Origin of the sequence: Roseobacter sp. FCG-D35 (assembly GCF_033436665.1) — a bacterium.
Lineage (GTDB): Bacteria > Pseudomonadota > Alphaproteobacteria > Rhodobacterales > Rhodobacteraceae > JAWQFO01.
The window spans coordinates 424,367-479,627 of the sequence record NZ_JAWQFO010000003.1 but is presented as its reverse complement, the minus strand read 5'-3'; the positions used below and the strand labels follow the sequence as shown (position 1 = coordinate 479,627).

At 66.7% G+C, this 55,261-nt stretch carries 54 protein-coding genes and 2 riboswitches (1 of these 56 only partly in view); of the genes, 16 read left to right on the top strand and 38 right to left on the bottom strand.

Annotated elements, in window-relative coordinates; all coding sequences use genetic code 11:
- Positions 1-1,681, top strand: partial view of a glycosyl hydrolase family 28-related protein gene (locus R5H30_RS10630; RefSeq protein ID WP_318328265.1) — the 3' portion only. Its footprint begins 602 nt before the window's first position; the window shows 1,681 of its 2,283 coding nt (coding positions 603-2,283); its start codon lies off the left edge, out of view; it ends in the stop codon at positions 1,679-1,681.
- A 3-nt stretch (positions 1,682-1,684) separates the two neighbouring features.
- Here R5H30_RS10630 and R5H30_RS10625 read toward each other — a convergent pair whose 3' ends face one another.
- Positions 1,685-2,359: a hypothetical protein gene (locus R5H30_RS10625; RefSeq protein WP_318328264.1), complete on the bottom strand. Its 675-nt coding sequence runs from the start codon at positions 2,357-2,359 to the stop codon at positions 1,685-1,687.
- Between the two features lie 126 nt (positions 2,360-2,485).
- Positions 2,486-2,875, bottom strand: coding sequence for a VOC family protein (locus R5H30_RS10620; RefSeq protein ID WP_318328263.1), 390 nt, complete (start codon positions 2,873-2,875; stop codon positions 2,486-2,488).
- 627 nt (positions 2,876-3,502) lie between these two features.
- Between R5H30_RS10620 and R5H30_RS10615 the strand changes: the two genes are divergently transcribed.
- From R5H30_RS10615 to R5H30_RS10605, 3 genes are all read left to right on the top strand, one after another.
- Positions 3,503-3,808 carry a hypothetical protein gene (locus R5H30_RS10615; protein WP_318328262.1) on the top strand — a complete coding sequence of 102 codons (306 nt, stop codon included), beginning with the start codon at positions 3,503-3,505 and terminating at the stop codon, positions 3,806-3,808.
- 170 nt (positions 3,809-3,978) lie between these two features.
- On the top strand, positions 3,979-4,185 hold the full coding sequence (locus R5H30_RS10610) for a cold-shock protein (RefSeq protein ID WP_318328323.1): 207 nt from the start codon (positions 3,979-3,981) through the stop codon (positions 4,183-4,185).
- A 136-nt stretch (positions 4,186-4,321) separates the two neighbouring features.
- Positions 4,322-4,873, top strand: coding sequence for a L,D-transpeptidase (locus R5H30_RS10605; protein ID WP_318328261.1), 552 nt, complete (start codon positions 4,322-4,324; stop codon positions 4,871-4,873).
- Between the two features lie 138 nt (positions 4,874-5,011).
- Here the strand turns inward: R5H30_RS10605 and R5H30_RS10600 are convergent, their stop codons facing one another.
- From R5H30_RS10600 to R5H30_RS10570, 7 genes are all read right to left on the bottom strand, one after another.
- Entirely contained in the window at positions 5,012-5,992 is a 981-nt protein-coding gene (locus R5H30_RS10600) for an ABC transporter substrate-binding protein (protein ID WP_318328260.1), read from the bottom strand.
- Positions 5,993-6,024: 32 nt separating this feature from the next.
- Complete coding sequence (locus R5H30_RS10595; protein WP_318328259.1) at positions 6,025-6,867, bottom strand: ABC transporter permease; 843 nt, start codon at positions 6,865-6,867, stop codon at positions 6,025-6,027.
- A complete protein-coding gene (locus R5H30_RS10590; RefSeq protein WP_318328258.1) occupies positions 6,864-7,730 on the bottom strand; it encodes an ABC transporter permease in 867 nt (288 codons plus the stop codon). The genes R5H30_RS10595 and R5H30_RS10590 overlap by 4 nt, the downstream gene beginning before the upstream one ends.
- Before the next feature lie 9 nt (positions 7,731-7,739).
- Positions 7,740-8,549: an ABC transporter ATP-binding protein gene (locus tag R5H30_RS10585; protein WP_318328257.1), complete on the bottom strand. Its 810-nt coding sequence runs from the start codon at positions 8,547-8,549 to the stop codon at positions 7,740-7,742.
- Positions 8,550-8,555: 6 nt separating this feature from the next.
- Positions 8,556-10,016 (bottom strand): dihydropyrimidinase, encoded by a 1,461-nt coding sequence (gene hydA / locus R5H30_RS10580; RefSeq protein ID WP_318328256.1) that lies wholly within the window; start codon positions 10,014-10,016, stop codon positions 8,556-8,558.
- A gap of 88 nt (positions 10,017-10,104) precedes the next feature.
- Positions 10,105-10,428 (bottom strand): type II toxin-antitoxin system RelE/ParE family toxin, encoded by a 324-nt coding sequence (locus R5H30_RS10575; protein WP_318328255.1) that lies wholly within the window; start codon positions 10,426-10,428, stop codon positions 10,105-10,107.
- Positions 10,429-10,510: 82 nt separating this feature from the next.
- Positions 10,511-11,764 (bottom strand): Zn-dependent hydrolase, encoded by a 1,254-nt coding sequence (locus R5H30_RS10570; protein WP_318328254.1) that lies wholly within the window; start codon positions 11,762-11,764, stop codon positions 10,511-10,513.
- Positions 11,765-11,946: 182 nt separating this feature from the next.
- On the opposite strand from R5H30_RS10570, the gene R5H30_RS10565 reads away from it, so the two are divergent.
- Entirely contained in the window at positions 11,947-12,582 is a 636-nt protein-coding gene (locus R5H30_RS10565) for a TetR family transcriptional regulator C-terminal domain-containing protein (RefSeq protein WP_318328253.1), read from the top strand.
- A 107-nt stretch (positions 12,583-12,689) separates the two neighbouring features.
- Positions 12,690-13,238, top strand: a complete 549-nt coding sequence (locus R5H30_RS10560) for a hypothetical protein (RefSeq protein ID WP_318328252.1) — start codon at positions 12,690-12,692, stop codon at positions 13,236-13,238.
- Positions 13,239-13,243: 5 nt separating this feature from the next.
- Here R5H30_RS10560 and preA read toward each other — a convergent pair whose 3' ends face one another.
- Genes preA through R5H30_RS10545 form a run of 3 tightly spaced genes read right to left on the bottom strand, consistent with a single transcriptional unit; the run spans position 13,244 to position 16,746 of the window.
- Positions 13,244-14,545, bottom strand: coding sequence for an NAD-dependent dihydropyrimidine dehydrogenase subunit PreA (gene preA / locus R5H30_RS10555; protein ID WP_318328251.1), 1,302 nt, complete (start codon positions 14,543-14,545; stop codon positions 13,244-13,246).
- A 17-nt stretch (positions 14,546-14,562) separates the two neighbouring features.
- A complete protein-coding gene (locus R5H30_RS10550) occupies positions 14,563-15,387 on the bottom strand; it encodes a class I SAM-dependent methyltransferase (RefSeq protein ID WP_318328250.1) in 825 nt (274 codons plus the stop codon).
- 36 nt (positions 15,388-15,423) lie between these two features.
- On the bottom strand, positions 15,424-16,746 hold the full coding sequence (locus R5H30_RS10545; protein WP_318328249.1) for an NAD(P)-dependent oxidoreductase: 1,323 nt from the start codon (positions 16,744-16,746) through the stop codon (positions 15,424-15,426).
- 450 nt (positions 16,747-17,196) lie between these two features.
- Between R5H30_RS10545 and R5H30_RS10540 the strand changes: the two genes are divergently transcribed.
- Positions 17,197-17,403, top strand: a complete 207-nt coding sequence (locus tag R5H30_RS10540; protein WP_318328248.1) for a cold-shock protein — start codon at positions 17,197-17,199, stop codon at positions 17,401-17,403.
- 72 nt (positions 17,404-17,475) lie between these two features.
- Here R5H30_RS10540 and R5H30_RS10535 read toward each other — a convergent pair whose 3' ends face one another.
- Together R5H30_RS10535 and R5H30_RS10530 are read right to left on the bottom strand one after the other, a co-directional pair.
- Entirely contained in the window at positions 17,476-18,093 is a 618-nt protein-coding gene (locus R5H30_RS10535; protein ID WP_318328247.1) for an SOS response-associated peptidase, read from the bottom strand.
- A gap of 4 nt (positions 18,094-18,097) precedes the next feature.
- Positions 18,098-18,742 (bottom strand): arylesterase, encoded by a 645-nt coding sequence (locus R5H30_RS10530; RefSeq protein WP_318328246.1) that lies wholly within the window; start codon positions 18,740-18,742, stop codon positions 18,098-18,100.
- A gap of 50 nt (positions 18,743-18,792) precedes the next feature.
- On the opposite strand from R5H30_RS10530, the gene R5H30_RS10525 reads away from it, so the two are divergent.
- Positions 18,793-19,485, top strand: coding sequence for an ABC transporter ATP-binding protein (locus R5H30_RS10525; RefSeq protein ID WP_318328245.1), 693 nt, complete (start codon positions 18,793-18,795; stop codon positions 19,483-19,485).
- On the top strand, positions 19,482-22,010 hold the full coding sequence (locus tag R5H30_RS10520; protein WP_318328244.1) for an ABC transporter permease: 2,529 nt from the start codon (positions 19,482-19,484) through the stop codon (positions 22,008-22,010). The genes R5H30_RS10525 and R5H30_RS10520 overlap by 4 nt, the downstream gene beginning before the upstream one ends.
- Positions 22,011-22,104: 94 nt before the next feature.
- On the opposite strand, the gene gcvP is transcribed toward R5H30_RS10520, so the two are convergent.
- The 3 genes from gcvP to gcvT all read right to left on the bottom strand — a co-directional run bounded on the left by gcvP (position 22,105) and on the right by gcvT (position 26,520).
- Complete coding sequence (gene gcvP, locus R5H30_RS10515) at positions 22,105-24,948, bottom strand: aminomethyl-transferring glycine dehydrogenase (protein ID WP_318328243.1); 2,844 nt, start codon at positions 24,946-24,948, stop codon at positions 22,105-22,107.
- Positions 24,949-25,015: 67 nt separating this feature from the next.
- Positions 25,016-25,375, bottom strand: coding sequence for a glycine cleavage system protein GcvH (gcvH, locus tag R5H30_RS10510; RefSeq protein WP_318328242.1), 360 nt, complete (start codon positions 25,373-25,375; stop codon positions 25,016-25,018).
- Positions 25,376-25,395: 20 nt separating this feature from the next.
- On the bottom strand, positions 25,396-26,520 hold the full coding sequence (gene gcvT, locus R5H30_RS10505; protein WP_318328241.1) for a glycine cleavage system aminomethyltransferase GcvT: 1,125 nt from the start codon (positions 26,518-26,520) through the stop codon (positions 25,396-25,398).
- Positions 26,521-26,594: 74 nt separating this feature from the next.
- Positions 26,595-26,672, bottom strand: a riboswitch (glycine riboswitch).
- Positions 26,673-26,763, bottom strand: a riboswitch (glycine riboswitch).
- 77 nt (positions 26,764-26,840) lie between these two features.
- Here gcvT and R5H30_RS10500 point away from each other — a divergent pair.
- A complete protein-coding gene (locus R5H30_RS10500; RefSeq protein WP_318328240.1) occupies positions 26,841-27,452 on the top strand; it encodes a gamma-glutamylcyclotransferase family protein in 612 nt (203 codons plus the stop codon).
- Between the two features lie 78 nt (positions 27,453-27,530).
- On the opposite strand, the gene gltX is transcribed toward R5H30_RS10500, so the two are convergent.
- A complete protein-coding gene (gene gltX / locus R5H30_RS10495) occupies positions 27,531-28,856 on the bottom strand; it encodes a glutamate--tRNA ligase (RefSeq protein ID WP_318328239.1) in 1,326 nt (441 codons plus the stop codon).
- A gap of 58 nt (positions 28,857-28,914) precedes the next feature.
- Positions 28,915-29,322 (bottom strand): DUF1801 domain-containing protein, encoded by a 408-nt coding sequence (locus R5H30_RS10490; RefSeq protein WP_318328238.1) that lies wholly within the window; start codon positions 29,320-29,322, stop codon positions 28,915-28,917.
- Positions 29,323-29,446: 124 nt separating this feature from the next.
- Here R5H30_RS10490 and R5H30_RS10485 point away from each other — a divergent pair, with 124 nt between their 5' ends.
- A complete protein-coding gene (locus tag R5H30_RS10485) occupies positions 29,447-30,376 on the top strand; it encodes an MBL fold metallo-hydrolase (protein ID WP_318328237.1) in 930 nt (309 codons plus the stop codon).
- A 45-nt stretch (positions 30,377-30,421) separates the two neighbouring features.
- On the opposite strand, the gene R5H30_RS10480 is transcribed toward R5H30_RS10485, so the two are convergent.
- The 6 genes from R5H30_RS10480 to puuE all read right to left on the bottom strand — a co-directional run bounded on the left by R5H30_RS10480 (position 30,422) and on the right by puuE (position 36,684).
- The gene (locus tag R5H30_RS10480; RefSeq protein ID WP_318328236.1) at positions 30,422-31,225 is read right to left on the bottom strand and encodes a CE1 family esterase; all 804 of its coding nucleotides are present in this window, start codon (positions 31,223-31,225) and stop codon (positions 30,422-30,424) included.
- A gap of 68 nt (positions 31,226-31,293) precedes the next feature.
- A complete protein-coding gene (locus R5H30_RS10475) occupies positions 31,294-32,517 on the bottom strand; it encodes a urate hydroxylase PuuD (RefSeq protein WP_318328235.1) in 1,224 nt (407 codons plus the stop codon).
- Between the two features lie 64 nt (positions 32,518-32,581).
- Complete coding sequence (locus tag R5H30_RS10470) at positions 32,582-33,931, bottom strand: uracil-xanthine permease family protein (protein ID WP_318328234.1); 1,350 nt, start codon at positions 33,929-33,931, stop codon at positions 32,582-32,584.
- 46 nt (positions 33,932-33,977) lie between these two features.
- Entirely contained in the window at positions 33,978-34,469 is a 492-nt protein-coding gene (locus tag R5H30_RS10465) for an ureidoglycolate lyase (RefSeq protein WP_318328233.1), read from the bottom strand.
- Positions 34,466-35,275, bottom strand: coding sequence for a bifunctional allantoicase/(S)-ureidoglycine aminohydrolase (locus tag R5H30_RS10460; protein ID WP_318328232.1), 810 nt, complete (start codon positions 35,273-35,275; stop codon positions 34,466-34,468). The genes R5H30_RS10465 and R5H30_RS10460 overlap by 4 nt, the downstream gene beginning before the upstream one ends.
- On the bottom strand, positions 35,272-36,684 hold the full coding sequence (gene puuE / locus R5H30_RS10455) for an allantoinase PuuE (protein ID WP_318328231.1): 1,413 nt from the start codon (positions 36,682-36,684) through the stop codon (positions 35,272-35,274). The genes R5H30_RS10460 and puuE overlap by 4 nt, the downstream gene beginning before the upstream one ends.
- A 103-nt stretch (positions 36,685-36,787) precedes the next feature.
- On the opposite strand from puuE, the gene uraH reads away from it, so the two are divergent.
- On the top strand, positions 36,788-37,147 hold the full coding sequence (gene uraH / locus R5H30_RS10450; RefSeq protein WP_318328230.1) for a hydroxyisourate hydrolase: 360 nt from the start codon (positions 36,788-36,790) through the stop codon (positions 37,145-37,147).
- 3 nt (positions 37,148-37,150) lie between these two features.
- Here the strand turns inward: uraH and R5H30_RS10445 are convergent, their stop codons facing one another.
- Genes R5H30_RS10445 through R5H30_RS10430 form a run of 4 tightly spaced genes read right to left on the bottom strand, consistent with a single transcriptional unit; the run spans position 37,151 to position 41,072 of the window.
- Positions 37,151-38,080, bottom strand: a complete 930-nt coding sequence (locus R5H30_RS10445) for a metal ABC transporter permease (protein ID WP_318328229.1) — start codon at positions 38,078-38,080, stop codon at positions 37,151-37,153.
- Positions 38,077-39,282, bottom strand: a complete 1,206-nt coding sequence (locus R5H30_RS10440) for a metal ABC transporter permease (RefSeq protein WP_318328228.1) — start codon at positions 39,280-39,282, stop codon at positions 38,077-38,079. The genes R5H30_RS10445 and R5H30_RS10440 overlap by 4 nt, the downstream gene beginning before the upstream one ends.
- A 1-nt stretch (position 39,283) precedes the next feature.
- On the bottom strand, positions 39,284-40,081 hold the full coding sequence (locus tag R5H30_RS10435; protein ID WP_318328227.1) for a metal ABC transporter ATP-binding protein: 798 nt from the start codon (positions 40,079-40,081) through the stop codon (positions 39,284-39,286).
- Between the two features lies 1 nt (position 40,082).
- On the bottom strand, positions 40,083-41,072 hold the full coding sequence (locus tag R5H30_RS10430; protein WP_318328226.1) for a metal ABC transporter solute-binding protein, Zn/Mn family: 990 nt from the start codon (positions 41,070-41,072) through the stop codon (positions 40,083-40,085).
- A gap of 269 nt (positions 41,073-41,341) precedes the next feature.
- Between R5H30_RS10430 and deoC the strand changes: the two genes are divergently transcribed.
- Both deoC and R5H30_RS10420 read left to right on the top strand, forming a co-directional pair.
- Positions 41,342-42,346 (top strand): deoxyribose-phosphate aldolase, encoded by a 1,005-nt coding sequence (deoC, locus tag R5H30_RS10425; protein WP_412105126.1) that lies wholly within the window; start codon positions 41,342-41,344, stop codon positions 42,344-42,346.
- Positions 42,347-42,360: 14 nt separating this feature from the next.
- A complete protein-coding gene (locus R5H30_RS10420; RefSeq protein WP_318328225.1) occupies positions 42,361-44,703 on the top strand; it encodes an aldehyde dehydrogenase family protein in 2,343 nt (780 codons plus the stop codon).
- A gap of 78 nt (positions 44,704-44,781) precedes the next feature.
- Here the strand turns inward: R5H30_RS10420 and R5H30_RS10415 are convergent, their stop codons facing one another.
- From R5H30_RS10415 to R5H30_RS10385, 7 genes are all read right to left on the bottom strand, one after another.
- The gene (locus R5H30_RS10415) at positions 44,782-46,101 is read right to left on the bottom strand and encodes a M16 family metallopeptidase (protein ID WP_318328224.1); all 1,320 of its coding nucleotides are present in this window, start codon (positions 46,099-46,101) and stop codon (positions 44,782-44,784) included.
- The gene (locus R5H30_RS10410) at positions 46,098-47,504 is read right to left on the bottom strand and encodes a M16 family metallopeptidase (protein WP_318328223.1); all 1,407 of its coding nucleotides are present in this window, start codon (positions 47,502-47,504) and stop codon (positions 46,098-46,100) included. Before R5H30_RS10410 ends, R5H30_RS10415 begins: the two co-directional genes overlap by 4 nt.
- Before the next feature lie 134 nt (positions 47,505-47,638).
- Positions 47,639-48,142 carry a DUF3035 domain-containing protein gene (locus R5H30_RS10405; protein WP_318328222.1) on the bottom strand — a complete coding sequence of 168 codons (504 nt, stop codon included), beginning with the start codon at positions 48,140-48,142 and terminating at the stop codon, positions 47,639-47,641.
- 50 nt (positions 48,143-48,192) lie between these two features.
- On the bottom strand, positions 48,193-48,708 hold the full coding sequence (lspA, locus tag R5H30_RS10400) for a signal peptidase II (protein ID WP_318328221.1): 516 nt from the start codon (positions 48,706-48,708) through the stop codon (positions 48,193-48,195).
- Between the two features lie 12 nt (positions 48,709-48,720).
- The gene (gene purH, locus R5H30_RS10395; protein ID WP_318328220.1) at positions 48,721-50,307 is read right to left on the bottom strand and encodes a bifunctional phosphoribosylaminoimidazolecarboxamide formyltransferase/IMP cyclohydrolase; all 1,587 of its coding nucleotides are present in this window, start codon (positions 50,305-50,307) and stop codon (positions 48,721-48,723) included.
- Positions 50,308-50,329: 22 nt separating this feature from the next.
- On the bottom strand, positions 50,330-52,057 hold the full coding sequence (locus R5H30_RS10390; RefSeq protein ID WP_318328218.1) for a heparinase II/III family protein: 1,728 nt from the start codon (positions 52,055-52,057) through the stop codon (positions 50,330-50,332).
- Positions 52,058-52,171: 114 nt separating this feature from the next.
- Positions 52,172-53,443: an RsmB/NOP family class I SAM-dependent RNA methyltransferase gene (locus tag R5H30_RS10385; protein WP_318328217.1), complete on the bottom strand. Its 1,272-nt coding sequence runs from the start codon at positions 53,441-53,443 to the stop codon at positions 52,172-52,174.
- 80 nt (positions 53,444-53,523) lie between these two features.
- On the opposite strand from R5H30_RS10385, the gene R5H30_RS10380 reads away from it, so the two are divergent.
- On the top strand, positions 53,524-53,709 hold the full coding sequence (locus R5H30_RS10380; RefSeq protein WP_318328216.1) for a DUF1674 domain-containing protein: 186 nt from the start codon (positions 53,524-53,526) through the stop codon (positions 53,707-53,709).
- 42 nt (positions 53,710-53,751) lie between these two features.
- On the opposite strand, the gene R5H30_RS10375 is transcribed toward R5H30_RS10380, so the two are convergent.
- On the bottom strand, positions 53,752-54,102 hold the full coding sequence (locus R5H30_RS10375) for a dihydrodipicolinate reductase (RefSeq protein WP_318328215.1): 351 nt from the start codon (positions 54,100-54,102) through the stop codon (positions 53,752-53,754).
- Positions 54,103-54,186: 84 nt separating this feature from the next.
- The gene (dapB, locus tag R5H30_RS10370) at positions 54,187-55,005 is read right to left on the bottom strand and encodes a 4-hydroxy-tetrahydrodipicolinate reductase (protein WP_318328214.1); all 819 of its coding nucleotides are present in this window, start codon (positions 55,003-55,005) and stop codon (positions 54,187-54,189) included.
- A 91-nt stretch (positions 55,006-55,096) separates the two neighbouring features.
- Between dapB and R5H30_RS10365 the strand changes: the two genes are divergently transcribed.
- The coding region (locus R5H30_RS10365) for a ribosome-binding factor A (RefSeq protein WP_507028652.1) at positions 55,097-55,261 on the top strand (165 nt) is incomplete at its 3' end.

The following is a 55,261-nucleotide window of genomic DNA, read 5'->3' as shown; positions in this document are numbered from 1 at the left end:
TACCGACGACACGGCCTTCGAGGCTGCGAACCTCGCCGCGAACGGCCGCACCGTGCTGATCCCGAAAGGCACGTACCGGCTGAACTCCGACGTGACCTTCGATGCACCGACGCGTTTCGAAGGGACGGTGTCGATGCCGACCTCCGCGATCCTTTTTTTGCGCGGCAATTTCGACTTCCGCCACTACCTCGCGGCCTTCGGCACCGAGGAAACCGCCTTTCGCAAGGGGTTCCAGGCGCTGCTCAACAATGCCGACCACGACACGTTCGACCTTTGCGGGCGCAAGGTGGCGGTCACGGCCCCCATCGACATGCAGGCTGCCGTTCCCAACCGCGACAGCTATGCCACGCGCCGCGTGATCCGCAACGGCCAGCTCGAGGCGCAGGGCGACAGTGCCTGGGACAAGAGCGTGGTGACCTCACAAGCGACCTATTCGAGCGCCAGCAACAAGGTGCTCTCGAACGTCGTCAACGTCGCCAATGTCGAGGTGGGCGCGCTGGTCACCGGTGCCGGCGTGGGGCGCGAGGTCTACGTACGCGCGGTCAACGTCGGCGCGCAGGAAGTGACGTTGAGCGCCGCGCTGCACGACGCCGAGGGCACCCAGACCTACACCTTCACCCGCCATCGCTACATGCTGGATTTCTCGGGCTTCTCGGCGCTCAGCAAGTTCGTGCTGGCCGATCTCGAGCTGCAGTGCAACAGCATCGCCAACGGCGTGCTTCTGGCCCCCGCGGGCATCGTCTTTCAGCTTCAGGACTGCAGCATCGCACGTCCGCGCGACCGGGGCCTGACCTCCTGCGGAACGGGGTGCCAGGGGCTGCATGTCGACCGCTGCCAGTTCCTGTCCTCCGAGGACAGCCTCGATGTGGCGGACCGCGTGAGCATCGCGCTCAACGCAAACTCCAACGACGTCAAGCTGCGGGACAACCGTGCCACCCGGTTCCGTCACTTCGCCCTACTGGGCGGCGGGCACAACATCGTCACCGGCAATCACTTCTTCCAGGGCGACGGTGTGCCGGGCGGCATCCGCAGCGCCGGACTGATCCTTGCCAAATCGCATATCCTGTCGGTGGTGACGGGGAATTACGTCGACAACTGCTATGTCGAGTGGACGAACGAGCGCGACGCGAACCCCGAATTCTCCAGCGAATTCTCGTTCTCCGCCCTGACCCTGTCGAATAACATCTTCCTGTCTTCCGACGTCGCATCGTGGTTCACCTACATCGTCGTGAAGCCCTACGGTCCGGGACACTTCCTGGCCGGGGTTACGATCACCGGCAACCATTTCCGCACGCAGGAGAGCGGCATCGACCGGGTCGAGAAGATCGACGACGGCATCGCCGCGATGGACTTCACGCGGTTCAAGGACGTCACCTTCGCGCAGAACTCCTTTCACAACGTGACGACCCAGATTTCGAACCCGCTGCATCTGCGCCATGTGCAATCCACCGAGGCGGAGACATGGGTGATCGACAGCGCGGGGCTATTGCCGTTCGGTGCCGAAGTCCGCTCGGTCGATGCCGTGGTGCCGCACGGCCCGCTCCAGACAGGGCTCGGGCTGACGCGCAACGTCGCCCCGAACGTGTCGCCGGCGATGGGCACCGGTGGGGCCGAAGCACACCTGACCTGGGGCGAGGCCCTGCGCGGAGAGGTGCAGGCGACCCTGCGCATCGACGTCTGAGGTTCAGAACTCGCGCCAGATCCCCAGCTTGAGCGTCGGGCGGTCCTCCGCCCCGCTTTCGATCACAGCGCCGAACTGGAAGGTGAACCCGCCGAACCCCTCAGGCTCCCAGAGCACCGAGGGCGCGACCTTGGTCACCGTGGTCTCCTGATCGTACTCGAGAAACAGCTGCATCATGCCCTTCAGCCGCTCGCTCACGCCAAGCCCGAGCGTGCTGTCGAGCTTGACGATCTGGTCGCCCGTCATCGTCTCCCACTTGATCGTGCCGTCGATGGCGGCCCAGCCGTAGCGCTGCCAAAGTTCGATCCCGCGCCCCCAGTGCAGGCCGGTTTCGAGATAGGGCTGCGTCACCTCCATGTCCCAAGCGACCCCGGCGCCAAGCCGCCACGCCCACCGATGCGTGCCTTCTGCATTGCCCAGCGGGCGGCGCAGGAAGAACCCGGCGTAACTCGTGCTGGTACTTTCGGGGAAAAGCTCGATCGATAGGTCTGCGCCCACGGTCAGGTCGGGGCGGGCACCGAACTCGAGGTAGGTGCTCGCGTTTCCCTGCTCCTTGCCGTCATGCTCAATGCTGCTGGAGAAGAACCCTGTGCCCTCCTCGCGCATCCACGCCCCGGCCAGTACCGGCATCGCCAGCCAGAGCCAGACGGTCAGCGCAATAAGTCCGATGCGAGCCAAGGTGATCACCTCCTGCGCGCATCCTTGGGTGATCGTGGTTAATTTGGTGTTACGGGATTTTCGGCGCGCAAATGGGCGCAGGGCCGAGGTCCACCGCGATTGACGATGCTCGTGATGAGGTCGGTCTCAGGTGTCTTCGGAATGTTCCGACGCATCGAAGTCGATGTGGATGTGGTTGCCTTCGGGGTCGTGCAGGTTGACCTGCACGATCGGGAACCCCGGCACCGGATCGACGCTGTGCTCGATCCCCCGCGCCTGCAGCTTTTTGCGAAATTCCGGCAGGCCAGTCGCGCGGAAGGCAAAATGCTCAAGCGTTATGTCTCCGCCGCCGGCGCGCGCGGACGGCGCATCGACGAGATGGATGTAAGGCTGGTTGCCGAGATAGAGCCATGCGCCCGGAAACGGGAAGTCAGGTCGTTTTCCCGGCGCGAGCCCGAGGACGTCGCCGTACCAGTCGATCATCTCGTCGAGTTTCGCGGTCCGGACGTTGACGTGGTCGAATGCTATCAGTTCCATGGCGCGGATCATACGTCGGGGTCGCGCGATGTCACGGCCTTTTGCCGAACTTCCGTGGGGTCGGAAATGGTCTCCCTCCGACACGCCTTCGGAAAAGGCCCCGCCGGAAAGTCCGGCGAGGCGATGGCGACGATCGGTGGGGAGGAACCGTCGACGCTTAGATCGAAGCCCAGTCGGTGAACTGCCAGTCGGTGGGGCTGACCGGACCCGGAACGCGGCCTGCAGGGCGGCGGCGCAATCTGATGTCGGGACGTTTGCGGGTCGGTTGGAAATAATCGATTACGTCATGAGAAGTCATCACTCGTTCTCCATTTACCAATCCGGACTAATTCTCCGGACCATGTACCAATACTAACTCCCGCCAGCTTCACCGTCTGTGATTTTCATCACAATCGAGGGCTGAGAACGTTAACATCGCTCTCGTGACGTTCGGTCACGGATCGAACCCGCCACCACCGGTTTTGTTCCGACTACCCCAGGTCGCACGCACGCGGCGAGGCCCGGATCCCGAGCGAATCGCCGCGCCGCGTTCCGCGACCCGGCGACCGGTCAAAAAACCGTCTGGGCTCTTCATCAAGCCTTAACGGCGCGTCTCTAGACATGTCGGGCAGGCAAAGGGGTCAGGTCATGGCGGTCGTTTCGGTGCTCGTTGGCGGCATCTTCGGTTTTGCGAGCTTTCTTCTGAGCTGGTTTGCCTTCGGCGCCAGCTTTCTGGGCGCGCTTGCCGTCTATGCCGTCGTCGGTACCGGCATATCCGCCATCATGCTCGTAGTCGGGGCGATGCAGCAAAGCCGCGCGGCGGACGCCGCCGCGCGCCGCGAACTCGAGGCAGCGATCCGGTCCTGGGAAGAGGACGCGGCAGCCGACAAACAGACCGCGGACCACCTCCGTGCGCGGCAGGCCGAGGAGGACACCGGCTCCCAAGTGGCCTGACGGCCGGGTGTCCGCCCTTGCATCAGACCGCCGAAAGCGCCATAACGGCTGCTGCTACCGTTATTCTACGTCGACCCTCTGTCTCCCCCAAAGGCGATCAGGTTTCGATCCAGACCGACGCGCCGAGCCATCGCACCAACGCGGATGGCACAGATCAAGGAGACCACGGAATGGCCACTGGCACCGTGAAATGGTTCAACACTACGAAGGGCTTCGGCTTTATCGCGCCGGACGGCGGCAAAAAGGACGTGTTCGTGCACATCTCTGCCGTCGAACGTGCCGGGCTGACCGGTCTTGCCGACAATCAGAAGGTGTCTTTCGACATCGAAGCCGGCCGCGACGGCCGCGAATCGGCATCGAACCTCGCCCTTCTCTGAAGGGATCGTCCCATCGCGGACGTGATAGAGACCGGCGTTTCCTGACGGAGCGCCGGTTTTTGCGTTCCCGGACTTGCCAAAACCGGAACAGTTCGCAGAAAATGAAGTTGTTTCAGCAGTTCAGCCGGAGCCAGACATGCATCGACGTACCTTCCTAGCCAGCGCTCTCGCCACGACTGTTCTCCCGGGGATCGTCGAGGCCGAGGCAAAACCGTTCGACCCGCGCCCGCAATACGTGCGGATCAAGAAAGACTTTCTGCCGGGCCAGATGCTGGTCGTGCCGCGGCGCTACTACCTCTACTTCGTCACCGACCAGCGCGAGGCGATCCGCTACGGCGTCGGCGTCGGGCGTGCCGGCCTGCAGTTCCAGGGTGTCGCCTCGATCGACGTCAAGAAGGAATGGCCGACGTGGCGGCCCACCGACGAGATGATCGAGCGGGACCCGGTGCTCTACCAGCGCTTCGTAGGCAACGAAGAGGCGCAGCCGGGCGGTCCGACCAACCCGCTCGGGGCACGCGCGCTCTACCTCTTTCAGGACGGACGGGATACCTTCTTCCGCATTCACGGCACCACCGAACCGCAAAGCATCGGCCAGTCAGTCTCGAACGGTTGCATCCGGATGCTCAACGCGCATGTGATCGACCTTTACGAGCGTGTGCCGATCGGAACGGTGGTCACGGTACTCTGACTTTCTGCAGGCAATCGCCATCGCTCGACCGGCGAGCGGTCGTCTGCCGCGCCGGAAAGTCCGATCCATCCGCACCCCGGATTGAGAAAGGGGCGGCAGAATCCCTGCCGCCCCTTTATACTTCGCAGAAGCTTACTGTCAGTTCAGCGCCTTGTCCGTGATGTCGTGCGTAAAGGCACCCTCCGGTTCTTTCGTGATCATGCCGCCTTCCATGGTGATCTGAACCGAGCGGTCAAAGGCCGCCTCGTCGAGCCGGCCGTCCGAGCCTTCGGTCAGTTTCGCGATCTCGCCCATCATGCGTTTCTGGTGCTTTTCGGTCTGCGCGCCCGTCTCGTCGTATTCCAGCACGACCTCGGCGGCTTTGTCCGGGTTCTCTTCGGCCCATTTCCAGCCCTTCATCGAAGCGCGGACGAACCGCGCCAGTTTGTCGACCTCGGCCGGGTCCGAAAGCTTTTCCTCGGTCGTGTAGAGCCCGTCCTCGAGCGTCGAGATGCCTTCGTCCTCGTACTTGAAGACCACCAGGTCTTCGGGCGTGAGTCCTGCGTCGATGACCTGCCAGTATTCGTTGTAGGTCATGGTGGTAGCGCACTCGACCTGCTTCTGGAGCAGCGGATCGACGTTGAAGTTGATCTTCTGGATCGTCACGCCGCCTTCCGAGCCGTCCGTCGGGTAGCCGAGCTTGCCCATCCAGGAAAAAAGCGGGATCTCGTTGCCGAAGAACCAGGTGCCCAGCGTGTGGCCCGGGAAGTCGGCGGGCGAATTGATCTCGTGCTCTTTCAGACAGGTCAGCATCAGCCCCGAGGATGCGAAGGGCTGCGCGATGTTCACGATGGGTGCGCCCTTTTCGCGCGCGGCAAGTGCCGACGGAAGCCAGTCGACCATCACGTCCGCACCGCCGCCAAGCAGGACCTGCACCGGCGCGATGTCGGGCCCGCCCGGCTTGATCGTCACGTCGAGCCCTTCTTCCTCGTAGAAACCGTTCTCGAGCGCCACGTAGTAGCCCGCGAACTGGGCTTGCGTGACCCATTTCAGCTGCAGCGTCATTTCGTCGGCGGCCTGTGCCTGCCCGCCCCAGAACGCGACCGCGAGTGCCGCGGCGCCGAGTGTCTTGTTTGTCATGGTGTCTCTCCTTGTTGGTCTTCGATTTTTTTTCAGTGTTGTTGGGACGGGTGCCAGAAGGTCACCGCCCGTTCGATCAGGGCCACGGCCCCGTAAAACGCCGAGCCGGCGAGTGCCGCCACGACAATCTCCGCCCAGACGAGATCCAGCGCAAGCTGTCCGACCGAGGTCGAGATGCGAAACCCCATACCGCGCACGGGCGAGCCGAAGAATTCGGCCACGATGGCGCCGATCAGGGCAAGGGTCGAGGCGATCTTGAGCCCATTGAAGATGAAGGGCATGGCAGCCGGCAGGCGCAGCTTCAGAAGTGTCGGCCAGTAGCCCGCGGCATAGGTGCGCATCAGGTCGCGCTGCATCGGGTCGGTCGCCTGCAAGCCCTGCACGCTGTTCACCAGCATAGGGAAAAAGACCATGACCACGACGACGGCAGCCTTCGACTGCCAGTCGAAGCCGAACCACATGACCAGGATTGGGGCCATACCGATGATCGGCAGAGCGGCGACGAAATTGCCCACGGGCAGAAGGCCCCGCTGCAGGAACGGGAAGCGGTCAACGGCGATGGCCGTGAGAAAGGCCGCGCCGCAGCCGATGACATATCCCGAAAGCGCGCCCTTGATGACGGTCTGCACGAAGTCCTCCCACAGGATCGGCAGCGAGGTCGCCATGCGTTGGGCGATGGCCGAGGGGGCAGGCAACAGGACCGGGCTGATGCCGAAACCACGCACGAGGCCTTCCCAGACCGCGATCAGGGTCAGACCGAAGATCGCCGGGACAAGCAGCGAGATCAGCCGCGACGGTGGAAGACGCGAGAGCCGGGAATTGGCAGCCCAGCCCAGCGCCCATGCGCCAAGTGCGAAGATCACCCAGCCGGTCATCGCGCCATCCCCATGCGCTCGAGCGTGACGCGTTGCACCAGCCCGATCAGCGCCACCAGCGCCGCCGCCAGCGCCGCGGCCATGAAGAGCGCCGACCAGATCTGGATTGTCTGGCCGTAGTAGCTGCCCGCCAGCAGGCGCGCGCCAAGCCCGGCCACAGCACCGGTCGGCAACTCTCCGACGATTGCCCCGACCAGCGAGGCCGCGACGCCGATTTTCAGCGAAGTGAAGAGATAAGGCATCGAGGACGGCAACCGCAGCTTCCAGAAGGTCTGCTGCGCACTGGCGTTCCAGGTCCGCATCTGGTCGAGCTGCATCGCATCTGGGCTGCGCAGCCCCTTCACCATGCCGACGACCACCGGGAAAAACGACAGGTACATCGAGATCACCGCCTTGGGCAGCAGGCCCGAAATCCCCACGGCGTTCAGCACGACGATGATCATCGGCGCGATGGCGAGGATCGGGATGGTCTGGCTGGCGATGACCCAGGGCATCACCGACATGTCCATCGTCCGGTTGTAGACGATGCCGACCGCCAGCGCGATGCCCAGCAGCGTGCCCAGCGCGAACCCCGCAAGCGTGGCGCTGAGCGTGATCCAGGCGTGGTAGACCAGCGAGCGTTTCGACGTGATCTTCTTTTCCACCGTGGTGTCCCAGACCTCGACCGCCACCTGGTGCGGGGCGGGCAGCTTGGGCTTGTCCTGCGACCATGTATCGGCGACGAGTTCGGAGAACCCCAGCTCACGGTCGGCCCGCGCCGCGCTGTCGAGCGCCCAGGGCGCGTTGAGCCAGATCGCGGCGGCATACCAGATCGCGACGATCGCCGCGACCACCGTCAGCACCGGAAGCAGGGTCCGTGTCACGACCTGGCCTCAGTCATAGGAGTGCCCCGCGCGCAGCCCTTCGCGTACCCGGTGGGCGACCTCGAGAAACTCAGGCGTGTCCCGGATGTCGAGCGGGCGTTCGCGCGGCAGCGGGCTGTCGATGACGTCTGTGATTCGACCCGGGCGTGGCGACATGACCACGATCCGCGTCGACAGGAAGACCGCCTCGGGGATCGAATGGGTCACGAAGGCGATGGTCTTGCCGGTCCGGTCCCACAGCTTGAGAAGCTGCTCGTTGAGGTGATCGCGCACGATCTCGTCGAGCGCGCCGAACGGTTCGTCCATCAGCAGGATGTCGGCGTCGAAGCTCAACGCCCGGGCGATCGACGCGCGCTGCTGCATGCCGCCCGACAGCTGCCAGGGATACTTCTTTTCGAAGCCTTCAAGATCGACCAGGTCAAGAACCCGCGCCACCCGCGCGTCCTGCTCGGCCTTCGCGTACCCCATGATCTCGAGCGGCAGGCGGATGTTGCCGCCGATCGTCCGCCACGGATAGAGCCCCGCCGCCTGGAAGACATAGCCATAGGCACGCGCGCGGCGCGCCTCCTCGGGGCTTGCACCGTTCACGGTGACGCTGCCGCTGGTGGGCTGTTCGAGATCGGCCATCACCCGCAGGAAGGTGGTCTTGCCGCAGCCCGAGGGCCCGATGAAGCTCACGAACTCGCCCTTGCCGATCTCGAGGTCGACGTCCTTGAGCGCATGCACCGGCCCGTCCCCCGTCTGGAAGGTCAGGTTCAACCCCCGCGCCGCGATTGCCGTCTCCGTCACGCCGATCTCCGTCCCGCTGCCGTCCGCCATCCCGCCTCAGATTCCGGCCGGGATGTTCAGCGGATCGCGATGGATCATCTTGGGCGCATTGAGCTCCTTCCACTTCGACAGCGCCTTGGCCGCCGAGGAGAACGCCGGGCGCGGAATGAACCGCCCGCGTCCCGGGTTCGGCTGCGAATTCTGGCCCCAGGCCCAGATCACCTCGCCCCGGTTCAGCGTAAAGCGGCTTTGGGCCGTGACCTCGAAACCTTCGAAGACGTTGTAGTCGAGCACCGAGTGGTGGTTCGACGGGCTGATCGTCTTCGAGATCTTCGGATCCCAGACCACGATGTCGGCATCCGCCCCTTCCACCAGCGCGCCCTTGCGCGGGTAGATGTTGAGGATCTTGGCGACGTTGGTCGAGGTCGCCGCGACGAACTCGCTCGGCGTCAGCCGCCCGGTCTCGACCCCTTGCGTCCAGAGCACGGCCAGGCGCTCCTCGAGCCCGTTGGACCCGTTCGGGATGATCCGGAAATCGTCCTTGCCGGCGCGCTTCTGCTCGGTGGTGAAGGCGGCATGGTCGGTGGCCACCACCTGCAGGGATCCCGACTGCAAACCGGCCCAGAGACTGTCCTGGTGATCCTTCGAGCGGAACGGCGGCGACATCACGCGCCGTGCTGCATGGTCCCAGTCGGTGTTGAAGTACTCGCTTTCGTCGAGCGTCAGGAACTGGATCAGCGGCTCGCCGTAGACCCGCATGCCTTTCTGGCGCGCGCGCCGGATCGCCTCGTGCGCCTGCTCGCAGGAGACGTGCACGATGTAGAGCGGCACACCGGCCGCATCGGCGATCATGATCGCCCGGTTCGCCGCCTCTCCCTCGACCTCCGGCGGACGCGAATAGGCATGCGCCTCGGGGCCCGTCATGCCGAGGTTGAAGTATTTCTCCTGCAGTGCTGCCACTACGTCGCCGTTCTCGGCATGCACCATCGGCAAAGCGCCGAGCTCGGCACAACGCTGGAACGAGGCGAACATCTCGTCGTCCTCGACCATCAGCGCGCCCTTGTAGGCCATGAAATGCTTGAAGGAGTTGACGCCCATATCGACGGCATCCTTCATCTCGTTGAAGACCGTCTCGTTCCAGCCGGTGATCGCCATGTGGTAACCGACATCGGAACAGATCTGCGGCGCCGACTTGCGGTGCCACTCCTCGATCGCGTTCTTGATCGACCCGTCCGCCCCCGGCAGGCAGAAATCGACGATCATCGTCGTGCCGCCGACCGCGGCCGCCCAGGTCCCGCTTTCGAAGGTCTCCGCCGCCGTCGTACCCATGAAGGGCATCTCGAGATGGGTGTGCGGGTCGATGCCGCCGGGGATCACGTAGGCGCCCTCGGCATCGATGTATTCGCCACCTTTCAGATCCTCGCCGATCCGGCTGATCGTCTCGCCTTCGATCAGCACGTCCGCCTGCCAGGCCCGGTCTGCCGTGCAGACCGTCCCGCCCTTGATCACCTTGCTCATCGCATCTCTCCCGTCTCTGGCGGCACCGCCGCTTCTCTGGTTCCAAAATATCCCGGGGGAGTCCCGCAGGGACGGGGGCAGCGCCCCCTCAGACCGATCCGAAACACCCCAGCGCCGAACCGTGCACACCGATGTCCAGCGGCCCGAAATCGCTCTCGACGCAGAGCGAGAAGTAATCGGCCTGCGGCAGGTAGATGACGCGGTAGGTGCCGTCGCCGCCCGTCACGCTCCAGCAGCGCCGGGTGATCCCACCGGAAAAATTCACCTCGAGTTCGCGCGGCGCCTCGCGGGCCAACTCGAAATCCTGCGCCGTGCGCTTGAGATACCGGTCCGCGCCGGCCGCGGCGTCGCGCAGCTCCGCCGCGATCAGCGCGTCGATCCGCGCTCGCGCTGAAACCGGCCGCCCGGTCAACCGGTATCTCCCGAACCGGCGTCGGAATTTTCGGAATATCCCGGGCCGAATTCCTGCAGGTATTCGGCTGAGGCGCCCGCGGTCATCCCTCCGTTACCTCCGCCGTCTCGACGACAGCGTGCAGCAGCACCTCCGCACCGGCCGCCGCCCACGCCTTCGAGATCTCCTCGGCCTCGTTGTGGCTCAGCCCGTCGACGCAGGGGCACATCACCATTGCCGTCGGGGCCACGCGGTTGATCCAGCAGGCGTCGTGCCCGGCGCCCGAGATCAGGTTCATGTGGCTGTAGCCAAGGCGTTCCGCGGCATTGCGCACCGCGGCGACGCAGGTCTCGTCGAATTCCACAGGGTCGAACCCGCCGACCTTCTCGAAGGCGACCTCGAGGCCCATGTCGTCGCAGATCTTCTGCGCCGCGTCGCGCAGGCGCGCCTCCATGTCCTCGATCACCGCCAGATCCGGCGAACGGAAATCGACTGTGAAGATGGCCTTGCCCGGGATCACGTTGCGCGAGTTCGGATGCACCTCGATATGGCCCGCCGCACCGACGGCGTGCGGCTTGTGCGACCAGGCGATCTCGTCGACACTCTCGAGGATTCGCGCCATCCCGAGACCGGCGTTCTTGCGCATCGGCATCGGGGTGGACCCGGTGTGGCTGTCCTTGCCGGTTACCGTCACTTGGGTCCAGCTCAGCCCCTGCCCGTGGGTGACGACACCGATATCCTTGCCCTCGGCTTCGAGGATCGGCCCCTGCTCGATGTGCAATTCGAAGAACGCCTTCATCTTGCGCGCACCGACCTCTTCCGAGCCCTTCCAGCCGATCCGTTCGAGTTCATCGCCAAAGGATTTGCCTTGCGCATCCTCGCGCGCATAGGCCCAATCCTGCGTGTGCACGCCCGCGAAGACGCCCGAGGACAGCATCGCCGGCGCGAACCGCGTGCCTTCCTCGTTCGTCCAGTTTGTCACGACAATCGGGTGCCGGGTGCGGATGTCGAGGTCGTTCAGCGTGCGGATGATCTCGAGCCCGCCCAGCACGCCCAACACGCCGTCGTACTTGCCGCCCGTGGGCTGGGTGTCGAGGTGGCTGCCGACATAGACCGGCAGCGCGTCCGGGTCCGTGCCCTCGCGCCGGGCGAACATGTTGCCCATCTGGTCGAGGCCCATCGTGCACCCCGCCGCTTCGCACCAGGACTGGAACAGCGCGCGCCCCTCACCGTCTGCGTCGGTCACTGTCTGGCGATTGTTCCCGCCCGCGACACCGGGACCGATCTTGGCCATTTCCATGAGGCTGTCCCACAGCCGGTCGCCATCAACCTTCATGTTCTGTCCGGGTGCTGTCATGCCCTGTCGTCTCCCCTCGCCGCGTTTTGCGCCCGCGGTCAATTTTTACCATTTGGTAAAGACACGATTGCGGCTAGCATGGTGCCTGTCAAGATTTGCTTTGGAGCCATGTTCCGCAGCCACAGGCACGATACACGGCCGCGCTGAAATTTGCAGCAGGCCCGAGACCGGAGATTTGCCCGATGCCTGACGGCGCCGCCAAGAAACCCAGCCGAATCCAGACCCGCAACCGCCGCCGGATCCTCGATGCCGCCCTTGAAGTGTTCTCGCGCCACGGCTACCGTGGCGCCACGCTCGACCAGATCGCGGCCGAGGCCGGGCTGAGCAAGCCGAACATCCTCTACTACTTCGACGGCAAGGAAGAGATCCACGTCACGCTGCTGAACCGCCTGATGGACACCTGGCTCGATCCTTTGCGCGCCCTCGACCCGGATGGCGATCCGCTGCCCGAGATCCTGGAGTACGTCCGGCGCAAGGTCGGCATGGCCCGCGACCTGCCGCGCGAGAGCCGGCTCTTCGCGGGCGAGATCATCCAGGGCGCACCGCGTATCCGCCCGCATCTCGAAGCCGGGCTGAGGCCGCTTTTCGACGAGAAATGCGCGCTGATCGGACGCTGGATGGATGCGGGCCACCTGCGCCCGGTCGACCCGCGCCACCTTGTCTTCTCGATCTGGGCGACGACGCAGCACTATGCCGATTTCTCGGCCCAGGTCGGCGTGCTGCTGGCCGATACCGACGCGGCGGACGCGGATGCCGAGCAATACCTCGTCACGCTGTTCACGCGCCTTCTCGAACCCGCGAACCCGCAGAGCCGTTAACCTCGTGGCGCGATTCCGCACCGCCTTAAGCCCGCGTTAGGATTTACCGGTCCTAAATGATTGGACGGTGGTGGGCACCGACGTGATCGAGTGGAGTGGAGGGGTCGATGACCGCAATTTCCCTTTTGAATCCCTACGCGCCGCAGCCAGTTGCGGCACCAGGTTTTGACGGACCGCCGAACGCCCTGCAGGCGCCGGCGCCGATTGGCAAGTCGCTTGGCAGCGACGGCCCCGGCACCTCGACCGGGCAGTCCGGCTCGGGCGCCGGCAACGGAACCCGCGACGGCGGCTCGGACCGGCTGGCGATGCGCATGTCGCGCGAGAAGGCCTCGGTGGTGCCGCAACGACCGACCCCGAAATCGGTGGTCGATGCGCAGGCCCGGTCGGAGCATGTCGGCGAGATGCGTCGGCAGGTCGCCGAATCCCGCGAGAAGGCCCGCACCGAAGCGGCACAGAACGACGCCGTGAAGGTCGAGCGCAAGCGCGCGGAGGCCAGCGCGGCCCGTGTCGCCGCGCTCGAAGATCAGCTGGCGTCGGCGCAGGAAGCCAAGGCCGAGGCCCGCGCCAGTGCCGAACGCGCGGCCGAGCGCAAGGCGCAGTTCCCCGCGCCCAACCCGCTGCCGACCGCCCCGATCCTGAAGACCGAGGACGGCTGAACGCCCTATTCCGCGGCCTTGGCCATCGGGTTGTTCGGGTGCGTCGTCCAGTTGGCGTAGTCCGGCTCGACCGTCCGGCCGGTCCGCGGGTCGATCTCGCCCGGGCTCATCGGCACCATGTCGATGCAGCCTTCGACCGGGCAGACGTTGACGCAGAGGTTGCAGGCCACGCATTCCTCATCGATCACGGTGAAGGTGCGGTCCTCGGACATCGCGATCGCCTGATGCGAGGTGTCCTCGCAGGCGGCATAGCAGCGCCCGCAGGAAATGCAGAGGTCCTGGTCGATCCGCGCCTTGGCGACGTAGTTGAGGTTGAGCTGCGCCCAGTCGGTCACGTTCGGCACCGCCCGCCCGACCAGTTCGTCGACCGAGGCGAAGCCCTTCTCATCCATGTACTCGCCCAAGCCCGAGATCATCTCCTTCACGATCCGGAACCCGTAGGTCATGGCCGCCGTGCAGACCTGCACGTTGCCCGCACCCAGCGCCATGAACTCGGCGGCGTCGCGCCATGTGGTGATGCCGCCGATGCCCGAGATCGGCATGTCCGACAGGTCCGGCGACCGCGCGATCTCGGCCACCATGTTGAGCGCGATTGGCTTGACCGCCGGCCCGCAATAACCGCCATGCGCGCCCTTGCCGTCGATCGTGGGCTCGGGCGCGAAGAGATCGAGATCGACCGAGGTGATCGAGTTGATGGTGTTGATCAGCGATACCGCATCGGCCCCGCCACGCTTGGCCGCCTCGGCGGGCTTGCGGATGTCGGTGATGTTGGGCGTGAGCTTGACGATGACCGGCATGCGGGTGTTGGCCTTGGCCCAGCGCGTGACCATCTCGATGTATTCCGGAACCTGACCCACGGCCGATCCCATGCCGCGTTCCGACATGCCGTGCGGACAGCCGAAGTTCAGTTCGACACCGTCCGCGCCGGTGTCCTCGACCTGCGCCAGGATCTGCTGCCAGGGCGCTTCCTCGCAAGGCACCATCAGCGACACGATCAGCGCCCGGTCCGGATAGTCGCGTTTGACCGCCTTGATCTCGTCGAGGTTCACCTGCAACGGACGGTCGGTAATCAGCTCGATGTTGTTGAGCCCCATCAGGCGGCGGTCGGCCCCGAAGACGGCGCCATAGCGCGGGCCGTTCACGTTCACGATATGCGGGTCGAGCCCCAGCGTCTTCCAGACCACGCCGCCCCAGCCGGCCTCGAAGGCGCGGCGGACGTTGTATTCCTTGTCCGTCGGCGGCGCGGAGGCCAGCCAGAACGGGTTAGGCGACTTGATACCGACGAATTCCGAGCGAAGATCTGCCATTTTTCTCTCCCGACGGGCTAAGTGCCCTTCCTGAAAACCATTTCAACGGGCTGGATCGCGCCCGCGTTGACCGCTGCCACCATGTTGGCCACCTTTTGCGGCGCGGTGTCTCCCATCAGCACCGGTAGCCCGACGGCGGGGCCGCTGCCGCTTGCCATGCGCGCCTGCATCTCGGCGAAGAAGCTTTTCGCGACCTCGCCCCGGTCGGCGCGATGCGCGAGCGTGAAGCCTGCGGCGCGCGCCGCGTCGAGGTACGTGTCCGGCGTCTCGAGAAACGAGGCCACGGGTGTCGCGGCCCAGGGCAAGGGAAACTCCGGGTGTGTCCCGAAGCGCATGACGTCATAGACCGCGAAGGTGCCGCCGGGCGCGAGAACGCGCGCGGCTTCCGCAAAGAGCCTCGGCTTGTCAGGCAGGTTCATCCCGACGTGGATCAGCGTCGCCACATCGAAGCTGTCGGGTTCGAACGGCAGGTCGAGCGCGCTGCCCTCTACGAACCTCACCTCCAGTCCAACCGCTTGGGTCAGCCGCGCCGCGGTGTCGACGTATGCCGGCGTCAGGTCGACGCCCGTCACGGTGGCGTCGTAGCGCGCGGCCATGAAACGCGCGGGGCCACCGATGCCCGACCCGATGTCCAGCACCGGTGTTCCCGGCCCGATGTTGAGTGGATCGAGCAGCACCTCGGTCGCCTTGACGCCGCCGATGTGAAACTCGTCCACCGCCTTGAGATGCTCTGCGGACAACTGGTCGCGCGGGACGCCCGCCGCTTCGAGCATGGACAGCAGGCGTTCGAAGAGACCGTCCTGCCCGTAATGCTCTTGGATGTCATGGTCCGGCCCGCTCATCGCCTCTCTTCCCTCCGGATGGCTCAGCCTAGCACGTCAGCGCATCAGCGCGGAATGGATCGCCATCGCGGCATCGCGCCCCTCGGCAACGGCCGTCACGGTCAGGTCGTCCCCTCCGAGCGCGCAGTCACCGCCGGCCCAGACCCCGGGCAGCGACGTCGCCCCAGTGGCGTCCACCTTGATCTTGCCGCGCTCCAGCTCCGGCAGGCCGTCGCCCTCCAGCGTCTGACCGATGGCCTTGAAGACCTGGTCAGCGGCAAGCCTCAGCGTCTCGCCGGTGGGCTGCATGGCATCGTCGACGTAGTCGAATTCGATCTCGCGCACCGCGCCATTGCCGATCACAGCTTTCGGCACCGCGTGGGTGACGATGCGGACCCCTTTCGAGGCGGCCAGGTCCTGTTCAAAGCGGCTGGCGTTCATCCGCTCGCGACCGCGCCGGTAGACCAGCGTGACGTTCAGCGCGCCCAGCAGCTTGGCCTGCACGGCCGCATCCACGGCCGTCATGCCGCCGCCGATCACGACCACGTCACGCCCAACGGGCAGGTTCGCGAGGTCCGAGGCCTGCCGCAACTCGGCAATGAAGGACACAGCGTCACCCACGCCCGCGCGATCCTCGCCCTCGGCGCCCAGAGCGTTCACGCCACCAAGGCCCATGCCGAGAAAGACGGCATCGAACTCGGACCGAAGCGCCTCGAGTGTCACGTCGCGGCCAAGGGCGCTTGCGCTATGGATCTCGATGCCCCCGATCTGCAGCAGCCAGTCGACTTCCGCCTGGGCGAACCCGTCCGGGGTCTTGTAGGCGGCAATACCGTACTCGTTGAGCCCGCCCGGCTTCGGCCGCGCGTCGTGGACCGTGACGTCGTGGCCCAGCATCGCCAGCCGGTGCGCACAGGCCAGCCCTGCCGGCCCCGCGCCGACGACGGCGACGCGCTTTCCGGTCGGCGCGGCCCGCGTGAACGGGTGCGTCCCCTGCTCTTGCAGGTGATCGGTCGCGTAGCGTTGAAGCTGTCCGATGAGAACCGGCTTGCCCTCGGCCACTTCACGCACGCAGGCCTCCTCGCACAGGGTCTCGGTCGGGCAGACCCGGGCGCACATGCCGCCCATGATGTTCTGGGTCAGGATCGTCTTTGCCGCCGCGTCAGGCGTACCGGTGGCGATCTGGCGAATGAAGAGCGGAATGTCGATATCGGTGGGACAGGCGGTCACGCAAGGCGCGTCGTGGCAGAAATAGCACCGGTCCGCGGCAACGAGCGCCTCGTGCGCGTCGAGCGGTGGATGAAGATCGGCAAACCCCTCCGAAAGAGCCTGCGATTCGATTCGTCCGGCCACGATTCCCGGCGTGAACTGGTCCTGCGCCATGCCATTTCCCTGTTGATAAGTCTTGTTTGGTGAAAACGCTCTCACGGTTTCATTTTTTTATCAACTGGTAAAATTCTTGTGGAAGCCGGGAATCGCGTGCAGCGCAGGACGTGCCTTAATTCTCGGCGCAACGGCCGTGTCCCGGCCGATTTCGGTGCGCGGAACCATGGATTGGGGCCCCAACCGCGTTCCGACGTCCAAGGGATATGTAGTTTGACATAGGCGTCTCGCCGCTTGCCCCGCGTAATCGGCATTGGCACAACGCAGGCGGGAATCGGCGTGGCGGGCGCGTCATCAGAAATTTACTTGCGCGCAGGCGCGTTCGGTCCATCATGGGTTGCGCATGGAAGTCCGATCGATCGCTGGACGCCAGAATTCAGACCTCGATTTGCTCTTGCAAGGCCAGGGTTGCCGCATCCAGCGGGCAACGCGCATTGGGAGATCGCCAAAATGGTTACTGGAACCGTCAAGTGGTTCAATCCGAACAAGGGGTACGGCTTCGTCGCTCCGGATGGAGGAGGCAAGGACATCTTCGTCCACATCTCCGCCGTCGAGCGTGCCGGTCTTAGCGGGCTGACCGACAACCAGAAGGTTAATTTCGAGATCGAGTCGGGCCGCGACGGCCGCGAAAGCGTCGGCAACATCGAACTGCGCTGACCGGATCGGTCGCTCCGCACTCCCGGATCATGCGGGCGGCGCTGCTGGCGTCGCCCGTTTTGCATCCGCAGCTCAGGGCGCATTCCAGTCGACATCGTCTGCGGCATCCACCCGCAGGGTCCCGTCGGGCCACGGGCGCATCAGTGGGCGGACCTCCTCAGGGCTCCCCGAAAGCCATGTCGGGATATCTGCGACCCGCAGCAGAACACCCATGCGGTGATGGATGTCGCGCACGTCGGCGGAGGGTTCGCAGGTCACCGGAGCGACCTGCATCACCTGCTGTCCGCCCGGCGCGGACCAAGTGTCCGTTATCGCGGCGAAGAACAGGAACGGGTCGGACTTGGACCGGATCGCCCAGGCCGTCTTGCGCCGTTTCTCTCCGGTCCATTCGTACCAGCCGTTCACCGGCACGACCGCCCGCCCGGTACCTTCGAAGGCAGTCTTGTCGAACACGGTTTCCGAGCGTGCGTTCACGATGGTTTCCATCACCGGGCGGCCGCGCGCGTTCACGCGGCCCACCGGGATGATCCCCCAGCGCCGCCGCGCCAGCCCGTCACCGTCGAGCGTCACGATCTCCTGACCCGGAGCGATGTTGGACCGTGGCGACTCGTCAGCGACCGTTGAGGGATCGGCGCCAAGCGTTGCAGCAAGCTCGGCGATCGGAGAGGTCAGGAAAAACCGACCCGGCACCGCGTCAGTCCTGCAGTCGCGCCACGAGGTCGAGCACCGCCGGTCCCATCGCCTCGACGATACGCGATACCCCTTCGGCGCCGGGATGAATGCCATCCGGCTGCATCAGGGCCCGGACCGAGGCCGGATCGCCGTTCTCGACCCCGAGACCCTCGAAGAAATCGGCAAACAGCAGCGCGTCGTAGGTCTCGGCAAGCTCGGGGTACATCGCGTCGAAATCCCGCTTGTAATCAGGCCCGTAGTTGCCCGGCGCCTGCATGCCGACCAGAAGAACCTCGACATCGGCCTCGGACGCCGCGGCCAGGATGCCGTCGAGGTTCGCGCGACTGGTCGTCGGCTGCACGCCGCGCAGCATGTCGTTCCCGCCCAGCGCCACGATCATGCCGTCGACCTCGGGCGTCAGGGTCCAGTCGACCCGGGCCAGCCCGCCCGCCGTGGTATCGCCGGAGACGCCGGCGTTGAGCAGCCGGACATCGGCTCCGTTCGCGTCGAGCCAGGCCTGAAGCTGCGGCACGAACCCCTGCCCCTCGTTCAGCCCGTAGCCCTGGGTCAGGCTGTCGCCCAGCGCCGCGATGACCACCTCTTCCGCCGCCACGGCCGAAGCCGAAAGCCAGAAAACCGTGACAAAACTGCCGATTGCCTTGCGCATGACGCACCAAACTCCATATCCAACGGAAACCCAAGATAAGGTTGCGCTGTATGTCCGATCCAGTCCTCTCGCTCAGAAATGCGGCTTTGTCGCTGGATGGCAATGCCGGGCGGGTCGACATCCTGCACGGAATCTCGCTTGAAGTTGCCCGTAGCGAGACACTGGGGCTGATCGGACCATCGGGCTCCGGAAAGTCCTCGCTCTTGATGCTGATGGGCGGCCTCGAACGCGCGACCGGCGGCGAGATCACGGCGCTGGGTCGCGATCTCACGGCGATGAACGAGGATGCGCTCGCCCGTTTCCGCCGCGCGCACATGGGGGTCGTCTTCCAGTCATTTTATCTGATCCCGACCATGACGGCGCTTGAAAACGTGGCGACGCCGCTGGAACTTGCCGGCGCGCGTGACGCCTTCGACCAAGCGCAGTCCGAACTCGAAGCGGTGGGTCTCGCCCACCGGGCCGGACACTACCCCTCGCAGCTCTCGGGTGGCGAGCAGCAGCGCGTGGCGCTCGCCCGCGCCTCGGCGCCGCGGCCCGAGATCCTGCTTGCGGACGAACCCACCGGCAACCTCGACGGCGCCAACGGGGCCGCCATCATGGACCTGCTCTTCGGGTTGCGCGACCGCCACGGGGCGACACTGGTCCTGGTCACGCATTCGCGCAGCCTTGCCGCGCGCTGCGACCGGGTCATCCGGCTTGCCGACGGCCGGGTCGTCGAACCGGAACGGGCCGCCGCGGAATGAGCCTGCGTCTGGCGGCGACATTCGCCCGGCGAGAGCTGCGCGGCGGCTTGCGCGGGTTCCGTATCTTTTTGGCCTGCCTTGCGCTGGGCGTGGCGGCAATCGCGGCAGTGGGCACGGTCCGCACGAGCATCGAGACGGGGCTGGCCCGCGAAGGGGCCGCCCTGCTCGGCGGTGACGCCGAAGTCGACATCACCTACCGCTACGCGAACGACGAGGAGCTGGCCTGGATGCAGGCCAATTCCATCGCCATGTCCGGCATCGTCGAGTTCCGCTCGATGGCGGTGGTGGGTGACGGCGACAGCGCCGAGCGTGGTCTTACGCAGATCAAGGGGGTCGACGACGCCTATCCCCTGATCGGATCGGTCGAACTCGACCCGCCGATGCCACTTGGCGAGGCGCTGGCGGAGGCCGACGGCGTTCCCGGCGCGGTCATGGAACGCGTGCTCGCCGACCGATTGGGGCTTGCTGCGGGCGACAGTTTCCGGCTCGGCGTCAAGGACTACCGCCTCTCGGCGATCCTCGTGCGCGAACCCGACAGCGCGGCCGGCGGATTCAGCCTCGGCCCGCGCACCATCCTGCGCACCGATGCCCTGGAAGGCTCGACGCTGCTTGACGCGGGCGCGATGTTCGACACCGACTACCGGCTGATGCTCCCTGAAGACGCCGATCTCGACGCGCTCGAGGCGGACCTGCAGGCGCGGTTCGCCGATGCCGGCCTGCGCTGGCGCGACAGTCGCAACGGCGCGCCCGGCGTGCAGCGGTTCGTAGAGCGCCTTGGCGCCTTCCTGGTGCTCGTCGGTCTGTCGGGCCTCGCGGTGGGCGGAGTCGGCGTCTCGGCCGCGGTGCGCGCCTACCTCGCCGGCAAGACCGGCGTCATCGCGACGCTGCGCACGCTGGGGGCGGACCGGGCGACGATTTTCCAGACCTACTTTCTACAGATCGGCGCCCTGTCGCTCTTGGGTATTGCCCTGGGCCTCGTGCTGGGCGGCGGAATTCCCGTGCTGCTATCCCCGCTGATCGAGGCCCGCCTGCCGGTGCCGTCCGAATTCGCCTTCTACCCGCGCCCTCTGGGCGAAGCGGCGCTCTACGGTCTGTTGACGGCCTTCCTCTTCACGCTCTGGCCGCTAGCGCGCGCCGAAGACATCCGCGCCGCGGCCCTCTTTCGCGATGCGTTGGGCACCGGCCGGTTGCTGCCGGCACCGCGCTACCTCGCGGCGGCGGCGCTGGCGCTGGCGCTTCTGGTAGGCTTCGCGGGGCTGTTCTCGGGCACCTGGCGCCTGACGCTCTGGATGGCTGGCGGAATCGCCGGCGCGCTCGCGCTGCTGGTCGCGGCTTCCCTGCTGGTGCGCTGGCTCTCGCGCCGCGGCGCACGGGCCGCGCGCGGACATCCGCGCCTGCGCTGGGCACTCGCGGCGATCTCCGGACCGCGCGAGGGCACCACCTCGGTCGTCCTCTCGCTCGGGCTGGGCCTCGCCGTGCTCGCCGCCATCGGTCAGATTGACGGCAACTTGCGCACTACCATCCAGGGCAACCTGCCGGACGTGGCGCCCTCCTATTTCTTCGTCGACATCCAGCAGGACCAGATGGACGGGTACACGGAGCGCCTGACCTCGGACCCCGCCGTGCGCCGCGTCCAGTCCGCGCCGATGATGCGCGGCGTCATCACCCAGATCAACGGCCAGCCTGCCCGCGAGGTCGCCGGCGATCACTGGGTGGTGCGCGGCGACCGCGGCATCACGTACGCCGGCGATCTGCCCGAGGACAGTTTCCTGACCGAAGGCGACTGGTGGCCGACGGACTACGACGGCCCGCCGCTCATCAGCTTCGCTGCCGAAGAGGGCGAGGAACTGGGCCTCGAGATCGGCGACACCCTTACCGTGAACGTCCTCGGGCGCGACATCACCGGAACCATCGCCAGCTTCCGCGAGGTCGACTTCTCGACCGCCGGCATCGGCTTCGTGCTGACCATGAACCCCGCGGCGGTGGCCGGTGCGCCGCATACCTTCATCTCGACCGTCTATGCCGAGCCCGAGGCGGAGGCCCGCATCCTGCGCGATCTCGCCAACCGCTATCCCAACATCACCGCAATCCGCGTCCGAGACGCCATAGACCGTGTCGCTGAGGTGCTGTCGGGCATCGCCGCCGCCACGTCCTATGGTGCCGCCGCAACCCTGTTGACGGGGTTTCTGGTGCTGATCGGTGCCGCCGCTGCGGGCACCGGGGCACGCACCTTTGAGGCGGCGATCCTGCGCACTCTGGGCGCCGAGCGACGCATGATCTTTCTCAGCTTCACCCTGCGCGCGGCACTTCTGGGCCTCTGCGCCGGCCTCGTCGCATTGGCGGCAGGCATCGCCGGAGGATGGGCAGTCAGCCGCTTCGTGATGGAGACCGATTACGCCGTGATGTGGCCTTCGGCCCTCGGCATCGTTGCAGGTGGCATTCTCGCGACGCTCGTCGCGGGCATCGCTTTTGCCTGGGGCCCGATCAACGCCCGCCCGGCGCGCGTGCTGCGCGCCCGCGAATGACTTCATGCCTCCGGCGGGGATATTTGGAAACCAGAGAGGGACACGCAATCAATTCTCTGGTTCACAAGTATCCCCGCCGGAGGCATGAAAGTTCCTACTCCGCGGCCTCGGCGTAGTCGGTGAGCGGCGGGCAGGTGCAGACCAGGTGACGGTCGCCATAGACGTTGTCCACCCGATTCACAGGCGGCCAGTACTTGTCCACCCGGAAGGCCCCCGGCGGAAAGCAGCCCTGTTCACGCCCATAGGGACGATCCCACTCGCCGACGAGATCCTCGACGGTATGTGGTGCGTTCTTAAGCGGGTTGTTGGTGCCATCCATTTCGCCGGTCTCGATCGCTCGGATCTCGTCGCGGATCGCCAGCATAGCATCGCAGAACCGGTCGAGTTCGGCCTTGGTCTCGCTTTCCGTAGGTTCCACCATCAGCGTGCCGGCCACCGGCCAGCTCATCGTGGGCGCGTGGAAGCCGCAGTCGATCAGGCGTTTGGCGATATCCTCGACGGTCACCCCGACGCTGTCGGCGAAAGGCCGCACGTCGATGATGCACTCGTGCGCCACGCGTCCCGACGGACCCTTGTAGAGCACCTCGAAGGCACCGGAGAGGCGCTTTGCGATGTAGTTGGCGTTCAGGATCGCGACCCGCGTCGCCTGGGTCAGTCCGTCGCCGCCCATCATCAGGCAATAGGCCCAGCTGATCGGCAGCAGCGAAGGCGAGCCGAAAGGCGCGGCGGACACCGCCCCGGACCCGCCGTTCGGATGACCCGGCAGGTGTGGAACGAGATGCGCCTTGACGCCGATCGGTCCCATGCCGGGTCCGCCGCCGCCGTGCGGAATGCAGAAGGTCTTGTGCAGGTTGAGGTGGCTCACGTCCCCGCCGAGATCGCCGGGCCGAGACAGGCCGACCATGGCATTCATGTTGGCCCCGTCGATGTAGACCTGGCCGCCGTGTTCGTGGGTGATGCGCGTGACCTCGGTCACCGTCTCCTCGAAAACGCCATGCGTCGAGGGATAGGTGATCATGCAACCGGCGAGGTTCTCGCTGTGCTGCTCGGCCTTGGCGCGAAAATCGTCGAGGTCGATGTCGCCGTTGGCGGCCGACTTCACGACAACGACCTTCCAACCCACCATCTGAGCCGAGGCCGGGTTCGTGCCGTGCGCGCTGACCGGGATCAGGCAGACGTTGCGATGCCCCTGCCCCTGCGCCGCGTGGTACCCGGCGATGGTCAGCAGGCCAGCGTACTCGCCCTGCGCGCCGGAATTCGGCTGCATCGAGATCGCGTCATACCCGGTGATCTGGCAAAGCTTGTCGCTGAGATCGTCGATCAGTTCGCGGTAGCCTTGCGCCTGGTCGTCCGGTGCGAAGGGATGGATCAGCGAGAACTCGCGCCAACTCACCGGCATCATCTCGGCCGCGGAATTGAGCTTCATCGTGCACGAGCCAAGCGGGATCATCGCCCGGTCGAGCGCGAGGTCGCGGTCGGCGAGCCGGCGCATGTAGCGCATCATCTCGGTCTCGGCGCGGTTCATGTGAAAGATCGGATGGGTCAGGTAGTCCGACGTGCGCAGCATCTCGTCTGGGAAGCGGTATTCGGCCGTGAAATCGGTGTCCTGCCGAACGATTCCGAAGGCGCGCCAGACCGCCTCGATCGTCGCCGGACGCGTCCGTTCGTCGAGCGAGATGCCGACGCGCGTCTCGCCCACCCGGCGCAGGTTGATGCCCTCGTCGACGGCCGATTTCATTACCGCCGCCTGCAGCGGGCCCACATCCACCGTGATGGTGTCGAAAAACGCCTGCGGGTCGACCTTGAAGCCCGCAGCCTCGAGTCCCTTGGCAAGCCGCACCGTCTTGCGATGGATGCGCTGCGCAATGGCCTTGAGCCCTTCCGGGCCGTGGAACACCGCGTACATCGACGCCATGACCGCCAACAGCGCCTGCGCCGTGCAGACGTTCGAGGTCGCCTTTTCGCGCCGGATGTGCTGTTCGCGGGTCTGCAAGGACAACCGGTAGGCCCGGTTGCCATGAGCGTCGACCGACACCCCGACGATCCGGCCCGGCATGGCGCGCTTCAGGGCGTCGCGACAGGCCATATAGGCAGCGTGCGGCCCGCCATAGCCCTCCGGCACGCCGAAGCGCTGGCTCGAGCCCACCGCGATATCGGCCCCCATCGCACCCGGCTCCTTCAGGAGGGTCAGCGCCAGCGGGTCCGCCGACACGATGCCCAGCGCGCCGGCCGCATGCAGTGCCTCGATCTGCGGCGTGAAATCGTTCACGTGCCCGTAGGTGCCGGGGTACTGGAAGATCGCGCCGAAGACCTTCTCGGCCTCGAGCTTGGCCGGGTTGCCCAAGATCACCTCGATCCCCAGCGGCTCGGCCCGGGTCCGCATCACGGCGATGTTCTGCGGATGGCAGTCGCGGTCGACGAAAAACGCCTTGGCCTTCGACTTCGCCACGCGCTGCGCCATGGTCATCGCCTCGGCGCAGGCCGTCGCCTCGTCGAGCAGCGAGGCGTTGGCGATCTCGAGCCCAGTGAGGTCCGAGATCATGGTCTGGAAGTTCAGCAGCGCCTCGAGCCGGCCCTGGCTGATCTCGGGCTGGTAGGGCGTGTAGGCGGTGTACCAGGCCGGGTTCTCCAGGATGTTGCGCTGGATCGCCGGCGGGGTGACCGTGCCGTGGTAGCCCTGCCCGATCAGCGAGGTCAGCACGCGGTTCTTCGATGCGGTGATCCGCATGTGTTCGAGCACCTCGCGCTCGGACTTGGCACGACCGAACTCCAGCGGCGCGTCCTGCCGGATGCCTTTCGGCAACGTGTCGTCGATCAGCGCATCCAGGCTGTCGGCACCCACGACGTCCAGCATCTCGGCCATCTCCGACGGCGAGGGGCCGATGTGACGCCGGTTGGCGAAATCGTAAGGCAGGTATTCGGTCGGCTTGAACGCCATGGCTCGGCTCCTCATGCGGATCGGCGGTGGTAACGTGAGACGCGCCCGCGCGGGGCGCGTGGGAGGGTCAGGCGATGAATTTCTGGTAGGCCGCCTCGTCCATGAACTCCTCGAGCTGCGAGGGATCGCTGATCTTCATCTTGAAGAACCATGCCTCGCCCTGAGGATCGTCGTTCACCATGCCGGGGTTGTCCGCCAGCGCCGAGTTCACCTCGGTGATCTCACCATCGACCGGCGCGAGAATATCCGACGCCGCCTTGACGCTTTCGATCACGACGACCTCGTCGTCCTTGCTGACCATGGTGCCCTCGTCGGGCAGCTCCACGAACACCACGTCGCCCAGTTGCTCGGCCGCGTGGATGGTGATGCCCACCACCATCTCGTCGCCATCCTCGCGCAGCCATTCGTGTTCCTCGGTGAATTTCATTCCCGCTTCCTCTCTGTTGTCTATCTCTTGAACCGTGCCGGAACGAAGGGGAGCGGTGCGACTTCGACGGCAAGCCGCTTGCCGCGTAGCTCGCCCCACAGCACCGTGCCGGTGCTGGCATGATCGCCCGCGACATAGCCCATCGCCACCGGACCGCCAACCGTGGGGCCGAAGCCGCCCGAGGTCACGCGCCCGACCGGTTCGGCTGCCGTCTCCGAGGCAAAAAGTTCCACGCCCTCGCGCATCGGCGCGCGCCCTTGCGGACGCAGCCCGACCCGCCTGCGGTCCGGCGTCTCCCCAAATGCCGACAGGATCGTCTCGGCGCCCGGAAAGCCGCCGGCGCGGTCTCCGCTCGTGCGCCGCGCCTTCTGGATCGCCCAGCCGAGATCGGCCTCCACCGGGGACGTGCCGGCGTCGATATCGTTCCCGTAAAGGCAGAGCCCGGCCTCGAGCCGCAGCGAATCGCGCGCGCCAAGCCCGATCGGCGCGACGCTCTCGTGATCGAGCAGCTTGCGCGCAAGCTCCGAGGCCTGCGCCGCGGGCACCGAGATTTCGAACCCGTCCTCGCCGGTATACCCCGAGCGCGAGGCCCAGACCGCGATGCCGCCAAGCTCGAGGTCGCGGATGTCCATGAAGCGCATCCCGGCGGCACGCGGGTCCATCGCCTCGACCACCGCGCCGGCTTCGGGACCTTGCAGCGCGATCAGCGCGCGATCCTCCAGCACGTCGACCGAGACGTCAGGCGCCAGAGCCGCCTTCATGCGCGCCACGTCCGCCGCCTTGCAGGCCGCGTTCACGACAACGAACAGGTCATCGCCGCGCCGTGCGAACATCAGGTCATCCTCGATCCCGCCGTCCGCGTTCGTGAAGAACCCGTAGCGCTGGCGTGCGTCCTTCAGGCCCGACACGTCCTGCGGCACCAGCGTCTCGAAGCCCCGCGCCACCGCCTCCCAGGAGGTGCCGCGCAGGATGACCTGGCCCATGTGGCTGACGTCGAAAAGACCCGCCTGCGCCCGGCAATGCAGGTGTTCCTGCATCACGCCGGCCGGGTACTGGACCGGCATCTCGTATCCCGCGAAGGGCACCATCTTGGCGCCGAGCGCGACGTGCAGATCGTGCAGCGGGGTTCTTTCGAGGTCGCTCATACGGTCTCCTTCATCGCCGGATGTGCGCGTTGCGCGAAAACCGGCACCACGAACCCCGCCCGATGCGGCGTCCCGATGCCCCCCCTGTCCTGTCGCCTGAGATCGTTATCCCTTCGGCGGGCGCATCGCGGCGCCACTCTCCAGAGTCTTCGCAGCCCGTCACGGTCCCTTGGGCCTGAGAGTTTCCGGGGCGGTTGCTCCTTCGGCACTGACATCCTGCGCCAGTTCTCCCGTGACGGATGCCTATTTCCTAGCCACCGGCCCCCGCCCGCGTCAAGCGCCCTTGTGGGCCCGGCCCCGGAATGGTTGAGTGCGCCGCGATGAGCATCGAGATGACGACAGAGCGACCGCATTACTTCTTCGGCTACGGCTCGCTGGTGAACCGCGCCACCCATGACTACCCGGACGCGCGGCCCGCGACGTTGCAGGGCTGGCGCCGGGCCTGGGTCGGCACGCCGGGCTACCGCACGGTCCTGCTCACCGGCGTGCGCGCCCCCGGGCACAGCATCGACGGGCTGATCGCCGCTGTTCCGGGCGGCGACTGGCAGGCGCTCGACATGCGCGAGAAGGGCTATGCCCGCCTGCCCACCGGGGACAATGTCCGCCACGACCTCGCGGACCCGGTCGACATCGCCGTCTACGCGGTCGACCCGCAGGTGTTCTCCATAGGCGACGGCCGCTGCATCCTGATGAGCTATCTCGACGTCGTGGTCCAGGGCTTCCTGCGGGTCTTCGGCGAGGACGGCGTGCAGGACTTCTTCGACACCACCGACAATTGGAGCACGCCGATCCTCGACGATCGGGCCGCCCCGCTCTACCCGCGCCACCAGAAGCTCACGACCGCCGAAGCCGCGCTGGTCGACCGTCACCTCGACCGCATCGGCGCCGAGTTCCGCCAGGACTTCCAGGACAGCTTCCCGGACCGCTACTGAGCCCAGTCCCGATCCTCTCTGGTTCACAAATATCCCCGCCGGAGGCTTCCGCAGGCGGCGACAGGCAGAACGCCCGGATCAGCCGCGCGCCCTGACCACCCGCAGAAGCGGCATCAGCGCCGCCATCTCCGGTCCGCGTTCCTGCCCCGTCACCGCCTTGCGCAGCGGCATGAAGAGCGCCTTGCCCTTGCGCCCGGTCTTGTCCTTCACCGCCGCGGTCCAGGTCGACCAGGTGCCGGTGTCATAAGGCGCGTCCGGCAACAGCGCCATCGCCTCGGCGACGAAGTCGCGATCCTCGGGATCGACCAACGGCTCGGCGCCGTCCTGCATCAGCCGCCACCAGCCCTCGAGATCTCCGAGCGTCGCGATGTTCTCGCGGGTGACCTCCCAGAACGCCGCCCGCTCGGCCTCGGGCACGCCCAGCGCCGCGATCCGCTCGGCAACCGCCTCGAGCGGCAGCCCGGCAAGGTAGCGCCCGGTCAGCGGGAACAGATCGCGCTCGTCGAACTTCGTCGGCGCCGAACCGAAATGCGAGATGTCGAACCCCTCGATCAGCTCGGCCATTTCGGTGCGCAGCTCGACCGGATCGCTCGAACCGAGCCGCGCCATCAGCGACAACAGCGCCATCGGCTCCACGCCTTGCGCACGCAGGTCGCGCAGGGCCAGCGTTCCGAGGCGTTTCGACAGCGCCTCGCCCTGCGGACCGGTCAGCAACGAGTGATGCGCGAAGGCGGGGGGCGTTCCGCCCAGCGCTTCGATGATCTGGATCTGCGTCGCGGTGTTGGTCACGTGGTCCGAGCCGCGCACGATGTCGGTGACACCCATTTCCATGTCGTCGACCACCGAGGCCAGCGTGTAGAGCACCTGCCCGTCGCCCCGGATCAGAACCGGGTCCGAGACGCTGGCCGCGTCGATCGAAATCGGCCCGAGGATGCCGTCGGTCCACTCGATGCGCTCGCGATCGAGCTTGAAGCGCCAGACCCCGTCACCGCGCTCGGCGCGCAGCCGGTCCTTCTCGACCTCGCTCAGATCCAGCGCGGCGCGGTCGTACACCGGGGGCCGGCCCATGTTGAGCTGCTTCTTGCGCTTGAGGTCGAGCTCGGTCGGCGTCTCGAAAGCCTCGTAGAACCGGCCCTTGGCGCGCAGATCGTCGGCCGCGGCGGCGTAGCGGTCGAGCCGCAACGACTGTCGCTCCACCCGGTCCCAGTGCAGGCCCAGCCACTCTAGGTCCTGCTTGATCCCGTCGACGTATTCCTCCTTCGACCGCTCCGGGTCGGTGTCGTCGATGCGCAGGATGAAAGTGCCGCCCGCCTTCCGCGCGATGAGGTAGTTCATCAGCGCGGTGCGCAGGTTTCCGATGTGGATGTAGCCCGTGGGCGAGGGGGCGAAACGCGTGGTGGTCATGGCGGTCTCCTGTTGCGCGCTCCACTGTCACAGCACCGCGGGTTTGTCCAGCAAGCGCTCAGGTCGGACGCACCGGCCAGCGCCGCCCGAGATCTGCGAGACCGGCCTGTATGAGCTCTTTGAGGACGTCGAGATCCGCGTCCTCGAGCTTGTTGAGATAAAGGCAGGACTTGCCCTTGGCATGTTTCCCGAGCCGGGCAAGGATCTCCCCGAAATCCGCGTAGCCCGGCATGATGTAGATCGAGAGCCTGGCTTTCCGCGGCGCGAAGCCCGTCGCGAACCACGTTCCGGACCGACCGGACGCATAGGTATAGTCGTACCGACCATATCCCAGCATACCGCCAGACCAGAGCTCGGGATTCCAGCCTGTCGCACGCCGGAAAAGGGCGTCGAGCACCGATGCCTCGCGGCGCCGCCGCTCGGTTTCGATCCCGGCCAGGAACCCGGCCACGTCCGCCTCTGACATGCCTCACCTCTCGCAGGAGTGATATGCGTTACGGTCATTTCGTTTGGCGGCGGCCCGCCGCGCCCTAACACTCTACAGCGATGATCGCTTTCGGGCGATCACGAACACCAAAAGGAGGTTCCCGATGTCCAACACCCGCTTGCTGACCCGCCGCGCCGCACTGGCCGGAGCCGCTGCGATGCCCCTTGCCGGCGGACTTGCCGGCACCGTATTTGCCGGCGCCCCGATGTCCGGCGTGCAGGTCGCCCCGTTTCGGCGCTTGAAGGTCGGCGAGTTCGACGTGACCACGCTGCTTGCCGGAACCCGCGCGGTCCCGGACCCGCACACGATCTTCGGGCTGAACGTGGACGCCGAGACCTTTGCCGAAGCCTCGCAGGACGCCAACATCCCGACCGACCAGGCGCAGTTCTTCTTCACGCCGACGATCGTCAACACCGGGTCGGAGCTGGTGCTTTTCGATACCGGCCTCTCGGCCGAGGGTACGCGCGCTGCAATCGAAGCCGCCGGCTACACGACCGACCAGGTCGATGTCGTGGTGCTGACCCACATGCACGGCGACCACATCGGCGGCATGACGCACGAGGACGGGACCCCGACCTATTCCAACGCGCGCTACGTGACGGGCCAGGCGGAATACGACCACTGGGCGGCTGCCGGCAACGAGGGCTTCGACGCCAAGGTCAAACCCTTCGCCGAGCAGTTCACCTTCCTCGAGGACGAAGGCGAGGTCGCGGGAGGGCTCACGGCAATCGCCGCATTCGGACACACGCCCGGCCACTGCTGCTACCGGGTCGAGTCCGGCGACCAGCAACTGGTGATCGGGGCCGATTTCGCCAACCACTACGTCTGGTCCGTCGCCCATCCCGACTGGGAAGTGAAGTTCGACATGGACAAGGCCAGGGCCGCCGAGACCCGCCGGCGCCTGCTCGACATGATGGCAACCGACAAGCTGCCCTTCATCGGCTACCACATGCCCTGGCCGGGCGTCGGCTACGTCGAAACTTCGGGTGATGGATTCGCCTATGTTCCGCACAGCTACCAGCTAATGCTCTGAACGTGGCGAGGGCGGGCTTTGGCCCGCCCTGACGGATGCGCGGGGCTAGAGCTTCCCGGCCTTTTCGAAGGTTTCCCAGGCGAAGGCCACGAACTCGGTTCGGAACGAGTGGCCGCCCGCAAACAGGCAGAAATCGAGGATCTCGCCCTCGGGGTTGCGCTTCATGGTGCAGCGCAAACCTCCGGATTCCGCCTCGTCCACGGCGTCAAACCCTCCGAAGTCCGCATACATCTCCAACGCGTCCGAGACCTTGCCTTGCCGCGTTTCGAGAATCGGACGTCCATCCAGCGGCACGGTGCTGTCGTCGTCGCCGTGGATATGCAGAATACTGGCGACGGGCGCTTCGCAACTCTCGGGCGGGCCAAGCCAGAACGTGCCGGAGATCGGTGCGAAGGCCGCGAAGCGGTCGCTGAGATTGCAGGCAAGGTTCCAGGTCATCATACCGCCGGCGGAGAAGCCGGTCATCATGACCCGGTCGGCATCGATCGGAAACCGCTCTGCGGCATCGTCGAGCATTTCGGCAAAATATGTAAACTCGACCGATCCGTCGCTGTCCATATTGCGCGGCGCATTGGGGATGTTCCAGTCGTTCTCGCCCGCGTCGGCCGCGATCAGGGCCAGACCCATGTTTGAAACAGCCCGCCGCAACGAGCCGTTGCGCATCACCCCGGCCGCCGAACCGCGATAGCCGTGTGCGAAGACCACCGCGCCGACCGGTGTTGCGCCATCGTGGTTCTCCGGCATTGCGATCCGGTAAGTGCGGTTGTCGATGACGCAATCGCTGTCGGGCCCGCAGGCCAGCGCAGGAGCGGCAAAAATCGAGATCGTCAGGGCGGCGAGCCAGCGCATGTCCGAACCCTGCCCGCGTGTCGCAGGGGCCTCAAATCACAAATGCGTAGACGGGCGCGTGCGCCGGATTATCCGCCCGTTGCGCCTTCATACCAGGCAACGATCGCCGCGCGTTCACCCTCCTGCATCATGGCGAGGTTGGCCGGCGGCATGGCATGGCTCAGCCCCGATTGCAGGTAGATCGCCCGGGCGTTTCGGGTGATCTGGTAGGCGTTGTCGAGCCGAACGCCCTTGGGCGCCCAGTGCAGCCCCTCCCAGACCGGCTCGGCGGCGTGGCACATGCTGCACCGCCCCATGACGATGTCGTGAACCTCAGGGTAGCCCTCAGCCTGAGCAAAGCGCAGGCCGGCGCCCTGCGCCTCTTCGCGGTCGGCGCCGGTCACGTTCGCAGCGGTCGAGAGCCACATGATCACGACGAAGATCACCGCCGTCGCCGCCCAGGTCCAGTGCGGGTTGCCCGCGCGCGCATGCATCGAGTTGAAGTAATGCCGGATCGTGACGCCCATCAGGAAGACGAGGCTGGCGATCAGCCAGTTGTACTCGCTGGCGAAAGACAGCGGGTAGTGGTTCGACAGCATCAGGAAGATGACCGGCAGCGTGAGGTAATTGTTGTGCGTGCTGCGTTGCTTGGCGATCTTGCCGTATTTCGCGTCTGGTACACGCCCCGCGATCAGGTCGGCGACGACGATCTTCTGGTTCGGGATAATTGTCAGGAAGACATTGGCGCTCATGATCGTCGCGGTAAATGCGCCGAGGTGCAAAAGCGCCGCGCGTCCGGAAAAGACCGAGGTGTAGAACCACGCCATGCCGACAAGGATCACGAAGAGCAGAACCATCAGCCGGGTATTGTCCTCGCCGAAGCGGCTCTTGCAGAGCCAGTCATAGGCGAGCCAGCCGAAGCCGAGCGAGGCCAGCGAGATCAGGATCGCCTGCCAGGCGGCGAGGTCGGCCACCGCCGGGTCGACGAGGTAGAAGTTCGCCCCGAGATAATAGACCAGCATCAATAGGGCGAAGCCCGAGAGCCACGTGGCGTAGCTTTCCCATTTGAACCAGACCAGGTCGCCCGGCATCTGGTCGGGTGCCACGAGGTACTTCTGGATGTGATAGAAGCCACCGCCATGCACCTGCCATTCCTCGCCGTCCGCGCCCGAGGCGAGGTTGCGGTCGCGGTGCAGACCGAGGTCGAGCGCGATGAAGTAGAAGGACGACCCGATCCAGGCAATCGCCGTGATGACGTGCAGCCAGCGCACGGCGAATTCGATCCAGGCGGCCATCGCGGTCAGGTCGTACATCGGGTCTTCCTCGGGTCTTCGGTCGTAAGGCGGGTCGAAACCCGCCTTACCTCTTGCCGCGCGATCAGTCGATATCCTCCGGTAACACGAGGTTGAGGATGATCGACAGCGCCGCCGCCGGCAGCAGGCCACTGGTCAGAAGGATCTGGGCCGTCCGGCCAAGATGCTGCAGCGCCGTGGGTTCGAGTTGCAACCCGAAGCCGACCGAGAGCGAGATCGCGAGGATCACCATGTTGCGCCGGTTCCAGCGCACTTCCGACAGCATGTTGATGCCCGCGGCACTGACCATGCCGAACATGATGATGACACCGCCACCGAGCACGTTGATCGGCACAGTGGCGACGATGGCACCCACCTTCGGGATCAGCCCGCAAAGGATCAGGAACAGCGCGCCGATGGTCACGACATGGCGGCTCATCACGCCGGTGATCGAGATCAGCCCGACGTTCTGGCTGAAGGAGGTATTGGGCAACCCGCCGAAGACGCCGGACACCGCCGTGCCGAGACCGTCGGCAAAGGTCGCGCCGCTGATCTCGCGGTCGGTGGCCTCGCGGCCCGCGCCCCCCTTGGCGATGCCGCTGACGTCGCCGACCGTCTCGATGGCGCTGATCACGGCCATGAAGCACATGCCGAGAATGATCGCGGTGTTGAACTCGGTGCCCCAGCGGAACGGCATCGGCGGTGCGAAAGCCGCCGCATTGCCGACATTGCCGAAATTGACCTGTCCCATCAGCAGGGCCACGACGTAGCCCGCGATCAGGCCAAGCAGCACGGCCGAGACCGACATCAGCCCGCGGGTGAAGAACTTGATGCAAAGCGTCACGACGATGACCACGAGCGCCGGGAACCACATGGCGAAGGTGCCGAAATCGTCGGTGCCGAGTTTCGGAACGCCGCCCGCGGCGTACTGGATGCCGACCCGGATCAGCGACAGCCCGATCATCAGCACGATCAGGCCCGTGACCAGCGGCGGCAGCGCAAAGCGCAGTCGACCGACGAAAAAGCCGAGGCAGAAGTGGAAGATGCCGCCGATCACCACGCCGGTCATGAGCCCGGCGAGCCCCGCGACGCCCTGCCCCGCCACCGCCGGGATCATCACCGGCAGAAAGGCAAAGCTGGTGCCTTGCACGATGGGCAGGCGCGCACCGACGGGACCCAGGCCGATGGTCTGGAAAAGCGTGGCGATGCCGGCGAACAGCATCGACATCTGGATCATGTAGATCATCATCGGGAAATCGGGCGAATCCGACCCGAAGCCGAAGCCCGCGGCCCCCGCGACGATGATGGCCGGCGTCACGTTCGAGGCGAACATCGCCAGGACATGCTGGATTCCCAGTGGCACCGCCTTGGCAAGCGGCGGCGTGTAGTTCGGATCGCGCAATTGCTCGGGCGTTCCGATGGCGTGGCTGGTCATTGTCCCCGTTCCTTCTGTCCCCGCTCCGCCCCCGGAGCGCCCGCCGTTATTCGGCGATGATGCGGACCGGCGGGTCGAGCCTGACCTCCTCGAGGTTCGCGCCCGGCCCGATGCGGTCCACGACGGCAAAGAGACCGGGCGGATGCAAAGGCGTCAAGACTCCGTGCCAGGTTCCGCGGTGCAGGTTGATGCCCTGGTGCGGCCCTGTCACGAAAGCGAGCGGTTTGTCGGGCCGTCCGCCCAGATCGCGGGCAACGATGACAAGAAACGGGTTGGCGCTGAGCGGCAGGAAGGCCTGGCTGCCCTCGGGATGGCGTTCGAGCAGGTCGCAGTCATAGGGCAGGCTTCGCGGAACGGCATCGAAGATGCTGATCCCGGCCCGGCCTTCGGTGCCGAAATCGAGCCGCGCGCGGTCATGGTGGCGTTCGCACATGCCGGCGTTGATCAGCCTGTCGCAGGTCCCCGACGCGTCGAGGATGTCGCCGAAAGGCGCGAAGGCCTCTGCCGTGAGCGGACGGGCACGGACGGGCCCGGTCACAGGCGCACGTGACGGTTCACGTCCTTGTAGAGAAGGTATCGGAACGGCTCGCTCCCTGTCGCGATGCAGGCTTGCGGGCAGAAGGCGCGCAGCCACATGAAATCGCCCGGTCCGACCGAGACCCAGTCGGTGTTCAAAAGGTATTCCGCCCTGCCCTGCAGCACGTAGAGGCCGTGCTCCATCACGTGCGTTTCGGCAAAGGGGATGCGGCCGCCGGGCTGGAAGGTGACGATGTTGACATGCATGTCATGGCGCAGGTCGGCGGGATCGACGAAACGTGTCGTGGCCCAGACCCCGTCGCATTCCGGCATCGGGATCGGGTGGACCTCGCGATCCGAGGTCACGAACGGCTCCGGCACCTCGATGCCCGGCACCGGCTGGTAGGATTTGCGGATCCAGTGGAACCGGCAGGGCGCGTCGCCGCGGTTCCACAGCCGCCAGCCGGAGCCTGGCGGGATATAGGCGTAGCTGCCCTCGGTCAGGTCGTGCCCGCTGCCGTCGATCACCAACCGCGCGCCGCCCGAGGCGACGAGAATGACGCCCTGCGCCGAGACATCGGGTTCGGGATTGTCCGACCCGCCGCCCGGGGCCACCTCGACGGCATATTGCGCGAAAGTCTCGGCAAAGCCGCTCAAGGGCCGGGCCAGCACCCAGGCGCGGGAGTTTTCCCAGCCGGGCAGGAAGCTGGTGACGATGTCGGTATGGGTCACGGCCGGAAGCACCGCGTAGGCCTCGGTGAAGACTGCGGTGCCTTCCGGATTGCCGGACTGGTCGGGCAGGCCGCCCTTGGGGAAAGCGTAGCTCATGCCAGAGCCTCCAGCCGGATGCGCGCGATGCGCTCGACCTGCCGGCAGGCCTCGTCGAACTCGGTCGTGGTGTCGTTGCCGATGCGGCGCTTGAAGGCGCGTAGGATGCCCGCCTTGTCGTGGTCGCGCACAGCAATGATGAAGGGAAAGCCGTGCTTTTCCATGTAGGCGGCGTTCAGCGACTGGAATTCGGTCCGCTCGGCGTCGGTCAGCGCGTCGAGACCGGCACTCGCCTGTTCGCCGGTGCTTTCCGGGGTCAGCTGCTTGGCCGCGGCGAGCTTTCCGGCGAGATCGGGGTGCGCCTTCAGCACGCCGGCCCTCTCGTCGGCGCTGGCCGACCGGAACACCCGCGCCAACGCGCTGTGCAGCCCCCCCGGCTGGTCGTGCGCGGGACCGAGTTCGAGGTCGAAGGCACGTTCCGCGATCCAGGGCGAATGTTCGAAAATACCGCCATAGGCCGCCACGAAACCCGCGCGGTCCAATTCCGAGGGCCGCGTGCGACGCGGGTGCGGGTGCGTCTTCGCCCAGTGCTCGGCGATCTCGATCCGGCGCGGGCACCAGACACCCTCGAAGCCCTTGATGTACGCGATGAAGCGTTTCAGCGACTGGATGCGGCCCGGACGACCGATCAGGCGGCAATGCAGGCCGATGTTCATCATTTTCGGCGACCCCGCCACGCCCTCCTGGTAAAGCGCGTCGAACGTGTCGCGCAGGTAGGCGAAGAACTGGTCGCCCGAATTGAACCCCTGCGGCGTGGCGAAACGCATGTCGTTGCAATCGAGCGTGTAGGGAATGACCAGTTGGTCCCGGTCGCCCTGTTCGGACCAGTAGGGCAGATCGTCGTCATAGGTATCCGACACATAGTCGAAGAGGCCGGTCTCGGCCGCAAGCCGCAACGTGTTGACCGAGCAGCGCCCCGTGTACCAGCCGCGCGGCGCTTCGCCCACGACCTCGGTGTGTAAACGGATCGCCTCGGCCATGTCGGCGGCCTCGGCCTCGGGCGTGTGATCCTTGTAGTCGATCCATTTCAGCCCGTGACTGGCGATCTCCCAGCCCGCGGCCTTCATCGCCTCGACCTGTTGCGGCGCGCGGGCGAGCGCGCTGGCGACGCCGTAGATCGTGACGGGAATGGCTTCGTCGGTGAAGAGCCGGTGCAGGCGCCAGAATCCGGCCCGCGCGCCGTAGTCGTAGATCGATTCCATGTTCCAGTGCCGCTGTCCCGGCCAGGGCTGGGCGCCGACGATCTCGGACAGGAACGCCTCGGAGGCCGCGTCGCCGTGCAACAGGCTGTTCTCGCCGCCTTCCTCGTAGTTCAGCACGAACTGCACGGCGATCCGCGCGCCGCCGGGCCACTGTGGGTCAGGCGGGGTCGGCCCGTAGCCTGCGAAATCGCGCGGGTATCTCGTCACGTCGTCTCTCCGGTTGTTCGCGGCGCATTCAATACCGCCCATCGGGGCGTTGCAATCCGCGATCGCCGCATTGCATGATCGCCCGGACCCAAAGGAGCGCGACATGGCCAGCGGATATCTCACCACCCACGTTCTCGATATGGCGCGCGGCCTGCCGGCGGAGGGGCTGACCGTGACCCTCTACCGGATCGCCGGGGACGGGCCGAAACAGCTTGCGCAGATGGTCACGAACGCCGACGGGCGCACCGATGGGCCGATCCTGCCTCAGGCGCAGTTCGAGACCGGTCTGTACGAGCTGGTATTCGAAGCCGGGGCCTATCTCGACAAGGTCGGCACACCGCCCGAAGAGCCGCGGTTTCTCGACATCATCCCGATCCGCTTCGGCATCTCGGATGCCGAGAGCCATTACCACGTCCCGCTCCTGCTGTCGCCCTTCGGCTTCTCGACCTATCGCGGCAGCTAGGTCTCAGACTTCGGCCGCCGCCCCGCCGCGCGTGCGGTGCGGACCGAAGCGCGCGGCCAGCGCCAGGATCAGCCCAGAGATGGTGGCGATCATGCCGGCGGCCGAGACGGAATCCGCGAACCCGAGCCAGAGCGGGCCGTAACCGGCAAAGACATAGCCCGCAACGGCGGAGAGCGCCGCAAAGGCCACAGACCAGCCGATCTGGTGTTCGAGGCGGTTGGTCATCATCCGCGCCGCGGCCGGCGGACAGATAAACATCGCGATCACGATGATGCTGCCCACCGCGTCGAAAGCGGCCACCGCGGCCACCGCCGAGACGATCACGAGCGCGAGGCCCAGCGGCCCGGTGCGCATGCCAAGCGCCTGGGCGAAGCCCTCGTCGAAGGTCGAGATCTTCAGCGCGCGCCAGAACAGGGCCGTGAACAGCGCCACAGCGACCAGCGCCGCCGCCATGCGCGGCAACTCCACCGGCAGCCCGGCCAGGGCCACCGGATCGCGCAGCGAAGCCCAGCCGGTCGCGTCCAGCCAGATCAGGCTTTCAAGGTTCCCGTAGAGCGCATGTTCGACATCAAGATGCACGCTAGACGTGTCCGAAAGCTCCAGCAGCAATACGCCGCCCGCGAACATTGCCGTGAAGACCACGCCCATCGCGGCGCCCGGCTCGACCCGGCCCAGGCGGCGCACCGCCTCGATCGCGATCACCGCGACCACGGCGGCCCCGGCCGCCCCCAGCAGCATCGGCCAGGTCGAGATCGTGCCGGTGACGATGAAGCCCACGACGATCCCGGGCAGCACGACGTGACTGATCGCGTCCCCGATCAGGGCCTGTCGCCGCAGCACGAGGAAATTGCCGGGCAACGCGCAGGCGATGGCGACGCAAACGCCGATCAGCATCGGCACCAGCGACAGCGGGACGAATTCGGAACCGCTCATGCCGGAACCCCGTGGGGCGTCGGGATACGTCGGTCGATCTCGGCGATCTGGTCGGGGGTCAGCACGGTCTCGATGGCTGTCAGCCCGTCATAAAGAGCCGCTGCCGCCTCGAAGGACGGGTCGCGCCGGACCAGCTGCCAGCGCGTTTCGTCAAGCAGCGCCTTGGCCGCGCGGCCGCGGCCCTCGTCCGTGGCCACCCCATCGGGGTGCGCCCAGCCGGCGCGTTGCAACAGGCGCAGGGTCAGGCGCTCGAAGATCGGCTGGTTCTGCGCGAGCGCCAGCAGGCCCTGCCGAAGGTGTACCTCTTTCTGATAGGCACGGTGGCGCAGCAGCGCCGACAGCACCCCACGGCGCGGCGCGAAGAAGAGCGACAGGACGAACAGCACGAACCCGGACAGCACGATGATCGGGCCGGTGGGCAACCCCGGCAGCGCCGCCGAGATCGCCGCCCCGGCATAGGCCGAGAGACCGCCGAGCACGCCGGCGATCAGCACCACGCGGTCGGTCCGGTCGGTCCAGAACCGCGCCGTGACCGGCGGCACGATCAGCAGCGCGACGATCATGATCAACCCGACGATCTTGAGGCCCACCACCGTCACCGCCAGCACCAGCCCCATCATTGCGAGATCGGTGCGTGCCACGTTGTGCCCGGTGGCCTGTGCGTACTCGGGATCGAAGGCGGCCAGCGTCAGCGGACGCCGCAGCAGGACAACAAGCGCCAGAGTCAGCACCGCCGACACTGCGATGGTATGCGCATCGGCGCGCAGCATTCCCGCGGTCGAGCCCAGAAGGAACCCCTCCAACCCCGCCTGCCGCCCGGCGCTCATGGTCTGAATCACGGTCAGCAGCACGACACCGAAGCCGAAGAACACCGACAGGACGGCCCCGATGGCCGCATCCTCGGACAGCCGCGTGCGCCGGGTCAGCCAGCTCAGGATCAGCAGCCCGATCGCGGCCGAGAGTGCCGCGCCGACAAGAAGCCCGACGAGGTTTCGCCCGTCCCCGCCCAGCGCGACCATCGCGATGAATGCGAGGCCCACGCCCGGCAACGTGGCATGACTGACCGCGTCGCTGACCAACGCGCGTTTGCGCAGGAAGAGGAAGGTGCCGCCGACGCCCGCGGCCATGCCCAGAACGGTCGCCCCGAGTGTGACCAGCGTGGCGTTGTAGCCAAGTTGCAGCGTCAGCGCGTCGAGGATCACGTCAGGCTCCGGCGATGCGGGCGATCTGCGCCTCGGCGATGCGCCCGCTATAGGTGGCCTGAAGGTTCTCCGGTGTGAAGATCTCGGCCACCGGGCCCTCGGCGATGCGGCGAGTGTTGATCAGGAACACATCGTCGAAATACTCCGGCACCGTGCTCAGGTCGTGATGCACGGCGACCACGGTCCGGCCGGCATCGCGCAGCTCTTTCAGCACCGAGATGATCGCCTTTTCCGTCGCCGCGTCGACTCCGGCGAAAGGCTCGTCGAGCAGGTAGAGATCCGCCCCCTGCGCCAGCGCGCGCGCCAGGAACACGCGCTGCTGCTGGCCGCCGGAAAGCTGGCCGATCTGGCGCGTCGCGAAATCCTCCATGCCGACGCGCCGCAGGCAGTCCATCGCGGTCGCCCGGTGCGCGGGGCGCACACGGCCTAGCAGCCCAAGCTTGCGGTAGAGCCCCATGAGCACGACGTCGATCACGCGGGTTGGGAAATCCCAGTCGACGCTGGCGCGCTGCGGCACGTAGGCGATGCGGTCGCGCGCCTTGTCGACCGGCTGGCCGAAGACCAGCGCCTGACCGGCGAGCGGCTTGAGAATCCCCAGCGCCGCCTTGAGCAGCGTCGACTTGCCCGCGCCGTTGGGGCCGACGATGGCCGTCATCGCCCCTGCCGACACAGTCATGTCGACCGAGAAGATCGCCGGTTTCTGGCCGTAGGACACGGTCATGCCGCGCACCGCCAGCGGGCTTTGCGCCAGGTCCTGCCGGCGGGTCATGCCGTCGCTTGCCGCGAGTTCGAGCGTCATGTCAGCTTCCCGTCGCCAGCTTGCCGAGCCGCCCGCGCGGGTCCACGTCGGCGCCGAGGGCCCCGGCGATCACGGTCACGTTGTGGTCGATCATGCCGAGGTAGGTGCCCTCGTACGTGCCCGGAACGCCCATCGCGTCCGAGAAGAGCTCGCCGCCGATGCCGACCTCGTGCCCGCGCGCGCCCGCGCCCTCGACAAGCGCCCGGATGTTGCGGTCCGAGACCGAGCTCTCGACGAAAACCGCGCGAATGCCGCGCTCGACCAGCAGGTCGACCAGTTCGCCGATCCGGTTCAGCCCGGCCTCGCTTTCGGTTGAGATCCCCTGAATGCCGATCACCTCGAAACCGTAGGCCCGCCCGAAATAGCCGAAGGCGTCATGCGCGGTCAGCAGGACGCGCTGGCCCTCGGGCACCCGGGACAGCACATCCGAGCCATAGCTGTCCAACTCGGCAAGCTCCGTTTTGTGCGCCGCCCAGTTGGCCGCGAAATCTTCCGCCGCCTCGGGCCGCTGCGCTGCCAGAAGGTCCGGAATGCCCTCCAGAACCTGCGCCCAGAGCGTCGGCACCATCCAGACATGCGGATCGTGGCGGCCCGCGTAATCGGCGTGGCTCAGCAGCAGGTCCTCGGGAAGAGCGTCGGCGACAGCCACGACCTCGCGCTTGCGGCCGAGATCTGCCAGGAACTGTTCCATCTGCGCTTCGAGGTAGAGCCCGTGCCAGAGCACGAGGTCGGCGCGCGTCATCGCCACGATGTCGCTGCGGGTCTGGCGGTAGCTGTGCGGGTCGACCCCCGGCCCCATCAGGGCGCGCACGTTCGCACGTGTCCCGCCGATGCGCATGGCGGCGTCGGCGATCATGCCGGTTGTGGCAACGACATCGAGCGGAGAAGAGGACAATGCGACGCGAGGTGCGGCACCGAATGCGAGCGCCGAGGTCAGCACCGCGAGGGCCGCGCGTCGTGTCAGCGGGAAAGAGCTGTTCCGTTGGGTCATGCGCTGAATATGCGAACCGTTCGCAACAAGTCAATGAGAATGAGAATGATTCTTAACTTTACCGGCAAATTAGCCCAGTTTCGGCGCGGAGCCGCGCATTTGATGCCCTTGCGCGATGACATCGGGCACTCGCAGACCGACGCAAGGCGATGGTCAGGACTGATTCGCCGCGCCTTGGGTCGTGCCACGGCTGACGGACGCGGCGGCGTCGCTTGCCAAGGCCGAAGGCGCATGCGACCGTGTTCCCCTGCCCGCCCGAGGACCTGCCGATGAAGACTGAGACGATGCAAGCGGCCACAGCAGCCGGCCCGAACCACCTGCCGCAGGTGACCGAACCCCGCAACCCGGGCATGGCGCTCGACATGGACTGGGTGCGCGCGATGCAGGCAAACACCTCAGCCATCGAACGCCGCGCGGCGACCATCGGTGCCCGGCGCTCGGTCAAGAAGGCGTACCAGGCGGCGTGGCTCTTGCGCGCGATCACCTGCATCGACCTGACCACACTGTCAGGCGACGATACTGAGCGGCGTGTCGAACGGCTTTGCGCCAAGGCGCGCCAGCCCGTGAGCCAACCCCTCCTCGACGCGCTTGGTGCACCGCCGATCACCACCGGCGCGGTCTGCGTCTACCACGACATGATCCCCGCCGCGGTCCGCGCCCTGCAGGGCACAGGCATCCCGGTCGCGGCGGTCTCGACGGGCTTTCCCGCCGGTCTCTCGCCGCTGCATCTGCGCATCGCCGAGATCGGCGAAAGCGTGAAGGCGGGCGCGGCAGAGATCGACATCGTGATCTCGCGCCGCCACGTTTTGTCGGGCGACTGGCAGGCGCTTTACGACGAGATGAAGGCGTTCCGCGAAGCCTGCGGCGAAGCGCATGTAAAGGCGATCCTCGCCACCGGCGAGCTTGGCTCGCTGCGCAACGTCGCGCGCGCCTCGATGGTCTGCATGATGGCGGGGGCTGATTTCATCAAGACCTCGACCGGGAAGGAAAGCGTGAATGCCACCCTGCCGGTCAGCCTCGTGATGATCCGGGCCCTGCGTGATTATTACGACCGCACCGGGTACCGCATCGGCTACAAACCCGCGGGCGGCATCTCGAAGGCCAAGGACGCGCTGACTTACCTGGCGCTGATCAAGGAGGAGCTGGGCGACCGCTGGTTGCAGCCAGACCTCTTCCGTTTCGGCGCCTCATCGCTTCTGGGCGACATCGAGCGCCAGCTCGAACACCATGTCACCGGCAGCTATTCCGCCACCTACCGCCACGCAATGAGCTGACCCGAGGCCCGCACATGAACGTCTCCGAGATCTTCGAAACGATGGATTACGGCCCCGCACCCGAAAGCGCCGCAGAAGCTCTGGCCTGGATCGAGGCACAAGGTGGTCGGTTCGGCCATTTCATCGACGGCGCCTTCACCAAGCCTGGCAAGGGGTTCGAGAGCCGCAACCCGGCGACTGGCGAAACGCTGGCAAAGCTGACGCAAGGCGGCCAGTCTGACGTGGATGCTGCCGTGAAGGCCGCGCGTCGGGCGCAACCGAAATGGGAAAAGCTCGGCGGGCATGGCCGGGCGCGGCATCTCTATGCCATCGCGCGCCTGCTGCAGAAGCATTCGCGGCTGTTCGCCGTGCTGGAGACGCTCGACAACGGCAAGCCGATCCGCGAGAGCCGAGACATCGACATCCCGCTCGCGCAGCGGCATTTCTACTTCCACGCCGGCATGGCGCAGCTGATGGAAAGCGAGTTGCCGGACCGTGCTCCGCTGGGGGTCTGCGGACAGGTGATCCCGTGGAATTTCCCGCTGTTGATGCTGGCGTGGAAAATCGCCCCGGCGCTTGCGATGGGCAACACGGTGGTGCTGAAACCGGCCGAGTACACCTCGCTGACCGCGCTGCTGTTCGCCGACATCTGCCGCCAGGCCGGCCTGCCGAAAGGCGTCGTGAACATCGTGACGGGCGACGGTGCGACGGGTGAGCTGATCGTGAGCGCCGATGTCGACAAGGTCGCCTTCACCGGCTCCACCGCCGTCGGGCGGCGCATCCGCGAGGCAACCGCCGGGTCGGGCAAGGCCCTGACGCTCGAGCTTGGTGGCAAGTCGCCCTACATTGTCTTCGACGACGCCGATATCGACAGTGCCGTCGAGGGTCTGGTCGATGCGATCTGGTTCAACCAGGGACAGGTCTGCTGTGCCGGGTCGCGGCTTCTGGTGCATGAACCGGTGGCCGACGTCTTCTACGCCAAGCTCAAGGCGCGCATGGACAAGCTGCGCGTCGGCGATCCGCTCGACAAGAGCATCGACGTGGGTGCGATCGTCGACCCCGTGCAGCGCGACGCGATCGCGGCACTGGTCGATGGCAATACCGCCGGCGAGACCCATGTCGCGACGGGGGCGATGCCCGAGGCCGGATGCTTCTACCCGCCGACCCTGATCACCGGATTGCAGCCGGCCGACCCGCTGATGCAGGAGGAAATCTTCGGACCGGTTCTGGTCTCGACGACGTTCCGCACGCCCGGCGAGGCGGTGAGTCTCGCCAACAACACGCGCTACGGGCTGGCAGCGACGGTCTGGACCGAGAACCTGAACCTCGCGCTCGACATCGCGCCGAAGCTCGCCGCCGGCGTGGTCTGGGTGAACGCGACGAACCTGCTCGACGCCGCCGCCGGTTTCGGAGGGGTGCGCGAAAGCGGCTTCGGGCGCGAAGGCGGCTGGGAAGGGCTTTCGGCCTACACCAAACCCAAAGGTGCGGCAAAGGCGCTGAAGGCGCCCGTGGCGTTCTCCGGGTCCGGCGCACCTGCGGATCCGCTGGACCGCACGGCAAAGCTTTACATCGGCGGCAAACAGGCGCGGCCAGACGGCGGCTACTCGGCCCCGGTCTGGAGCAAGTCCGGAGACCTTTTGGGTCAGGTTTCGCTGGCCAACCGCAAGGACGTGCGCAACGCCGTCGAGGCAGCGCAGGCGGCGGCAGGCTGGTCGAAGACAACCGGTCACCTGCGCGCGCAGATCCTCTACTATATCGCCGAGAACCTGTCGGCCCGGGCGGAGGATTTCACGCGGAGGATCGACGGGCTGACCGGCGGCAAGACCGGCGCGCAGGAAGTCGAGGCGACGCTCCGCCGGCTCTTCACCTATGCCGCCTGGGCCGACAAGTTCGACGGCCAGGTCCACGGCGTGCCGATCCGCGGCGTGGCGCTGGCGATGCGCGAGCCGGTGGGAGTGATCGGCGCGCTCTGCCCCGCCGAAGCGCCCTTGCTGGGGCTGGTCTCGTGCCTCGCGCCGGCTATCGCGATGGGCAATCGGGTGGTTCTCGCCGCCTCCGAACCCTTCCCGCTGGCGGCAACCGACTTCGTACAGATCCTCGAGACCTCCGACGTTCCGGGCGGCGTGGTCAACATCCTGACCGGCAAGCAGGCCGAGATCGCGGAACCCCTGGCGCGCCATCTCGATGTCGACGCGGTCTGGAGCTTCGGCGACAGCGACCTGTCGCGCGTGGTCGAGGCGGCCTCTGCAGGCAACCTCAAGCGGACCTGGGTGAACAACGGGCAGTCGCGCGACTGGGCGGGCGCCGAGGGCGAGGGCCGCGCCTTTCTCGAGGCCGCGACCGAGGTCAAGAACATCTGGGTGCCCTACGGCGAATGACCACGCGACAGCCCTGAGTTTTGCAAAACTCCGGCCCGGAAAATTGCAATTTTCCGGCGCACCGCGGCGCTTTCGGGATCAGTTAGCCGGCGTGCTCTCGAGGCCCTCGGGCTGACCGACGACGACGAAGGTCAGCGCCTCGGGATCGAGCAGTTCGCCCGCAACCCGGTTCACGTCCTCGAGCGTAACCGCCTCGACCTTGTCGTTCCGCGTGGCGATGTAGTCGACGGGCAGCCCCATCATCTGCATGCCGACCATGATGTTGGCGATCGGGCCGTTGCCGTCGAAGCGCAGCGGGTAGGCGCCGGTCAGGTATTTCTTGGCGTCCTCGATCTCCTGTGCCGTCAGGCCTTCGGTCGCAGCCTTTGTCCATTCGTCGCGGATCACGGCGATCGCCTCTGCGATGCGGTCGTTGGCCGAACTGACGCTGCCCATGTAGACCTCGGCATAGTCGCGCGCCGCGAGGTAGGAATAGACCCCGTAGGTCAGCCCGCGCTTCTCGCGCACCTCGTCCATGAGCCGACTTTCGAAAGACCCGCCGCCGAGGACCTGGTTCAGTACCATCGCCGCGAAATAGTCCGGATCGTCGAGCGCGATGCCGCGCTGCCCGAACAGCGCCACCGATTGCGGCGTCGCGAAGGGCACGACGGTCACGCCGCCGGAAAGTCCGACCTCGATATGCTCTGGGAGCGGCGCCCCTTCGGCAGGCAAATCGCCGAGCAGATCGTCGACGAGGCTGCTGAGTTCCTCGGGCGTGATGTCGCCTACAGCACCAATGTAGATCCGGTCGCGCGCCATGACCGCGTTCTTGGCCGCGACCAGATCGTCACGGGTCAGCGCCGCCACGCTCTCCTCGGTACCGTTGAGCGAACTGGCATAGGGGTGGTCGGGGTAGGCGATGCGGTCGAAGGTCCGCGCGGCGATGTCGCCGGGGTCCTTGGCTTCCGAGCGGATGATCGACATAACCTGTCCGCGGACACGCTCAATGGCTTCCGCATCGAAGCGCGATTCTGTGAGAGCCGCTCGCAGCAGGGCGATCGACTCGTCGCGGTTCTCGGTCAGGAAGCGTGCCGAGATCGACAACTCGTCATCCGAAACATCAAAGCCGAAACTCGTCGCCAGCGCCTCGGTGGCGCGGGCGAAGGCGCGGGCATCCATGTCCGCGGCACCTTCTTCGAGCAGTCCGGTCATCAGGTTGATCGCCCCGCGCTTGCCCGGTGCGTCTAGCGAGGCACCGCCACGGAACCGGATCTCGAGCGCGGTGAAGGGGATCGAGTGTTCCTCGACCAGCCAGGCCTTGAGACCGCCCGGGGACGTCACTTCCTGGATCTCGACCTCGGCCCGCAGCGGAAGCGCGCAGACCAGAACGAGAATGAACGCGGTTATCAGGCGGCTCATTGGATCACCTCGGCCTCTTCGGCCCCTTCGGTCAGGGTTTCGGCAACGGTGTCGCCCTCGTCGCGCATCAGCCATCCGGTGACCGAGCGGCGCTTGTCGAAGACCATGCGCGCGGCCGCCATGATGTCGTCCTCGGTCACGGCATCGAGCGTCTCGGGCCATGCCTTCACGTCGGCGATGGTCAGGCCGCTGGCGAGCGCCTGGCCATAGCGGTTGCCGATCCGGTCGACATTGTCGCGCTCGTAGATCTGGTTGGCGCGGATCTGCAGCTTGATCCGGTCGAGCTGTTCGGGGTCGACCCCGGTTTCCATGAACGTCGCCAGTGCCGCGTCGAGCGCGTCCTCGGCCTCCTGCAGTTCCACGCCAGGCTGCGGCACCACGATCAGCGTGAAGGTCGTGTCGTCGAGCGATACGCCGCGGTAGAAGGCGCCCGAGTAGGTCGCCACGCGGCTGTCGAACTGCAGTTGCTCGGTCAGGAAAGACGTGGTGCCGCCGCCGAGGATATCGGCCAGCAGGGTGAGGGCAGCGGCGGTGTCCTGGTCCCCCGGGTCACGCTCTGGCGCGAGATAGGAGCGCATCACGTAAGGTTGGGCGACGCGCGCGTCACGATAGATCACGCGCCGCTCGGCGGTTTGCGGCGGCTCTTCGGTGCGGATGCGTTCGGGAAGGTCGGGGTTTGCCGGGATGGCGCCGTAATGCTTTTCGGCCAGCGCCCGCACCTCATCGGGGGTGACGTCGCCGGTCACCACGAGGATCGCGTCGTTGGGCGCGTAGTAGGTCCGATAAAAGCTCAGCGCATCCTCCATGTCGAGCGAGCGCATCTCGTGCATCCAGCCGATCACGGGCGTGCCGTATCGGTGGTTGAGATATTGCGCCGCGTTCATCTGCTCGGAGAAGAGCGCGCGCGGGTTGTTCTCGGTGCGCTGGTTGCGCTCTTCGATAATGACGTCACGCTCGGTGCGGATGTTGTCCTCGGTCAGGCGCAGGTTGCGCATCCGGTCGGCTTCCATCTGCATCATCAGCTCGAGCCGGTCGGCGGCGACGCGCTGGTAGTAGGCGGTGTAGTCGAAGGAGGTGAAGGCGTTGTCCTGCCCGCCGTTGGCCGCGACCACGGCCGAGAACTCGCCGGCCTCCATCGTGTCCGTCGCCTTGAACAGCAGATGCTCGAGGAAATGCGCCACGCCCGAGGAGCCTTTCGGTTCGTCCGCGGAGCCGGCCCGATACCAGACCATCTGTTGCACAACAGGCGCGCGATGATCCTCGACCACCACGACCTGCATGCCGTTCTCGAGCGTGAAGGTGGTCACCGCCTCGGTGCCGGTCTCCGAGGCCTGCGTCGCAAGCGAAAGCGGGGGTGACAGCAACAGGGCAAGCGCAAATGCAAGCGGGGTCAGTCTGGGCATCTTTGGTCCTTCGGTCGGCGCCGCCCGCCCGGCATGACTGCCGTGTCCGGACTGCGGCGCGAGGCCGGACGAACCAGAAGTACGGCCTTCGGCGCAGGGATCAAGGCCAAGCTGGCAGAGATGTGATCGCGGCCTCAGTTCTGCGGCGGATAGCTCGGCGTGCGGGCCCCGGCGCGGCGCCAGGCCTGCGCCGTATCGCCCTGGTTGAGGGCCTCGCGCCTGTAGGCCTCGTTGTAGCTGTCGGTGGGCACGATGCGGTACTGCGTGAGCCGCGCCTTGCGACGCCGGAATTCGGCATCCTCTTCGGCCACGACCTGGCGGATGTTCGGCGCGACCCCGTGGCGGCTGGCGGCAGCGACCAGCGCCGCGTCGCTCGCGGGCACCGGCCCGAGCGGCGATTGCGCCTGGCCGCCCACGGCCGCGAGCGCATCCTGCACCGGGTAGACATCCGTCCGGTTCGCCTGCCCCGGCGTCGGCGCGGGAAGTTGCGCGTAGCTTTGCGGCTGCTCGAGCGGCTTTTTCGGCAGCACGATGAATTCGTCGGGGCCGTCGCCATAGCGGCGCAGGTCGTGCAGTCCCTTGTTGGCGCAGCCGCCCAGCACGAGGCTCGTCAGGATCATGCCCAGCATCAGGCGCATCGGTCGTCTCCTCGGGTTCTCATCGTGTTATCGCAGAGCGGCGCAGCATGTCACGGTCCTTTTTGCCTTCCCGACCGTCGCGGGGACTTGCTCCGCGGTGTCTTGCCGGTGTCGGGCGCGAAGAGCACCAGTCCGGCAGCCCCCGCGAAGATGAAGACATCTGCGAGGTTGAAGACGAACGGATTGTCGATCCCGCAGCAGGACATGTTGAGAAAGTCGAGCACGTAGCCGTAGAGCAGCCGGTCGATCACGTTGGCCAGCGCGCCGCCGACAAGCAGGCCGGCCCCGATCAGGCTCCAGCGGTTCATCGCCTGCCCGCGGATCCAGAACAGAACCGCCACGCAGATCACCACCGCAAGGCCGATCAGGACCCAGCGCGTCACCTCGGAGTCTCCGTCAAGAAGGCCGAAGTTGATGCCCCGGTTCTCGCCGTAGCGGAAGTTCAGCACCGGCGGCAGCACGGTGATCTCGCGCACGCGGTAAAGCTCCATGGCGTGCACGACAACGTACTTGCTGACCTGGTCGATCAGGATGGCGACGAGCGCGGACCAGAAGACGAGGCGCATGAAACTCTCCTCCTAGTGCCTGAAATGCCGCATGCCGGTAAAGACCATGGCGAGACCGGCCTCGTCCGCCGCGGCGATCACCTCGTCGTCACGCATCGACCCACCGGGCTGGATCAGCGCGGTCGCCCCGGCCTCTGCGGCAGTCACCAGCCCGTCGGCGAAGGGAAAGAAGGCGTCCGAGGCGACGACCGAACCTTGGGTCAGCGGCGCGTCGAGCCCCAGCGCCTCGGCCATGTCTTGCGCCTTGCGCGCGGCGATGCGGGTGCTGTCCACGCGGCTCATCTGGCCGGCGCCGACGCCCACGGTCGCCCCGTCCCTGACGTAGATGATCGCGTTCGACTTGACGTGCTTGGCGACAGTCCAGGCGAACAGCAGGTCCTTGAGTTCCTGCCCGGACGGGGCGCGTTTGGTCACGACCTTGAGATCTTCTGCCGCGACCGGGCCCACATCCTTGTCCTGCACGAGATAGCCGCCCGAGACCTGCCGAACGGCCAAGGCCGCCGCCGCCGGATCGGCCAAACCTTCGGTCGTCAGCAGGCGCAGGTTCTTCTTTTTGGCGAATACCTCGCGCGCCGCGTCATCCGCACCCGGTGCGATCACCACCTCGGTGAAGATACCGGCGATCTCCTCGGCGGTCGCGCCGTCGAGGGGCTGGTTCAGCGCGATGATCCCACCGAAGGCGGAGGTGCGGTCACAGTCGAAGGCGCGGCGGTAGGCCTCGGCCATCGTGGCGCCCCGGGCGACACCGCAGGGATTCGCGTGCTTGATGATCGCGCAGGCCGGACCGCTTTCCGGCGCGAATTCGCTGACAAGCTCGAAGGCCGCGTCCGTGTCGTTGATGTTGTTGTAGCTCAGCTCCTTGCCTTGCAGCTGTTTCGCTGTGGCGACGCCTGGCCGCGCGGTGCCGTCGGTGTAGAAACTGGCGCTCTGGTGCGGGTTCTCGCCGTAGCGCAGTTCCTGCGCCAGCGTACCGCCAAAGCTGCGGCGGCGCGGCGTGGCCCCGGTCTGTGCAGCCATCCATGTCGAAACGGCGGTGTCATAGGCGGCGGTGCGGGCATAGGCGGTCTGGGCAAGGCGCTGGCGCAGCGCATAGCCTGTCTGCCCGTCGTTGGCCTCGAGTTCGTCGAGAAACGGCAGGTAGTCCTCGACGTCGACGATCACGTTGACGAAGCCGTGGTTCTTGGCCGCCGACCGGATCATCGCGGGCCCGCCGATGTCGATGTTCTCGATCACCTCGGCATATTCCGCGCCGCGCGCCACGGTCTCCTCGAACGGGTAGAGGTTGACCACCACGAGGTCGATGGCCGCGATGCCGTGCTCGCCCATCGCGCCGACATGGGCCTTGTTGTCGCGCAGGGCCAGCAGCCCGCCGTGTACCACGGGATGCAGGGTCTTGACGCGCCCGTCCATCATCTCGGGAAAGCCCGTGACCTCGGAGACGTCCGTCACGTCAAGTCCCGCGTCGCGCAGCGTCTTCGCGGTGCCTCCGGTGCTCAGCAGCGTGACCCCGCGCGCCGCCAGCGCCGTGCCGAACTCGACGAGGCCGGTCTTGTCCGACACCGAAAGCAGGGCGCGTTTCACGGGATAGAGGTCGGTCATTGCGGGATCCTTGTCTGGGCTGTCATTCGTCGCGCGCGAGGTCGCGGACGCCAATCGCAGTTTCCTGCGCCTTGGACAAGGACCACCGAACGCGCGTGGCGTATGACATGGCGCGCCCGGAAAGGACAATCTGTTTCGTGCCGCGCGGCTTCAAGCGGCCCTTCTCGAGGTAGACAGACGGCGCGAGTTCGAGCGTCTGCGTGCCATCGTGGCGGAACACCCAGATTTCGCCGCTCTTGAGGGCCATCGACACCGCCGCGCCGCCGAGGTCGATGGTCGCGTCGACCTCCGGGTGCAGGTGAAAGCGGATGTCGAAGCCGATACCGCCAAGCTTCTTGGCGTCCATCGCGCGGTCGAAGCTGCGCTGCTCCTCGCCGTCGAGCGCCAGCAGCATGTCCTCACCGGCCAGCGCGCGGCCGTCGAACGTCAGCTCGAGCGTACGGGCATGGGTCAGCCCGTGGGTCGCCACATAGCCGTCGTGTCCGCCCTGGAACTGCAGCCCGTCCGGGACGTGGCTGATCTCGATCGGGACCCGGCTCGGCGCGTCTTCCAGCGTCTCGCGCCCCATCCCGTGCGAACTGCCCAGCCGGGCGCTGGAATAGCCGTCGAGTGCCAGCGTGGAATGCGACGGCGTGGCCCGTCCTGCGCGGCGCCAGTCGGGCCCGAAGCTGACGCCGGAACCGCAGTTGACCACCAGCGGGCGACGGCCCGACGTCAGCTCGAAGGCCAGCGTGGAGGCATGCGCGTTGTAGGAGGTCTTGCCGGTGGGCGGCCGGCTGGCGTCGACGATGACGCTGGTACGCCCGCCCGAAAGCCGCGCAAAACCCATCGACAGCCCGTCGGGATGCCGCGTCTTGACCCGCGCCTGTGCCAGCGCATGGTCGAGCCAGCCTTCGGCCCCGCGCCCGCCGCCGTGAAAGCGCGCAAGCCCGCCGTCGGAGTGGCGCAGGGTCCGAAGCGTCGGCGCGATCCGCTCGATCGCGTCGAGATGTTCCTTTGGCGTGCCCCGTCCGGCTTCCGACAGGGCGGCGGCAGCCCAGGTCAGCAGCGTGAAGACCTCGAGCAGTTCCTCAGGGTTGCGAGTCGGCAGACCACCCTGCGCGCCGATCTGCGTCTTGCATTCACGCGCCAGTGCCTTGACGGCGGGGTCGGCCATCGCCTCGAGACCCTCGAGGGCGAGCCCGGCGTAGATCAGCCCGGTCAGCGCCTCGAAACGCGGCAACCCGTGCGCCGCGCCCTGCCAGCGGCGCGACAGGAAGGTGGTTTGCTGCATGAGGCTGCGGAAGAACGCGTGGCTGCCCTCGGACTCGTGCCCGCGCAGCAGGAAGATGGCGTGGTTGATCCAGCGGATCAGCCGACGTCCGGTCAGGTCCGGAGTCCAGCCCGGCCCGCGCCCGCGTCCGTAACGCGCGATCCATTCCCAGAGCCAGCGCTGCGCCGCCGCGCGGGCCTTGGCATCGCCCACGGCGGCGAGGTCGTCGAGCCAGGCGAACCCGTGCATCTCCTGCAGGTAAGCCTCGTTGGGGGCGGCAAGGTCCCAAAGCGCGCCATCGGCGCTTTCCACCAGGTGCCCGGCAAAGAGCACGTTGCCGGCGATCAGTTGCCGTCCGCGCGCGTAGCTGCCGATGGTGCGCGGCTCCGGAGAAGAGACGAATCCTGCATGCCGGGTCTTGCCGCGCGTTGCGCGCGCCGCGTGGAAACGGTTCAGGAAACGCGTCCTGCGCGCGGCGAAACTGCGGGTGTCGGACATGTCGATGGTCTGCCTCTCACGCTCTGCCGGCGTTTGCGGCCGGATGATAGCCGCGGCAGGCGCGCAAGTCACCGCCGAATGTCCCGTGACTTGGATCGCGGGAGATTTCCGCTGTCAGGCGCTCTTGCGCAGGCAGGCGATGTAGAAGCCGTCCATGCCACCGCGATCGGCCCAGTAGTCCGGGCGCAGGCGCAGGCCGCCCTCCGCGCTGCGCCAGGCCGGGTCAATGCCCGGCAGGTCGAGCGCCGCGGGATCGACGCGCATGTCGCTGTGTCGCGCCAGGGCTTCTTCGATCTGCACTTCGCCCTCGTCGGGCAGCAGCGAGCAGGTGCAGAACACGAGACGTCCGCCGGGGGCCAGCAGGCTCCAGGCATGGTCGATCAACTCGGTTTGCAGCGCGATGAGCGCGGCGAAGTCCGATCCGTCCTTGGCAAAGGGCAGGTCCGGGTGACGCCGGATCGTACCGGTGGCCGAACAGGGCGCATCGAGCAGGATCGCGGTCCACTGCCCGGCCATCTTCCTTGCGTCCCGGACGACGACCTCCGCTCTCAGGCCGGTGCGGGCAAGGTTCTCGGTAATCCGGGCGCTGCGCCCCGCACTGTCGTCGACCGCCGTGACGACGGCCCCGGCGGCGGCCAGTTGCAGTGTCTTGCCACCGGGGGCCGCGCAAAGATCGAGCACGGCCTCGCCTTCTTTTGGCGCGAGTACCCGCGACGGCAGCGCCGCAGCAGCATCCTGCACCCACCAGTCCCCGTCCTTGTATCCCGGCATGGCCGAGACCTGCCCCGGTGACGCGATCCTGACCGAGCCTGTGGGCAAGAGGGTGCCGTTGGTTGCCCGCGCCACCGCCTCGGCATCCGTTTTTGCCGACAGATCCAGCGAAGCGCCCGCGAAATGCGCCGCTTCCATGGCCGCGACCGCCTCCGCCTCCCAAGCCTCGACCAGAGGTCCGCGCAGCCATTTCGGCAGTCGCGGGGCGCGCAAGGCCGACCACGCATCGGGCCCCTCGGCTGCGACCTTGCGCAGAACCGCGTTCACGAGTCCTTTCATCCGACCATGCCTGCGGTTGCGTGAAACGATCTCGACCAGCGTACCGACAACGCCATGCGCCGCGCCGCCCTGGCAGAGTTCGACAGTCCCGAGACGCAGGGCGTTGCGCACGGGCAGTGGAGGATACTTCTGCAAATGCTTCTGAAGCAGACGATCGGCGCGTTCGAGCCCACGCAGCGTGTCGAGGGCAAGGCGCTGGGCCCGGGCGCGATCCGCGGGTGACAATGCGTCAAGCGCGCCGGTAGCCTGCAGTTCGGACATCAGCCGCCCCTCGCCCAGAACCTGGTCGAGAAGGTAAAGCGCGCTGCGCCGCGCCGCGATGCCGGTGTCTGCCATGGAAAGCTCCGTGCGTGTCGACGGGTTGTCTGCGCCAGAGCACGCCGTATATCAAGGCCTGACGCAGCAGGACAGCCGCCATGACCGACGACGCCAGAACTCCCGATGAACTTCCGCCCGCCGCTCGACGCGCGCTTGCGGAGGCCGAGGAACGACGCCGAAAGGCGCGCGCTCTGGACCTGCCAACAGAACTCGGTGGACGCGACGGACCGGAGCCGGTCCGCTATGGCGACTGGGAGAAAAAGGGGATCGCGGTCGACTTTTGACCCGGCCCCGCGGCACGGGGGCCAGGGTTTCGGGCCGGGCGTTTACCGCAGAGTGAAATCCGCCGAGCGCCCTGCGCCCTTGTCGGACGTGAACCGGATCCGCGATCCGTCCAGCGCCACTTCCTGGCAGTTGTAGCCCAGATCATCACCGCCCCAGTTCAGCGAACGGCAGAAATATCCGCCCTGCCAGGCCCAGTTTCCGTCCACGTCCCAGGTCGCGCCGCGCCCCGCGATGCTGCCATCCGCGCCGACCTGCAACCGGACCAGCGGACGCGTCAGCACCTTGCCCTGAACGGCGCGCAGAAAGTCGCTCTCGCTCTGGAGCTTGGCGAAATCCGCCGATGCTGCGCCGCCCGACAGGACAAGCGCAATTACTGCAAGAAGTCTGGTCATGGCCTTCCTCCTTCGTTTGTTTCCTGTAGGACCTACGAAGGAACGGGCCGATTGGTTTCAATTTCTTGCCGTCGGGCGCGGAAATCAGCCGGTTTTCAGTCCGAGCACGTCGAGCATGTCATAGGCGCCAGGCGCACGGCCTTGCCCCCAGAGCGCCGCTTTCAGGGCGCCACGGGCAAAGACCCGCCGGTCGGAGGCGACGTGACGCAGCACCAGCCGTTCCTCGGCGGAGGCGAACATCACGTCGTGCTCGCCGATGATGTCGCCGCCGCGAATCGCTGTGAACCCGATGTGTCCGCGTTCGCGCGGGCCCGTGATCCCGTCTCGGCCCCGGTCCGACACGGCGTCGAGGTCAACCCCGCGACCTTCTGCGGCCGCTTCGCCAAGCATCAGGGCGGTCCCCGAAGGTGCGTCGACCTTGCGGTTGTGGTGCGCCTCGATCACCTCGATGTCGAAATCCGCGTCGAGCGCGGCAGCGACCTGTTTCGTGATCTGCACCAGTAGGTTGACGCCGAGGCTCATGTTGCCGGCGCGGATGATCGGCGTCTTCTTCGCCGCCGGATCGAGTTGCGCGATCTCGTCCACCGTCATGCCGGTGGTGCCGATGACATGCACGACCCCGGTTGCGGCCGCAGCCTCGGCGAAGGCGATCGTGGCCCTCGGAGCGGTGAAATCGACCACGGCGCCGGCGACACCGAAGGCTTGCGCAGCGTCATCGGTGACGGTGACACCGTCGCCTGCAGGCCCGAGCAGGCTGCCGAGATCCTTGCCGATCCAGTCATGGCCGGGCCGCTCGACCGCGCCGGCGAGGTGCACGCCCGGTGTCTCGGACACCATCTCGACCAGCATGCGCCCCATGCGGCCGGAGACGCCCGTGACCGCGATCCCCACAGTTTCCGTCATCTCAGCACTCTCCTGCCTGCCCCCGTTGCCGGCCTGCTTAGCGCGGGACGCTGCGCTTGGCAAAGCCGGGATGAGGGCGTAGATGGAGGGCATGACACGCAACCGATCCCATGACGGCGCAGGCCCGTCCCAGCGCCAGCTCCGGGTGGGCGAACTGGTCCGCCGGGCACTGTCCGAGGTTCTCGCGCGCGGCGAGGTGCACGATCCGGAACTGAACCGCCTGTCGATCACCGTGGGCGAGGTGCGCACCTCGCCC

What these genes read in the sequence shown, in the direction of transcription:
- R5H30_RS10620 (WP_318328263.1), bottom strand. Translation starts at nt 2,875, where the DNA reads ATGGAACTGATAGCATTCGACCACGTCAACGTCCGGACCGCGAAACTC.
- R5H30_RS10615 (WP_318328262.1), top strand. Translation starts at nt 3,503, where the DNA reads ATGGCGGTCGTTTCGGTGCTCGTTGGCGGCATCTTCGGTTTTGCGAGC.
- R5H30_RS10610 (WP_318328323.1), top strand. Translation starts at nt 3,979, where the DNA reads ATGGCCACTGGCACCGTGAAATGGTTCAACACTACGAAGGGCTTCGGC.
- R5H30_RS10605 (WP_318328261.1), top strand. Translation starts at nt 4,322, where the DNA reads ATGCATCGACGTACCTTCCTAGCCAGCGCTCTCGCCACGACTGTTCTC.
- R5H30_RS10600 (WP_318328260.1), bottom strand. Translation starts at nt 5,992, where the DNA reads ATGACAAACAAGACACTCGGCGCCGCGGCACTCGCGGTCGCGTTCTGG.
- R5H30_RS10595 (WP_318328259.1), bottom strand. Translation starts at nt 6,867, where the DNA reads ATGACCGGCTGGGTGATCTTCGCACTTGGCGCATGGGCGCTGGGCTGG.
- R5H30_RS10585 (WP_318328257.1), bottom strand. Translation starts at nt 8,549, where the DNA reads ATGGCGGACGGCAGCGGGACGGAGATCGGCGTGACGGAGACGGCAATC.
- hydA (WP_318328256.1), bottom strand. Translation starts at nt 10,016, where the DNA reads ATGAGCAAGGTGATCAAGGGCGGGACGGTCTGCACGGCAGACCGGGCC.
- R5H30_RS10570 (WP_318328254.1), bottom strand. Translation starts at nt 11,764, where the DNA reads ATGACAGCACCCGGACAGAACATGAAGGTTGATGGCGACCGGCTGTGG.
- R5H30_RS10565 (WP_318328253.1), top strand. Translation starts at nt 11,947, where the DNA reads ATGCCTGACGGCGCCGCCAAGAAACCCAGCCGAATCCAGACCCGCAAC.
- R5H30_RS10560 (WP_318328252.1), top strand. Translation starts at nt 12,690, where the DNA reads ATGACCGCAATTTCCCTTTTGAATCCCTACGCGCCGCAGCCAGTTGCG.
- preA (WP_318328251.1), bottom strand. Translation starts at nt 14,545, where the DNA reads ATGGCAGATCTTCGCTCGGAATTCGTCGGTATCAAGTCGCCTAACCCG.
- R5H30_RS10550 (WP_318328250.1), bottom strand. Translation starts at nt 15,387, where the DNA reads ATGAGCGGGCCGGACCATGACATCCAAGAGCATTACGGGCAGGACGGT.
- R5H30_RS10545 (WP_318328249.1), bottom strand. Translation starts at nt 16,746, where the DNA reads ATGGCGCAGGACCAGTTCACGCCGGGAATCGTGGCCGGACGAATCGAA.
- R5H30_RS10540 (WP_318328248.1), top strand. Translation starts at nt 17,197, where the DNA reads ATGGTTACTGGAACCGTCAAGTGGTTCAATCCGAACAAGGGGTACGGC.
- R5H30_RS10530 (WP_318328246.1), bottom strand. Translation starts at nt 18,742, where the DNA reads ATGCGCAAGGCAATCGGCAGTTTTGTCACGGTTTTCTGGCTTTCGGCT.
- R5H30_RS10525 (WP_318328245.1), top strand. Translation starts at nt 18,793, where the DNA reads ATGTCCGATCCAGTCCTCTCGCTCAGAAATGCGGCTTTGTCGCTGGAT.
- R5H30_RS10520 (WP_318328244.1), top strand. Translation starts at nt 19,482, where the DNA reads ATGAGCCTGCGTCTGGCGGCGACATTCGCCCGGCGAGAGCTGCGCGGC.
- gcvP (WP_318328243.1), bottom strand. Translation starts at nt 24,948, where the DNA reads ATGGCGTTCAAGCCGACCGAATACCTGCCTTACGATTTCGCCAACCGG.
- gcvH (WP_318328242.1), bottom strand. Translation starts at nt 25,375, where the DNA reads ATGAAATTCACCGAGGAACACGAATGGCTGCGCGAGGATGGCGACGAG.
- gcvT (WP_318328241.1), bottom strand. Translation starts at nt 26,520, where the DNA reads ATGAGCGACCTCGAAAGAACCCCGCTGCACGATCTGCACGTCGCGCTC.
- R5H30_RS10500 (WP_318328240.1), top strand. Translation starts at nt 26,841, where the DNA reads ATGAGCATCGAGATGACGACAGAGCGACCGCATTACTTCTTCGGCTAC.
- gltX (WP_318328239.1), bottom strand. Translation starts at nt 28,856, where the DNA reads ATGACCACCACGCGTTTCGCCCCCTCGCCCACGGGCTACATCCACATC.
- R5H30_RS10490 (WP_318328238.1), bottom strand. Translation starts at nt 29,322, where the DNA reads ATGTCAGAGGCGGACGTGGCCGGGTTCCTGGCCGGGATCGAAACCGAG.
- R5H30_RS10485 (WP_318328237.1), top strand. Translation starts at nt 29,447, where the DNA reads ATGTCCAACACCCGCTTGCTGACCCGCCGCGCCGCACTGGCCGGAGCC.
- R5H30_RS10480 (WP_318328236.1), bottom strand. Translation starts at nt 31,225, where the DNA reads ATGCGCTGGCTCGCCGCCCTGACGATCTCGATTTTTGCCGCTCCTGCG.
- R5H30_RS10475 (WP_318328235.1), bottom strand. Translation starts at nt 32,517, where the DNA reads ATGTACGACCTGACCGCGATGGCCGCCTGGATCGAATTCGCCGTGCGC.
- R5H30_RS10470 (WP_318328234.1), bottom strand. Translation starts at nt 33,931, where the DNA reads ATGACCAGCCACGCCATCGGAACGCCCGAGCAATTGCGCGATCCGAAC.
- R5H30_RS10460 (WP_318328232.1), bottom strand. Translation starts at nt 35,275, where the DNA reads ATGAGCTACGCTTTCCCCAAGGGCGGCCTGCCCGACCAGTCCGGCAAT.
- uraH (WP_318328230.1), top strand. Translation starts at nt 36,788, where the DNA reads ATGGCCAGCGGATATCTCACCACCCACGTTCTCGATATGGCGCGCGGC.
- R5H30_RS10445 (WP_318328229.1), bottom strand. Translation starts at nt 38,080, where the DNA reads ATGAGCGGTTCCGAATTCGTCCCGCTGTCGCTGGTGCCGATGCTGATC.
- R5H30_RS10435 (WP_318328227.1), bottom strand. Translation starts at nt 40,081, where the DNA reads ATGACGCTCGAACTCGCGGCAAGCGACGGCATGACCCGCCGGCAGGAC.
- R5H30_RS10430 (WP_318328226.1), bottom strand. Translation starts at nt 41,072, where the DNA reads ATGACCCAACGGAACAGCTCTTTCCCGCTGACACGACGCGCGGCCCTC.
- deoC (WP_412105126.1), top strand. Translation starts at nt 41,342, where the DNA reads ATGAAGACTGAGACGATGCAAGCGGCCACAGCAGCCGGCCCGAACCAC.
- R5H30_RS10420 (WP_318328225.1), top strand. Translation starts at nt 42,361, where the DNA reads ATGAACGTCTCCGAGATCTTCGAAACGATGGATTACGGCCCCGCACCC.
- R5H30_RS10415 (WP_318328224.1), bottom strand. Translation starts at nt 46,101, where the DNA reads ATGAGCCGCCTGATAACCGCGTTCATTCTCGTTCTGGTCTGCGCGCTT.
- R5H30_RS10410 (WP_318328223.1), bottom strand. Translation starts at nt 47,504, where the DNA reads ATGCCCAGACTGACCCCGCTTGCATTTGCGCTTGCCCTGTTGCTGTCA.
- R5H30_RS10405 (WP_318328222.1), bottom strand. Translation starts at nt 48,142, where the DNA reads ATGCGCCTGATGCTGGGCATGATCCTGACGAGCCTCGTGCTGGGCGGC.
- lspA (WP_318328221.1), bottom strand. Translation starts at nt 48,708, where the DNA reads ATGCGCCTCGTCTTCTGGTCCGCGCTCGTCGCCATCCTGATCGACCAG.
- purH (WP_318328220.1), bottom strand. Translation starts at nt 50,307, where the DNA reads ATGACCGACCTCTATCCCGTGAAACGCGCCCTGCTTTCGGTGTCGGAC.
- R5H30_RS10390 (WP_318328218.1), bottom strand. Translation starts at nt 52,057, where the DNA reads ATGTCCGACACCCGCAGTTTCGCCGCGCGCAGGACGCGTTTCCTGAAC.
- R5H30_RS10385 (WP_318328217.1), bottom strand. Translation starts at nt 53,443, where the DNA reads ATGGCAGACACCGGCATCGCGGCGCGGCGCAGCGCGCTTTACCTTCTC.
- R5H30_RS10380 (WP_318328216.1), top strand. Translation starts at nt 53,524, where the DNA reads ATGACCGACGACGCCAGAACTCCCGATGAACTTCCGCCCGCCGCTCGA.
- R5H30_RS10375 (WP_318328215.1), bottom strand. Translation starts at nt 54,102, where the DNA reads ATGACCAGACTTCTTGCAGTAATTGCGCTTGTCCTGTCGGGCGGCGCA.
- dapB (WP_318328214.1), bottom strand. Translation starts at nt 55,005, where the DNA reads ATGACGGAAACTGTGGGGATCGCGGTCACGGGCGTCTCCGGCCGCATG.